Raw genomic sequence first — 56,394 nt, forward strand, 5'->3', positions numbered from 1 at the left:
CGGTATCGGCTCACCGGTGAGCATCGACTCATCCACCGCGCTTTCGCCTTGCAGCACCTGACCGTCGACCGGCACTTTTTCACCCGGGCGTATGCGCAAGGTGTTGCCGCTGTGTACGTGGGTCAACGGGATGTCTTCTTCCGTGCCGTCGGCATTGATCCGGCGGGCGGTTTTCGGTGCCAGCCCAAGCAGCGACTTGATGGCTGCCGAGGCTTGCGAACGCGCCTTGAGTTCGAGCATCTGGCCGAGCAAGGTCAGCGAAATGATCACCGCCGCCGCTTCGAAGTACACGCCGATGCGACCGTCCATCATGAACGTGTCGGGGAAGGTATTGGGGGCCAGGGTGGCGACGACGCTGTAAAGGAAGGCCGCTGCCGTACCAAGACCTATCAACGTCCACATGTTGGGACTGCGCTGAATTACCGAATGTACGCCGCGCACATAAAAAGGCCATCCAGCCCACAGCACGACGGGGGTGGCCAGTGCCAGCTCGATCCAGTTTTGTAGGGGACCGTGGAACAGCATCAGGACATGACTGCTCATGGCCAGCACCGTGACGATCACTGTCAGCGGCAATGTCCACCAGAAGCGCCGGGTGAAGCTCTTGAGCTCGGGGTTCTCGTCCTCTTCCAGTTCGGGGATCACCGGCTCCAGGGTCATCCCGCACTTGGGGCAGGTACCGGGGCCCGTCTGGCGGACTTCCGGGTGCATGGGGCAGGTGTATTCAGCAGTAGCTGACAAGCGGGCTGCGGGCATCCGATCGACCGGGGGTGCCGGGTTGTGCTCTTGATGATGCTCAACGCCGTGCATGAGTCAATTCCTGTTCTCGTCCTTGACCGGGTCTGCGGTTTCGCTTCGATGGCTGTGACCACCGTGATGGTGGTGCCCAAACAAATGCATCAGCGGACACAACAGCAAAATCGAGTAGGGCAACAGGCCGAGAATATGGCCGTAGTGCTCACGGGCCAGATAGAACAATGCAATGACCAGCAGCATGCCTAGCGCGATGCCGGATTTGCTTCTCCAAAATGCTGGAGACGTGTTGGTCGAGTGCTGTGAGTTGATCATGGTTGGGTGCTCCAGGGGAGTGAGCGCTGCCAATACGCCGAACAGGATCAACACCGCGGTTTCAGGGTGAAACCGCCGTGGCCGTTACGACAGGCTTGTCCGGATCACTGGTTCATCGGCATCTTCATCATGTTCGATTGCTGATCCATCATATTCATCATCATGTTCATCATGCCCATTCTGTCCTTGTTGCCCGGCATACCCATGTCATTACAGTTTGCATTCATCATGGCCATACCGTCCTTCATCGTCTTCATGCTCTCCTGCATGGCGGCCCGCCGCTCGGCAGGGGTTTTGGCGGCGGCGATTTTGTCGTGTGCAGCCTGCATTTTTTTCATTTGCTCGGCCATGGCCTTGTTCTGCTCAGCTGTGGCGGGTGTGGCGGGTGTGCTGGTTTGAGCGGGGTCGGTCGGGTTCAGCTCCGGGTGGTGTTCATCGACGGCCGAGGCCACGAGCGGGCTGCTCACAAGCAGGGCGGCGAGGATCAATTTCAATGAGGCATGCATGGCAATCTCCAAAGGATGAGGACAACACCGTAATACCCACAGCACGATGATGGCGAAACCAGAACATGGAACTTCCCCGGTAATGAAATAGCGGGATTCTGTTTTTTCAACCTACAGCACACCAAAACTCCATGATTGATCAAAATCAAATCAAACGTAGTCAGTCAGGTCCGCCAAGCCCAAGCCATGAATGCTGTTCACTTAAGCAATTTCAGCCGCAACGCACTCTTTGTAGCAGCCTTCGGCAGCTGCTACAGATCGCATTACGGCTTGAATGAACACGCTTGTCGCTGACCGTGACCGGGTAACGCTCAGTCCATTTCATATAAGCGCTAAGCAACGGCACCAAATGAAATACCGACAGCAGCGGTAATGGCCATCGCCAGCGCGCCCCACAGCGTCACCCGCCAGGCGCCGATCAGCAGATTGGCACCGCCTGCCTTGGCGGCAATACCGCCTAAAGCGCCCAGGAATACCAGTGACATGCCGGATATCCAGGCAATCACACTGCCAGTCGGTGCGAGGATGGTCACGCCCAGCGGCAATGCGGCGCCCACTACAAAACTGGCCGCCGAGGACATTGCCGCCTGCAGCGGTTTTGCGCTGAGCGCATCGGAAATGCCCAGTTCGTCGCGCGCATGTGAGCCCAGTGCATCGTGCGCCATGAGTTGCGTGGCGACTTTACTGGCCAGTTCGGGTTCAACACCGCGATCCACATAGATGGCCGCCAACTCCCGGTGTTCGGCAAGCGGCGCTGTCTCAAGCTCTGCTTGTTCGCGCAACAGATCGGCCCGTTCGGTATCGGCCTGGGAATGCACGGAGACGTATTCTCCCGCCGCCATCGACATCGCACCCGCCACCAGCCCGGCCACGCCCGTGACGAGCAAGGTGCTATGGGTGGCATTGGCGGCGGCGACGCCGATCAGCAGACTGGCGGTCGATACTATGCCGTCGTTGGCACCCAATACCGCGGCCCGAAGCCAGCCGATTCGCTCATGCTTATGGGATTCAGCGTGTCTGCGAAAGAACTTCATCGTTGAAATCTGCTCACTGTCGTTGAATTGATACCGATCAAAAAAATGCCTGGATAAATCAACCACTGGCCTGGTCGTTTCAGCGAGTTTCAATCTGCGCCTGGAGCTGTCCGGCAACAACCGATAGTTCCCTGAAATGCTCACCATCATGTATTACGAACAACGCATCCATACCGCGTTCCTGCGCAAGCTCAGGACCGGCTTTCTCCCCCAGGACCATCAGCGCGGTGGCCCATGCATCGGCGAGCATGCAGGTGGCGGCGACCACCGTCACGGCCGCGAGTGAGTTGGACAAGGGCGCTCCGCGAGCCGGATCCATCGTATGCGAGTAATGCCGGCCCGCGACCTCGATCCACTGACGATAGTCCCCGGACGTGGCAATCGCCGCATCGCTGATCTCCATTACCCCCATGACCTCACGAATGCCGCGGCGGGGTCTTTCAATCGCAACAATCCAGGACTCTCCACCCGGCTTGGCCCCGTGCGCGCGCATTTCACCGTCGATCCCCACCAAATAGTTCGTTATCCCCCAGCCATCGAGGCAACGTGCCATTTCATCCACCGCAAAGCCCTTGGCGATGCCTGATAGATCAAGGGTAGTCGCTGAGCGTTTACGGGCCAGGTTGCGCAACGGATCAATCTCCAGCGCTTGCGTGGCTGGCACGCGCGCCTGACGATCCGAGGCACTGATATGCGCTGCGCCGGGTCGTTGTTCGCCAGGCCCGAAGCCCCAGGCATTGACCAGATCACCCACGGCGATATCAAACGCCCCGTTGGATTGACGACCCACCCGTAGCGCCGTGGCCAGGACGGTGGCCAGCTCCTCGGGTATGGGCAGCCATTGCTGTTCGGCTGCTGCGTTGAGACGGTTGAGCGCGGAATGGGTCTTCCAGGTCGACATCTGTTGATCCACCGTGTCGACAGCCGCAAACAGACTCTCGTTGATGGCAGCCTCATCCACCGGTGGCTCGGCGTAAAACACCGCGCTGTAACGGGTGCCCATGGTCTCCCCGCTCAGGCTATAGCGCTGGGGGTCAGTAGACATCTTCACGGTAGCGTCCTTGTGATTTGAGCGTCAGCACATTCAAGTCGAGCGGAGCCAACACTTCATCCAGGGCGTTCATCACCCCTTTGGCCATCTCGCGACTCCCGCACACCAATACGTGGGCACCTTTTTCAATCAGGTGACGGAGTGCCATCGCGTCGGTGATCAGGCGGTCCTGCACATAGCTGCGTTCATGGGTTTGGGAGAAGGCGGCGCGCAACCGGGTGAGGCGCTGATCCGCCAGATAGCGGTTAAGCTCGGGTTCATAGAGAAAGTCGGACGCCGGGTGACGTCCGCCCCAGTACAAGTGCATGGGCTGCCTGGCTTTGTTGTTGCGGATAAAACCGGCTAAAGGGCCGATCCCCGTACCGGCGCCGATGAGAATCACCGGCTGTTTTCCACGGCCGGGACGAAACTCGGGATTGGGCTGTATGAAGGCTTCAATCTGTCCTCCCAGCGGCAAATCATGAAGGAACCCGGAACACACGCCGTCTGCGTGTTTACGCACACAAATTTCCAGAACGCCGTCATCTGATCCGCTGGCCAGTGAGTAGTAGCGCGGCACCCTGGAACCGGGCGGCAGCACGCCAACCAGATCTCCGGCCTGGAACCGGGGCAGGCCGCTGTTGCGTCTGTGTTTGAGCTCGCCCGGCGAGCGAGACGTTGCGGCTGCGTTGAAACGCAGGATCTGGGTGGGGGCGTTCACGTGTTCGCCGTAGTGTGTGCGATCGATCAACGCCAGGGTCGTGGTTTCCGGCAGCCGTGGGGCGTGTATCAGCGTCAGTTCATGGCCCAGCAATCGGCCAACGGCGCTGCCCCAACGGGTGAACGCCTGGGCGGATTGGCGATTGATGGTTTCAAGTTCCAGCAGCTGCGTCCCGCCTGAAGCCAGCAGAGCCGCCTGAGCGTCCTTGGCAAACTGACAAAACTTCGGGAACTGCCGATCGCCAAATCCCAGTACGGCAAAACCCAGGCCAGGCTTTAGGCGGGCATTCGCCAGTCGTTTGAAGAATTGCGAGGCCGAGGCGGGTGCGTCACCGTCGCCGGTGGTGGCGGTCAGGATGAACAGCCGTTGGGCGCTGCGATACTCCACCGCGAGCCGGTTCATGGGCGCGGTATGGACGCGGTGGCCGGTCTGGTGCAAAGCCTCATGCAAGGTGTTGGCGAAGCCCCAGGTGGTGTTGCTTTCGCTGCCGACCAGAATCACCGTGTCGGCGTTTTGCGCGCCACTGTTGTGACGGATTTTCGGCTGTGACTGGCGACGACGCCACCACAGCAGCGCACCGGTGACGCTCATCAACGGCACGCTGAGCGCGCAAACGCCGAGGAACAGGCCCAGCCACCAGAGGTTTTCGCCGGTATGCAACTGGTAGATGAACTCGTAGGCATTCCGCATGGAGTCGTGGGGCACGTAAGACAACAGCGCTCCGTTGGTGGGGTCGACATAGCCGTCGCCCTGCGCAGTACGCAACGAAAAGAAATCCTCTGGATGGCCGACGCTGGGGTAGGCCAGCTCGCGCAGGTCGTTCAGGTCAGTCGCCAGCAGTGCTGGCAAGGTTGTGACCGGTGCTGCCGGGCCGCTGCTGAGCGTGCTCGGAAATACCGGCTCGAGTTGCGTCCCGTCCGAGATCAGGCCGAAGGTGGTGGCCGACATGTACATCCCGGTCAACGCGGACAACAGTAAGCCCAGAATCGCGAAACGCCCGACTTCAGCGTGCCAGCGCTGATTGAAACTGCCGCGCAGTGGCCGCATCACGCGCCGCCAGCCGCCCAGGCGCTGTGCCAGCAGCGCAGCCCCGGAAATCGACAGTATCAGGATGAACAGCGCACCGATGCCGGCTACCGCATGCCCCGGTGTGCCTGACAGCAATGACCGGTGCAGGTCTTTTACCCAGCGGGTGAACGCAGAGGGCGTATAGCTCGCAACACCTGCTCCGGTCAGCGGGTCGACGCGCTCGGCGCCGGTCTGGCCGTCCTGGGTGAAATACACGATGACTGAACCCGAGGCGGTACGGCGGATTTTTTCGACCCCGGGGTAGTGGTTCGCCACTCGACCCGCCAACTCGGCAACGTTCACCTGACCGGATGCCGGTACTGTCGCGCTCAGTCTTTCCAGGGCCGGATTGATCGACAGGATCGCACCGCTGATCGCCAGCAGCATGACCAGCAGCGCCGCGACGAGACCGGGCAGTGAGTGAAACTGGCGTAGCATGGTCAGCCTCCAAGGGGTGCCGGTGTCACATGTCGTAGGTAAAGGACTCGATGTAACCGCTGCCGGTAGAAGGTTTTCCCGCGCCTTGGGTGGTCAATGGCACGGCAATATCGGAGCGGGCCTCACGTTGATTCTCGACAGCACTGTCGACGCGGATCTGATAGCCGGCATCAATCAGCGTGTCTGCCAGTTCAACATTCACTTTCAGGGTGCGCCCGCTGCCGACGCTGGCGCCGCTGACCCCGTCAAACTCGCGGGGGTTCAAGCCGCTGCCGCGGGCCCAGTCGGACAAATGCCTGTAGTACTTGGCCTTTTTGCCAGCTACCCACAGGGTTTTCTGGTATTTACCGTTGGCGTCGGTCACATAAAACGCCAGATACGCGTCATTGCCGTCGTAATTTTTCATTCGGGTGGTCAGGGTGACTTCCCGCGCCTGGGCCAGACCCGGCAGCGCAATGGCGGTGGCGAGACAAATCGCAGCAGTCAGCTTTTTCATGGTGGATTTCCCGTTCAAGCGTTGTGGCTGAATCCTGCGCCTGTAAGCTGACAGCAACCTGAAGGGTGATTCAGGCCTTTGTCAGGTTCGTCAGCCAAGGTGTTGTACGGCGAACCATCACAGGAGGGTGGCAATGCGGGTTTTATTGGTTGAGGACGCTGTGGGGCTCGGCGAGGCGGTACGTGAGCAACTCGCGGATGACGGCCACGCGGTGGACTGGGTGCAGCGTCTCGATCACGCTCAGAGCAGTGTGCGAACGACGCGTTATGACCTGATCTTGCTGGACCTGATGCTGCCGGACGGGCGAGGGCTGGATTTTTTGCGCCAGCAACGCGGGGCAGGGGACGTCACACCGGTGATTATTCTCACGGCTCGGGATCAGATATCCGATCGCATCGAAGGCCTGAATGCGGGGGCTGACGACTATCTGGTCAAACCCTTTGATCTCTTCGAGTTGTCCGCCCGAGTCGCGGCTGTGGCGCGGCGCTACAGTGGTAATCCCAATCCGCAGATCAAAGTGGGCGGGTTGCAGGTCGACATGACCGCCCGCACAGTGCTGCGCGCCGGCATGACGGTGGACCTCACCGCTCGCGAGTGGGCATTGTTCGAAGCCTTCATCCAGCGCCCCGGCGCGTTGTTATCGAAATCCCAGCTGGAAGATCGCCTGTATGCATTCGGTGCCGAAATTGAAAGCAACACCATCGAGGTCTATATCAGCCGTCTGCGCAAGAAACTCGGCCGCGAGATGATTGAGACGGTCCGTGGGATGGGCTACCGGTTGATGCCGGAATGAAGCCCGCCTCGAGTCTGCAAAAGCGCCTGGGGCTGGGGCTGACGCTGGGCATGACCGTGCTTTGGCTGGGGGCGACCGTCGGCGCCTGGATCGTGGTGCAACACGAATTGAACGAGGCCTTCGACAGTGCACTGGAGGAGACGGCACAGCGAATCCTGCCCTTGGCCGTACTCGAAATCGGCAGCCCTGATGAGCCTCGCCGGGCTCGGCATATTGCGCCGCTCAAAGTGCGCAAGGAATACCTGACGTACCTGGTCCGCGATGCCAGGGGCGAGATCCTGATGCAATCTCATGATGCCGACCCTGACATATTCAATCCGCTGCCGGTGGAGGGCTTCACGACCACTGCCAGGTACCGCTTGTACGGGACCAGCGCACCGCGCGAAGGTGTTTTTATCGAGATGGCCGAACCCTTGGCCCATCGACGCGAAGCCGCTCAGGAGGCCTTGTTCGCGTTGCTCCTGCCGTTGCTGGCACTGATTCCGATCAGCTTGCTGGGCACCTGGTTGTTCGTGCACGTCAGCCTGCGCAGCGTTCGGGCGTACCGCCGGGCCATCGAGACGCGCGGTGTCGGTGACTTGTCCCCGATCAAGGTGGATCGGTTGCCTGCGGAAATCGATCCATTGGCCGAGGCGGTCAACCATCTGATGGAGCGACTGCGCAAGGCACTGGAGACGGAACGCAGCTTTACCGCCAACAGTGCCCATGAGCTGCGCACCCCGTTGGCGGCGACGCTGGCACACATTCAGCGGTTACGCCGCGAGGCGCCTGAGGGCCCGCTTCAAGTACGCGCCGCGAAGATCGAGGCCTCTCTCCAGGCGCTGACGCGACTTTCGGAAAAGCTGATGCAACTGGCCAAGGCTGAAGGTGGTGGGCTTTTGTCCGAAGTGCCGCAAGACCTCATACCGTTACTGGCGCATGTGGTCGATGAGTGCAATCACGCAGCCGGCCAGCGGGTTCATCTGGTTCTGCCCGCTGTGCAAAGCGTGCTGTCGGCAATTGATCCTGACGCTTTCGCCATTCTTGTGCGCAACCTGATCGAGAACGCGATGAAGCATGGCGCGCCGGATCAACCCATTGAGGTGAGCCTTTCCAGTCAGGCCCTCCTGAGGGTGGTCAATGCCGGTCCGGTGGTGCCTGAGCCGATATTGAAACGCCTGACCGAGCGCTTTGTGCGCGGTGAAAGCGGCGCTGAGGGTTCGGGGCTTGGCCTGGCCATTGCGCTGACGATTGCCCAGGGCGTCAATGCGACGATGACGCTCGTGTCGCCCGCGACGGGTAAACAGGACGGCTTTGAAGTCATCGTGCAGTTTGTTCAGGGGCGCTAGGAGGAGTGGATACGCTTGCCGGTCGTGCGGGATCAAAGACACGCCGCACGTCGCTGCAAGCAGGGCTATAATCGCGCCCACGTTTTACTCCTTTCACAACACCCTCCACCCTACGAGACTGCCATGACTATTTCTCTGTACGCTGCTTCCGTTCCAGTCTTCAAGCAAATGCTCAACGCGTTGAGCGATGTTCTGAACAAGGCCGAAGCTCACGCCACCGCCAAAAACATCGACCCGAACGCCTTCCTGCAAGCGCGTCTGTACCCGGACATGTTCCCGCTGGTGCGTCAGGTGCAGATCGCCGTTGATTTCGCCAAAGGCGTTTCTGCCCGCCTGGCCGAAGTCGAACTGCCGAAGTACGACGATACCGAAGTGACCTTCGCCGAGCTGCAAGCCCTGATCACCAAGGTGCTGTCCTTCATCGACGGCATCAAGCCTGAACAAATCAACGGCAAGGAAGGTATCGAGATCGTTACCCGCCCAGGCACCCCGAAAGAAAAACGCTTCAGTGGCCAGGCTTACCTGCTGACCTACGGCCTGCCGCAGTTCTTCTTCCACGTCACCACCGCCTACGCGATCCTGCGTCACAACGGTGTTGAAGTCGGCAAGCGCGATTACATGGGCGCGTTCTAAACCCGCCAGCAACAAAAAACCCGCCAAGGTGTGAACCTTGGCGGGTTTTTTTGTGGGGCCGGTTTGTTACGCGGCTTGTACGGTTTTCTCTTCCTGGGCCAGACACGCCGCCGCGGTGAACAGCACGTCGGTGGAGGAGTTCAGCGCGGTTTCCGCCGAGTCCTGCAACACGCCGATGATGAAGCCGACCGCCACCACTTGCATGGCGATCTCGCTCGGAATACCAAACAGGCTGCACGCCAGCGGAATCAACAGCAGTGAACCACCGGCCACACCCGAAGCGCCGCAGGCACAGATCGCCGCGACGACGCTGAGCAGCACGGCCGTCGGGATGTCCACGGCAATCCCCAGCGTGTGCACAGCCGCCAGGGTCAGCACCGTGATGGTGATCGCCGCACCGGCCATGTTGATGGTCGCACCTAGCGGGATCGAAACCGAGTAGGTGTCTTCATGCAGGCCCAAACGCTTGCTCAGCTCCAGGTTGACCGGAATGTTCGCCGCCGAACTGCGGGTGAAGAACGCGGTGATTCCGCTTTCCCGCAGGCAGGTCAGCACCAACGGGTAAGGGTTGCGGCGCAGCTTCCAGAACACGATGACCGGGTTCATCACCAGCGCCACGAACAGCATGCAACCCAGCAGTACGGCCAGCAGATGCATGTAGCCGATCAGCGCGCCGAAGCCCGAGGTGGCCAGCGTGGAGGCGACCAGGCCGAAGATCCCCAGCGGAGCAAAACGAATCACCAGGCGCACGATCAGCGTGACGCCGTTGGACAGGTCGCCGAGCACGGTACGGGTGGTTTCGCCGGCATGGCGGATGGCGATGCCCATGCCGATTGCCCACGCCAGAATGCCGATGAAGTTGGCGTTCATCAGCGCACTGATCGGGTTGTCGACCACGCTCAGCAACAGGCTTTGCAAGACTTCGGAGATTCCTCCGGGCGCGCTGATTGCCACGTCGTGGGTGGACAGCACCAGGTCCGAAGGGAACAGGCTGCTGGCCACCACTGCGACCACGGCCGCGGCAAAGGTGCCCAGCAGATACAGGAACAGAATCGGCTTGATATGGGTTTCCTGACCATGTTTGTGATTGGCGATCGAGGCCATCACCAGCACGAACACCAGAATCGGTGCGACGGCTTTCAGTGCCGAGACAAACACTTTGCCGATGAATGCGGTGGATTTCGCCACCTCAGGCGCAAAGAGCGCCAAGGCAATACCGGCGATCAGTCCAATGACGATTTGCGTGACCAGGCTGGTGTGTTTGAGTCTTTGCAAAACAGTAGGCGGAGCAGCAGTCATAGCGGTATCTCTGATTTTTTTAAGGTGCCGTGAATCGAGAAACCCGGTCAGCAAAAAAAACGGGCAGGCTGACCGGGCAAGCGCACATTGCGTCATCTGCATTGGCGGATGAGCTAGGTTGAGTTTTTTTGCGGGCGCGGACTTTATCACAGCGTAGTCGCGATCCTTCAGACCTGTGACGATCTGCCACCCGAGTGTTTAAGCGGATATGTCAGGTTTGCGCCAGCGCTGTCGGACACTCTCTGTTAAGCTTCGCCATCCACTTTTTCATCTCCCCTCAGTGAGCCCTTGGGCTGTCGCTGGCGTTGTCGTTTTCTGGAGTTACCCCATGCTGTTGCCCATCCTGTTGTTGTCAGCCGCCGGTTTCACCGTGCTGACCACAGAATTCATCATTGTCGGTCTGTTACCGTCGATCGCTCGCGACCTCGACGTCAGTGTTCCCCAGGCGGGACTGCTGGTGACCTTGTTCGCGTTTACCGTGGCCGCCTTCGGCCCCTTCCTGACTGCGTACTTCGCGCGTTTTGAGCGTCGGCGTCTGTTTATCAGCGTGCTGATCATGTTCGGGCTGGCGAACACCCTGGCGGCCATGGCGCCGAATATCGGCGTGATGGCTGTCGCGCGGCTGATTCCGGCGCTGGGTTTGCCGGTGTTCTGGGCGCTGGCCAGTGAAACGGCGGTGGACATCGTCGGGCCGGACTACGCAGGGCGGGCGATTGCCAAGATCGGTTTCGGGATTGTCTGCGCGACCGTGTTCGGGATCCCCGTTGGCACGTTGATTTCCGATGCGTTCGGCTGGCGCACGGCGTTCGGCATTCTCGCGGTCATTGCCTTGGCCAAGGCGCTGCTGCTGTTTATCTATTTGCCGAAAACCAACCTGCACAACCAGCAGGTGAGCTTGCGTTCACAGTTCAAGATTCTGCGCAGCCCGCTGATGCAAGGGCACGTGCTGTTGTCGATTCTGGTCTTCAGCGGGATGTTTACCGCTTACACCTACCTGGCCGACATCCTTGAGCGGCTGGCCGGTTTCAACGGCACCGTGGTCGGCTGGTGCCTGATGGGCTTTGGTGCGGTCGGGCTGATCGGCAACTCGCTGGGCGGGCGCATGGTCGATCGCCATCCGTTGATCGCGTCGATGGTGTTCTGTGGCTTCATGATCGGCGGCATGGTGGCGCTGGTGCCGAGTATCCATTCGACGCTGGGACTGGCGGCGGCGATGGGCATCTGGGGCGTGACCCAGGCTGCGTTGTTCCTGGTCAGCCACGTGCGCTTGATGAAAGCCGCCCCGCAGGCGCCAGCCTTTGCTGCATCGCTGAACATCGCCGGAGCCAATCTGGGTATTGGCTTGGGGGCGATGGTCGGTGGGCACGTGATCGACACCTTGGGCCTGGGCAGCCTGGGGTTTGCGGCGGCCGGTTTTATCCTGGTGTCGATTGTATTGGCCTTGTTGCTGATGAAGGTCAAAGCCCCGGCCGTCTGCGCCTGAGGCTTCAAGGCGCGGTAAACAGCTCGCGGCGGGCACCTTCGGTAATCGCGACAATGCCGGGGTGCTTGACCTTGCGCTCGACCGAGATTGCGTAAAACGACTCGGTCACCGCATCGGTCTGCCCGATCAACTCGACGCCGCATTGGCGTCTCACCTCGTCGGCAATCACGCTCGGGCCAATGAAAATCCCGCTGCCGGATTGGCCGAACGCCTGCATCAAGGCACTGTCATCAAACTCGCCGACGATACGTGGCTGAATCTGCTGTTCGGCGAACCAGCGCTGCAAGCGGCTGCGTACCACGGTTTCCTGCCCAGGAATCAACAGGGGCGCACCGTGCAGGCCGCGCGGGAAGTCTTTGCCATAGCGTTGTGCCAATTCGGTCGTGGCGAAAAAACTGATGCCGCATTCGCCGAGTTTCTGGCTGTAACCCTTGATGTCCAGGTGCGACGGCATCGGGCTGTCGGAGATCACCAGGTCCAGCCGCTGAATGGCCAGATCAGCCAGCAAGCGCTCCAGTTTGTCTTCGCGACAGGTGATGCGTAGCGGCTCAGTCAGCTCCATGGTCGGTGCAATCAGGCGATAGACGATGGATTTGGGCACTACGTCGGCGACGCCCACCCGGAACAGAATCTGCTGTTCATTGGGCTGCGCCCGAAGCATGGCCTCCAACTCGCCACCCAGTTGAAACATCTGCTCGGCGTAAGGCAGTGTCTGCCGTCCCGCCTCGGTCAGTTCCAGTTGCCGGCCAACCCGCTGAAACAACTCTATCCCATAGGTCTGCTCGAGCAGACTGATCTGCCCGCTGATGGTCTGCGGAGTCAGGTTCAATTGCTCGCAGGCACGCACGATGCTGCCGGTTTTGGCCACGACCCAGAAGTAATGCAATTGCCGGTAATTGAGCATGCGCGTTGCCGATTCGTAAAAACCGAAGTATAGCTGCTAAAAATACGAATTTTCCTGAAGTATTTGCCTCCTTAGAATGCCTCGCTATCGACGGGCCGCTCCCTTGGCCAAGTCCGCTCTATCGAGGAAAACATGATGAAACTCAACTCCCTGGCCGCCGCTTCGTTGCTGGCCCTCTCTGCACTGGTGCTGACAGGCTGTGACCAGGCCGAGAAAAGTGCCCAGCAATTGATGGGCAAAGCTGCCGAAACCGCCAAGCAGGCGATCGACGATACCCATAAGGCGGCGGAACAAGCGCTGAGCGAGGCCACTTCGAACATCGTCGGCAACAAGGAAAAAACCGCTAACGACAGCGAGAAAACGCCCGGTACATCGCAGGAAATCTAACCCGTTCAACATCGAGTCAGGACTGACCCATGGACTATCTTTTACAACTCGCAGCAAGCCCTACAGCCTGGGTCGCCCTGGCTACGTTGATCGTGATGGAAATCGTGCTCGGCATCGACAACCTGATCTTCATCTCGATCCTGACCAACAAGCTGCCCGTGCAGCACCGTGCCAAGGCACGCCGCATCGGTATCAGCATGGCGTTGGTCCTGCGTCTGGGCCTGCTGAGCACCATCGCGTTCATCGTGCAACTGACTGAGCCGGTGATTGAACTGTTCAACCACGCGCTCTCGTGGAAAGACATGATCCTGATCGCCGGTGGCCTGTTCCTGTTGTGGAAGGCGACCACTGAAATCCATCACAGCATGGATCCGCCAGCCGAGGATCCGACGTCGAAAACGTCCAGCGTGACATTGGGTTTTGCCGCCGCCATCGGTCAGATCCTGATGCTCGACCTGGTGTTCTCCATCGACAGCATCATTACCGCTGTCGGCATGACCGAGCATTTGCCGATCATGATCATCGCGGTGCTGGTGTCGGTGATGGTGATGTTGCTGGCGGCCGAGCCTCTGGCCAAATTCATCAATGACAACCCGACAGTGGTGATGCTGGCCCTGGGCTTCCTGATCATGATCGGCATGACCCTGATCGCCGAAGGCTTCGGTGCCCACGTACCGAAAGGCTACATCTATGCGGCCATGGCATTCTCGGCAACGATTGAAGGTCTGAACATGCTGTCGCGCCGGGCCCGGGAGAAGCGGGTCGCTGCGCAAGCGTAAGCGGTAAGGTAAAAACACAACGGTCGTCTGCGCTCGAAAGCGTGCAGACGGCCGTTTTGATTTATGAGGGATTTGAACCGAATCGATCAGTGCGCTGTGACGTGGTGCCGGGCAGGTTTCTCGGCTTTGGCAGGTGCCGAAGGTGGAATATAGGCATGATGGTGTCTGCGGGTAATGCGCAATACGCCCCACAGCATCGCGGCGGCAACGGCCAGCCAGCCACCGATCAGCATCAGGATTATCATCGTCAGGCTCATCAGTGCCTCCTCTTTGCCCTGCTTCGGGCACACGCTCTGTTCAAGGGTCAGTCTAGTCGGTGATGTGTTGCAGGCAATTGACCAAGTGTGGTGAGTCTCCAACCCGTTCGCTCTATCAACTGCATGTGACTGCCGTTAAAGGCTATAGCGCTGCTATGATCATGGGCGAAGCCGGGAGACCGATTGCCCGGCGCCTGAACAAGTGAGTGATGATGTTGCCGGTACTTCCCCGATTCCGCTGCGCCTTGCTGGCCGCGGCCTGTGTCCTGAGCCTGGCCGGTTGTGCCGGGAGCGTGCAACCTGAAATCCAGCGTCTGCCTGAGCGCGTCGAGCTCAGTGGCATGCCGTTTTACCGTGGCGAAGCCTATCAAAGCGGGCCGCAATCGCTGGCCAGCATGCTTTCCCAGCAAGGCATCGTGATTACCCCGGGGCTGCTCGACAAGCCGCTGCATTTGCCGGGCGCCGAGGCGCAGTTGCAGCAGAACATGCAGAACCTGGCGCGTGAATACGGGATGGTCGTGTATCCGCTTGACAGCAATCTGCCGGCGCTGTTGACCCAGGTCGCGGCGGGTTACCCGGTACTGCTGCGCTTCAGTGAGGGCTCGGCATTCTGGAAAGAGCCGAGGTACGCGATTCTCGCCGGCTACAACCGTCATAAGCAGACGGTGCTGCTGCGTTCAGGAATGGACCGCCGGTTGCTGATGAGCTTCACGTCGTTCGAGTCCGCGTTCGAAAATGCTGGCGGTTGGGCAGTGTTGATTCAGGGGCCGACCCAGATTCCGGCCAAGGTTGACTCGCAGCGCTGGCTCAAGGCCGCTGACGATCTGGCTCGGGCTGGACAGGAGCAGGCAGCAACCAAGGCGACCAAAGCACTGGCTGCCCATTAATCGAACCGAATAAAAACGGCGCCTTGAGGCGCCGTTATCGATAAAGGCCCCGACTCGCGTCGCGGGCCTTTTTTCGTGCGCTTATTTGCCGGTCTGCGCCATGCCGCTACCTTGACGATGTTGCAGGTTTTTCTCGGCTTTGTATTGCAGGGCAACACTCGGGACAGAGGTGCTCCTGCCGGTTTCAACCCACTGACGAATCCGTCCGGCATCCGCAAAGTGGGTGTACTTGCCGAAGGCATCGAGAATCACCAGCGAAACCGGGCGATTACCCATGTTCGTCACCAATACCAGACAGTGGCCGGCCTGATTGGTAAAGCCGGTCTTGGTCAGCTTGATGTCCCAGTCGGCCTTGTTGATCAGGTGGTCGGTGTTGTGAAAACCCAAGGAGTAGCTGGGTCTGCGGAACGTCACGGTTTTTTCCTTGGTCGTGCTCAGTTCACTCAGCATCGGGTATTTGCGTGCAGCCTGGAGCAGTTTACTCAGGTCGCGGGCTGTGGAAACGTTGTGGACTGACAGGCCGGTCGGTTCGACGTAATGGGTGCTGGTCATGCCCAGCGCCCTGGCTTTGGCGTTCATTGCAGCGATAAAGGCTGAGTAACCGCCTGGGTAGTGGTGGGCCAGGCTCGCTGCAGCGCGATTTTCCGAGGACATGAGTGCAATCTGCAGCATTTCCCTGCGCGACAGCTCGCTATTGAGTTTGACCCTGGAGAACACACCTTTCATTTCCGGGGTTTCGCTGATCGTAACGGAAATGTATTCGTCCATGTTCTGCTTGGCGTCCAGCACGATCAGCCCGGTCATCAATTTGGTCACCGAGGCGATCGGTACGATCACGTCCGGGTTGCTGGCATAGATGACTTTGTCGGTTTGCAGATCGATCACCATCGCACTGCCGGAGGCGATGCGCAGTTGTGAGGTGTCTCGAGGTGCCGCGGTGGTGTCACGTGCGTAGACGTTCGATGTGACAAGAGGGCCTGTAAGTACAAAAAATAGGCTCAGGATGGATAGACGGATTTTCACGCGGGCGGACTCGCTAAGGGTGGATATGCCGTTCTGCAACGGGCTTTCTAGATAAAACGTAACATTTTATGAGTATGAGACAGGAAAGCGCTACACGCCTGCTGTAGCGGGGCTTCAAATGAAAAATATTTTAAGGTGTATCAGTTCTGCAACGCTCTGATTCAGTGGCTTCGCCGATGCTCGGAAGGTACGTAATGTGACTGCTTTGGCGTACGACGATAGGGCTTGTTGGCATCAAACAAAGAACCCCGCCAATTGGCGGGGTTCTGGTTTGTGCTGCAGAACAAGCCTGACTCAGCCGTGCAGGGTTTCCGCCGCGTACAGCGTGTTTTCCAGCAGGCAGGCGCGAGTCATCGGGCCGACACCGCCAGGTACTGGTGTGATCCAGCCGGCGCGAGGCAGGGCGGTTTCATAAACCACATCGCCTACCAGCTTGCCGTCTTCCTGGCGGTTGATGCCGACGTCGATGACGATGGCGCCTTCCTTGATCCATTCACCTTTGACCAGGCCAGGTTTGCCTGCGGCGACTACAACCAGGTCGGCGCGACCGACGTGGCCGGCCAGATCCTTGGTGAAACGGTGGGTCACGGTTACGGTGCAACCGGCCAGCAGCAATTCCATCGCCATCGGACGACCGACGATATTGGAGGCACCAACAACCACTGCATCCATCCCGTAGAGATCGGCACCGGTGCTTTCCAGCAAGGTCATGATGCCTTTAGGGGTGCACGGGCGCAGCAGAGGGATGCGTTGTGCCAGGCGGCCGACGTTATAAGGATGGAAACCATCCACGTCTTTGTCCGGACGAATGCGCTCCAGCAGTTTGGACGCGTCCAGGTGCTCGGGCAGAGGCAGTTGCAGCAGCACGCCGTCGATGTTCGGATCGTCATTAAGGCGGTCGATCAGTTCGGTCAGGGCCTGCTGGGTGGTGTCGGAGGGCAGGTCATAGGCTTGGGAGAGGAAGCCGACCTCTTCACAGTCTTTACGCTTGTGCGAGACATAAACCTGAGAGGCGGGATCGCTGCCGACCAGGATCACCGCGAGGCCTGGCGTGCGCAGACCTTGCTGGCGACGCTCGGCGACACGTTTGGCGATCTGCTGGCGCAGGCTGGCGGCGATCGATTTGCCGTCGATTAGTTGTGCAGTCATTGCGCGTGATTAACCATCGAGAGGGGGAAGAAAAGAGAACGCATTCTCGCATGTCAGAACGTGAGGGCAAAGGCGCTTGGTCTGCAAATTCCCCTAAGCCCTTTAATTAAATGAATTTTTTTCAAAAAGGATTTGACGGTCTTCGGGGCGGCCTATACTATTCGTCGCACTTGTCGGGCACAGCCTAGCACTGGTTGAGAAGGTCAAGTGGAATTACGGTTCTGCAAGACTGAAAAGCACTTAGTTTGTAGTCCTTCAAGGGTACAGCTAATAAGGCGCCCGTAGCTCAGCTGGATAGAGCATCCGCCTTCTAAGCGGATGGTCGCAGGTTCGAGTCCTGCCGGGTGCGCCATTAGGCAGCTTTGGCACAAGTAGCGCGATATGGTGGGCGTAGCTCAGTTGGTAGAGCACGGGATTGTGACTCCCGTTGTCGTGGGTTCGATCCCCATCGTCCACCCCATATTTCGAAAGGCGCCAGATTTAACCGTCTGGCGCCTTTGCTTTAACAGTATCAAGCCGCGGATGTGGTGGAATTGGTAGACACACTGGATTTAGGTTCCAGCGCCGCGAGGCGTAAGAGTTCGAGTCTCTTCATCCGCACCAATTAAAGCTTCAGCCAGGCCATTGGCCGGGTTGGAGTTCAGCAAAGAAGTTGTTTGACTTCTTTGCTACGCACTATGGTGGGCGTAGCTCAGTTGGTAGAGCACGGGATTGTGACTCCCGTTGTCGTGGGTTCGATCCCCATCGTCCACCCCATATTTCAAAAAGGCGCCAGATTTAACAGTCTGGCGCCTTTTTTGTTTCAGCGTTTGTATGTTCGGCGACTGCAGGTTCCGGGTCGCCAGGGCAGGGCGTTTCGTCGTGTTCATGTTGCTCGATGATGCCGCATTGCCTACCGGGCTTGCTTGCAAGATCGGCTGCCGGGGAGATATTGGCGCTTCTTCTATATATAGAAGGGTTGGCGCAGAGCCCTGGCGTGATTGGCTGTATTTGCCTCCGGGGCGAGGTGCATTCGTGCATTCGCACCTATAAATTGCCTGCTGCGTTTTTACCCGTTTTCAGTAGGGTGACTTCTTGAGTTTGACCCACTAGAATGCATGCCCTTGATTCTGTGGTCGGAAACGGCCGGCTAACGTCTGTGCAACGAGGAATATCCATGCAAGTTTCTGTTGAAAATACTTCTGCTCTTGAGCGCCGCATGAGCATCACCGTGCCAGCTGAGCGCATTGAGACTCAAGTCAACAAGCGTCTGCAACAGACTGCCCAAAAGGCCAAGATTGCAGGCTTCCGTCCTGGCAAAGTGCCAATGAGCGTGATCCGTCAGCGTTATGAAGCTGATGCGCGTCAAGAAGCTGTAGGCGATGTGATCCAGGCTTCTTTCTACGAAGCAATTGTCGAGCAAAAGCTGAACCCGGCTGGCGCTCCTTCGGTAGAGCCTAAAGTCCTGGAGAAGGGCAAGGATCTGGAATTCGTTGCAACGTTCGAAGTGTTCCCCGAGTTCACCGTTGCCGGTTTCGAATCCATCGCTGTCGAGCGCCTGAGCGCTGACGTGGCGGACGCCGATCTGGACAAAATGCTGGAAATCCTGCGCAAGCAGAACGTTCGTTTTGAAATTGCCGATCGTGCCGCTCAGAACGAAGACCAACTGAACATCGATTTCGTTGGCAAGGTTGACGGTGAAGTGTTCGCCGGTGGTTCCGCCAAAGGCACTCAGCTGGTTCTGGGTTCCGGCCGCATGATCCCTGGCTTCGAAGAAGGCCTGGTTGGCGCCAAGGCGGGCGAAGAGCGCGTTCTGAACCTGACCTTCCCTGAGAACTATCAGAACCTCGACCTGGCTAACAAGGCAGCCGAGTTCACCGTAACCGTGAACACTGTTTCCGAGCCGAAACTGCCTGAGTTGAACGAAGAATTCTTCGCTCAGTTCGGTATCAAGGAGTCTGGCGTCGAAGGTTTCCGCACCGAGGTTCGTAAGAACATGGAGCGCGAGCTGCGTCAGGCGATCAAATCCAAGGTCAAGAACCAGGTAATGGACGGTCTGCTGGCCGCCAACCCGATCGAAGTGCCAAAGGCCCTGCTGTCCAACGAGGTTGATCGTCTGCGCGTTCAGGCTGTTCAGCAGTTCGGCGGCAACATCAAACCTGATCAACTGCCGGCCGAGCTGTTCGAAGAGCAAGCCAAGCGTCGCGTTGTGCTGGGTCTGGTAGTGGCTGAAGTGGTCAAGCAATACGACCTCAAGCCTGACGAAACCCGCGTTCGCGAGCTGATTCAGGAAATGGCTTCGGCTTATCAGGAGCCTGAACAAGTTGTGTCCTGGTACTACAAGAACGACCAGCAACTGAACGAAGTCCGTTCGGTTGTGCTGGAAGAGCAAGTTGTGGATACTGTTCTTCAGAAAGCTAGCGTGACCGACAAATCGGTCTCTTACGAAGAAGCGGTCAAGCCGGTAGAAGCTCCACAAGCCGACTGATTGTTTTTGCGTTAGAAGCACACACCATAAGCCAGCTTTCGAGCTGGCTTATGCGTATTCAAGACATAACTATTTGGGAGTGACTGCGAGACATGTCCCGCAATTCTTATTATCAGCAGAGCTCTGACATCCAGGCCGCAGGTGGTCTGGTCCCGATGGTTATCGAGCAGTCCGCCCGTGGCGAACGTGCCTATGACATCTATTCGCGCCTCCTCAAGGAGCGAGTGATCTTCCTTGTCGGCCCGGTAGAAGACTACATGGCCAACCTGGTCGCGGCGCAACTGCTGTTCCTTGAAGCGGAAAACCCGGACAAGGACATCCATCTTTACATCAACTCACCAGGTGGTTCGGTGACTGCAGGCATGTCGATCTACGACACCATGCAATTCATCAAACCTGACGTTTCCACCACGTGTATCGGTCAGGCCTGCAGCATGGGTGCTTTCCTGCTTGCCGGTGGTGCTGCGGGCAAGCGTTACTGCCTGCCGAACTCGCGCATGATGATTCACCAGCCGTTGGGTGGTTTTCAGGGCCAGGCGTCGGACATCGACATCCATGCCAAGGAAATCCTCCATATCCGTTCGCGCCTGAACTCGTTGTTGGCTCATCACACCGGTCAAAGCCTCGAAACCATTGAGCGCGACACCGAGCGTGACAACTTCATGAGCGCAGAGCGTGCGGCTGAGTACGGCCTGATCGACTCGGTGATCGACAAGCGTAAAATGCCCGCCTAAGCAGCTCAAATGCAGGTGGTTGGTTTAACTGGCCACCAGCGGGCTTGAAAAAGCCCGCAATTGCCTTCATCTTGTGTTGCAAGCCTATCGGATTTGGATCGATCGAATGACTGACACCCGCAACGGCGAGGACAACGGCAAGCTGCTCTATTGCTCCTTCTGTGGCAAAAGCCAGCATGAAGTGCGCAAATTGATTGCCGGCCCCTCGGTCTTTATCTGCGACGAGTGCGTCGACCTGTGCAACGACATCATCCGCGAGGAGGTGCAGGAAGCACAGGCCGAGAGCAGCGCGCATAAATTGCCTTCGCCTAAAGAAATCAGCGGCATCCTTGATCAGTACGTGATTGGTCAGGAGCGTGCGAAAAAGGTTTTGGCCGTAGCGGTGTACAACCACTACAAGCGCCTCAACCAGCGTGACAAAAAGAATGACGATGTCGAACTCGGCAAAAGCAACATCTTGCTGATCGGCCCTACAGGCTCGGGTAAAACCCTGCTTGCGGAAACACTGGCCCGTTTGCTGAATGTGCCTTTCACTATCGCTGACGCAACCACCCTCACCGAGGCGGGTTACGTGGGTGAAGACGTTGAAAACATCATTCAGAAACTGTTGCAGAAGTGCGATTACGATGTAGAAAAAGCTCAAATGGGCATTGTCTACATCGATGAAATCGACAAGATTTCGCGCAAGTCTGACAACCCGTCCATCACCCGGGACGTTTCCGGTGAAGGCGTGCAGCAGGCCCTGCTCAAGTTGATCGAAGGTACGGTCGCTTCCGTTCCGCCTCAAGGTGGTCGCAAGCACCCGCAGCAGGAATTCCTTCAGGTCGATACCCGTAACATCCTGTTCATTTGCGGCGGTGCGTTCTCCGGTCTGGAAAAGGTTATTCAAAACCGCTCCACCCGTGGCGGCATTGGTTTCAACGCAGAAGTTCGCAGCAAGGAAGAAGGCAAGAAGGTGGGTGAGTCCCTGCGTGAAGTCGAACCTGACGATCTGGTCAAGTTTGGTCTGATCCCGGAATTCGTCGGTCGTCTGCCGGTTCTTGCAACGCTGGACGAGCTCGACGAGGCTGCGCTGATGCAGATTCTCACCGAGCCGAAAAATGCTCTGACCAAGCAGTATGCCAAGCTGTTCGAGATGGAAGGCGTAGACCTGGAATTCCGGGCCGACGCACTGAAATCGGTCGCCAAGCGCGCACTGGAACGCAAAACCGGTGCTCGTGGATTGCGTTCGATCCTCGAAGGTGTACTGCTCGACACTATGTATGAAATCCCCTCGCAGTCCGAGGTGAGTAAAGTAGTGATCGATGAAAGCGTTATAGAAGGCAAGTCCAAGCCACTGTATATCTACGAAAACAGTGAGCCGGCTGCCAAGGCAGCGCCAGACGCTTAAGCGTCGCACTGCCGGATTAAAGAAGGGGCCTTCGGGCCCCTTTGCTTTTGCAGGAGCTGCCAAAGGTTTGGGCCGCGTTTGGACGATCTTTACCGCGGTCTTTTAATCAGCTTGTTTTTTTCGAAAGCAGCCCCCATCTTGGTTTCAAGCTTACTTCCATCTGTTTCCGGCCTTACGGCCGCCGTAGAGGCGAAATCATGAAGACAACCATCGAATTGCCTCTCCTGCCATTGCGTGATGTTGTGGTTTATCCGCACATGGTTATCCCGCTGTTCGTGGGGCGCGAGAAATCTATCGAAGCCCTCGAGGCCGCGATGACGGGCGACAAGCAGATCCTTCTGCTGGCCCAGAGAAACCCTGCTGACGACGATCCGGGTGAAGACGCACTTTATCGTGTCGGTACGATCGCAACGGTTCTGCAGCTGCTCAAGCTGCCTGACGGCACGGTCAAAGTGCTGGTTGAAGGCGAGCAGCGTGGCGCGGTCGAGCGTTTCAGCGAAGTTGACGGTCATTGCCGTGCCGAGGTTTCGCTGATTGACGAAGTCGACGCTCCTGAACGCGAGTCGGAAGTGTTTGTCCGCAGCTTGCTGTCCCAATTTGAACAATATGTTCAGCTGGGCAAGAAGGTTCCGGCTGAAGTCCTGTCATCGCTCAACAGCATCGATGAGCCAAGCCGCCTGGTGGATACCATGGCCGCGCACATGGCGCTGAAGATCGAGCAGAAGCAGGAAATCCTCGAAATCATCGATTTGTCGGCCCGGGTCGAGCACGTTCTGGCATTGCTGGACGCCGAGATCGATCTGTTGCAAGTCGAAAAACGCATTCGTGGCCGCGTCAAAAAGCAAATGGAGCGCAGCCAGCGCGAGTACTACCTGAATGAGCAGATGAAGGCCATTCAGAAAGAACTCGGCGATAGCGAAGAAGGCCATAACGAAGTCGAAGAGCTGAAAAAGCGCATCGATGCCGCAGGCTTGCCAAAAGACGCGCTGATCAAGGCCCAGGCTGAGCTGAACAAGCTCAAGCAAATGTCACCGATGTCTGCTGAAGCGACTGTGGTGCGTTCCTACCTCGACTGGCTGGTTCAGGTGCCGTGGAAGGCGCAAAGCAAGGTTCGCCTGGATCTTGCGCGCGCAGAAGACATTCTTGATGCCGACCATTATGGTCTGGAAGAAGTCAAAGAGCGGATTCTCGAGTACCTCGCCGTACAAAAACGCGTGAAGAAAATTCGCGGTCCGGTGTTGTGCCTGGTCGGTCCTCCTGGTGTGGGTAAAACCTCTCTGGCGGAGTCGATTGCTCACGCGACAAACCGCAAATTTGTACGCATGGCCCTCGGCGGCGTGCGCGACGAGGCGGAAATTCGTGGTCATCGCCGGACTTATATCGGTTCGATGCCAGGAAGATTGATACAAAAGATGACAAAGGTGGGCGTGCGCAACCCGCTGTTCCTGCTCGATGAAATCGACAAGATGGGCAGCGACATGCGTGGCGATCCGGCATCGGCTTTGCTGGAAGTGCTCGATCCCGAGCAAAACCACAATTTCAACGATCACTATCTGGAAGTCGACTACGACCTGTCCGATGTGATGTTCCTTTGCACCTCGAACTCGATGAACATCCCACCGGCGCTGCTCGACCGGATGGAAGTGATTCGTCTGCCGGGCTACACCGAAGACGAGAAGATCAACATCGCCGTCAAATACCTTTCGCCCAAGCAGATTCAGGCCAATGGCCTGAAAAAAGGCGAGCTGGAATTCGACGCCGAGGCGATCCGCGACATCATTCGTTACTACACCCGTGAAGCCGGTGTGCGTGGGCTTGAGCGCCAGATAGCCAAGGTTTGCCGCAAGGCGGTCAAAGAGCATGCGATGGAAAAACGCTTCTCGGTGAAAGTCACGGCCGAGATGCTGGAGCACTTCCTTGGCGTGCGCAAATTCCGCTACGGCCTGGCCGAGCAGCAGGATCAGGTGGGGCAGGTGACTGGCCTGGCCTGGACTCAGGTGGGCGGCGAGTTGCTGACCATCGAAGCTGCAGTGGTGCCGGGTAAAGGGCAACTGATCAAGACCGGTTCGCTGGGCGATGTAATGGTCGAATCGATCACAGCTGCGTTGACGGTAGTTCGCAGCCGCGCGAAAAGCCTGGGGATCCCGCTGGACTTCCACGAGAAGCGCGACACCCATATCCACATGCCGGAAGGGGCGACGCCCAAAGACGGTCCTAGTGCGGGTGTAGGCATGTGTACGGCACTGGTGTCGGCATTGACCGGCATACCTGTACGCGCAGATGTTGCAATGACCGGCGAAATTACCTTGCGCGGCCAGGTTCTGGCGATCGGTGGACTTAAGGAAAAACTGTTGGCGGCACACCGCGGCGGGATCAAGACAGTGATCATTCCTGAAGAGAATGTTCGCGATTTGAAGGAAATTCCTGACAATATCAAGCAAGATCTTCAGATCAAACCGGTTAAATGGATTGACGAGGTCCTGCAAATTGCGCTGCAATACGCGCCGGAGCCCTTGCCGGATGTGGCTCCCGAGATAGTTGCAAAGGATGACAAACGCGAGTCTGACTCTAAGGAAAGAATTAGCACGCACTAGTACGTATTAGCCTGGGGGGCTTTCTTGACAGCTTTTTAGAGCCCTTGTTATAAAGCGGCTCTTAAGTGTCTGTAGGCCATTCAGCACTCGTTTTTGCTTTCACCAAAAAACTTAGAATCATCTCAAATAGATATAAGGGGACTTAGAGTGAACAAGTCGGAACTGATTGATGCTATCGCTGCATCCGCTGATATCCCGAAAGCTGCTGCTGGCCGCGCGCTGGACGCTGTAATCGAATCCGTCACTGGCGCTCTCAAGGCTGGCGACTCTGTTGTTCTGGTTGGTTTCGGTACTTTCTCCGTGACTGATCGTCCAGCTCGCATTGGTCGTAACCCACAGACCGGTAAGACGCTGGAAATCGCAGCAGCCAAAAAACCAGGTTTCAAAGCCGGTAAAGCACTGAAAGAAGCTGTTAACTAAGCCTCACTCGGTTTTTTGCCTATCCGGGTCGGGGTCATTCCTGACTTGGCAGCGGAGCGGTAGTTCAGTCGGTTAGAATACCGGCCTGTCACGCCGGGGGTCGCGGGTTCGAGTCCCGTCCGCTCCGCCAGTTACGAGAAGGCGCATCCTCGGATGCGCCTTTCTTCTATCCGGATTCTACCCACGCTCCACGGTTGCCTAATTTGAAGTTCAACCGTTTCTGGGGGACGCATGCTGCAGAATATCAGGGACAATTCACAAGGCTGGATTGCCAAGACCATTATCGGGGTCATCGTTGCACTGATGGCCTTGACCGGTTTCGACGCCATCTTCAAGGCCACTACCCACCGTAATGATGCGGCCAAGGTGAATGGTGAAGAAATCAGCCAGAACGAGCTGAGTCAGGCGGTTGATATGCAACGCCGTCAACTCATGCAACAGCTGGGCAAGGATTTCGATGCATCCTTGCTTGATGAAAAAATGCTGCGCGAAGCTGCTCTGAAAGGGCTGATCGACCGCAAACTGTTGCTGCAAGGCGCAGAAAAATCGAAATTCGCTTTCTCCGAAGCTGCACTGGACCAAGTGATCCTGCAAACGCCTGAATTCCAGGTCGACGGCAAGTTCAGTCCTGAGCGTTTCGACCAGGTGATCCGTCAGTTGGGCTACAGCCGTATGCAGTTCCGCCAGATGCTGGCTCAGGAAATGCTGATCGGCCAATTGCGTGCCGGTCTGGCAGGTAGCGGTTTTGTCACCGATGCACAGGTGCAGGCTTTCGCTCGTCTGGAAAAACAGACCCGCGATTTCGCGACCCTGAACGTCAAGGCAGATCTTGCGGCGGTGAAGCTCACCGATGAAGAGGTCAAGGCTTACTACGACGAACACGCCAAAGAGTTCATGACGCCTGATCAGGTGGTCATCGATTACCTCGAGTTGAAGAAGGCTTCCTTCTTTGATCAGGTCGCCGTCAAGGACGAAGACCTGCAGGCGCTGTATCAGAAAGAAACCGCGAACCTGGCCGAACAGCGCCGGGCTGCGCACATTCTGATCGAAGTGAATGACAAGGTGAACGAGGCGCAAGCCAAGGCGAAGATCGAGGAGATTCAGGCGCGTCTGGCCAAGGGTGAAAGCTTCGAGGCGCTGGCCAAGGAGTTCTCGCAGGATCCAGGTTCGGCTGCCAACGGCGGTGACCTCGGTTACGCTGGCCCGGGCGTTTACGACCCGGCCTTTGAGAAAGCGCTGTATGCGCTGGGCAAGGACCAGGTGTCGGCGCCGGTGCGCACTGACTTCGGTTTCCACTTGATCAAGCTGTTGGGCGTTGAAGCACCGCAAGTGCCGAGCTTCGCCAGCCTGAAAGACAAGCTGACCAAGGAACTGAAAACCCAACAGGTCGAGCAGCGTTTTGTGGATGCGACCAAGCAGTTGGAAGATGCCGCGTTCGAAGCCTCCGATCTGGCTCAACCCGCTGCGGACCTGAAACTGACCGTCCACACGTCCGCACCGTTTGGCCGTGAAGGTGGTGAAGGTATCGCGGCCAACCGTGCCGTGGTCACTGCTGCGTTCAGCCCGGAAGTGCTGAATGAAGGTGCGAACAGCACCGGCATCGAGCTGGATCCGGAAACTGTTGTGGTGCTGCGTGCCAAAGAGCATCGCAAGCCTGAACAGCTGCCACTGGAAAGCGTTGCTGCGAGCATTCGCGTGCAATTGACCAAGGAGCACGCCAGTGCCGCTGCCAAGACCAAGGCTGATGAGCTGATCGCCAGTCTGCGTGATGGCAAGACGCCGCTTGATAGCCAGAGCTGGAAAGTCACCCACGCGGCAACACGTGCTCAGGAAGGGGTTGACCCAACCGTACTGCAAGCGTTGTTCCGCATGCCCAAGCCTGCAGCCAAGGACAAGCCGACTTTCAGCAGCGTGACCCTGCCTGACGGTAGTCTGGTGATCGTGCGCCTGAACGGTGTGAGCGAAGCCGCAGCGCCTTCTGAAGAAGAGAAGGCACAGTATCGTCGCTTCCTCGCGTCGCGCGTTGGCCAGCAAGACTTTGCGGCCTATCGCAAGCAGTTGGAGAGCCAGGCGGACATCAAGCGTTACTGATGCCTGACTGACCCGTTAGTGGTAAACAAAGACCCTGGCCGAAAGGCCGGGGTCTTTTGTTTTGTGCGGCTCGACGGTCGACTGAATTCTTTGGCCATCCAGTCAGCGCGCAGCGGGCAGATTACGGGTGTTCATCGATCATTTGTGGCTGCGACTTTTTCCGGTAAACGAAGGTCAGTAAACTTGTATCGTTTACAAGACACTAATCCATGCGCCGTTACGGGGTGATCTGTTGCACAATAGGCCCCGGATCGTTTTCTTCAGGATGTTCAATGTTCAAATCATTCCATGTGCGTGCCGCCGGGCTGGCGTTGGTACTGGCTGCAGCAGCCGGTTGTACCAAGGAACAGGCCATCTATGAGCATGAAAATTTCGATGATTCCGGGACGTTTTCGCGCAAATACCCGGTTACCGATGTTGCTTCCTGCGAGGCCGCCCGTCGGGCGTTGTTGAGCCAGGGCTACATCATCACCAGCACTGACCCGAAACTGGTCAGCGGTCACAAGAGTTTTCAGCAGACCGGCGACACGCATATGGAGATCAGCTTCAACGTGGTCTGCGCCGAAGACAGCAAGCATCACGCGACGATGTTCGCCAATGCCTTGCAGGACCGCTACGCGCTGAAGAAAACCAACAACTCTGCCAGCCTTGGTGTCGGTGTGTTGGGCTCGGTGTCGATGCCGATTGGTTCTTCCGATGATTCGATGGTCAAGGTTGCCAGTGAAACCGTGTCCTCCGGGAAGTTCTACGAGCGGTTTTTCACCCTGGTCGAGCTGTTCCTGCCGCCTGAGGTGAAGAAAGAGGCGCATATCGTCGAGAAGCCAAAGGCCGATCTGGGTGTGCCTGAACCCGCAGCAGCCCCTGCAGCGCCAACATCCACGCCTGCAGCGACGCCAGCGCCAACTCCAGCGCCGGCCGTGCCAGCGCCTGCCGAGCCGGCGAAGGCTGCACCAGCGCCAGCGGAGAGTGCGCCGATAGAGCCTATATCCGCCGCATCGGCGCCTGCAGCGGCGTCTATTGCACCTGTGAGCAATGCCGAGCCGACACCGGTGTCTGAAGTCGTCACGCCACCGGCGAATTCGAGTTCATTGCCGGCGCCGACCGAGCCAATTCCGGCACTGCCATCGTCCGGCAAGTAATCAGAAGTCGAGCACTGTAGGGTCAATGGCTGATCCTGCAGTGTTTCTTCAGATGCATCTGCGCCACCAGAGGCTGATTTTCTTCAGCTTTTATTCAAAGTCCCCCGTGATAAATTCTTGAGTGCCTGCTACGTTTTACTAGCAGGAACGTTGCGCTGTGCCCGCGTCATTTTTCTTTCATACGGGCACTTTATGCTGAGGGCGAAGGTCATTGGCATAACGGTTTAACTCGACTCAAAAGGACATCTCTATGGACGATTACCAAGAAGAGCTGCTTGAATACCAGGCGTTTGAACTGGACCCTCTGGAGCCAGCCGAAGACGCCACCGAGTTGTAACAAAGCAGCTGCAGGCCGGCCGTCAGGCTGATTGCCTGTGACTGCGACGGAACTCGCCAGGTGTCTGGTTGTTCCAGCGTTTGAAGGCGCGCTGAAAGGCTTCGGCCGAGGCAAACCCCAGCAGGTAGGCGATCTCGCCAAAGGCCAGTTCCGTGTCACGGATGTAGGTCATGGCCAGATCGCGGCGAGTGTCGTTGAGAATCGCGCGAAACTGCGTACCCTCTTCGGCGAGCTTGCGACGCAAGGTCCAGGTCGGCAGCTTCAGGCGTGCCGCCACTTCTTCCAGGTCGGGTTCTCGACCCCCATTGAGCAACGGCCCCAGCAACTGAGTGATGCGTTCACGCAGGCTGCGGGTGCGGGTCAATTGTTCCAGTTCCCGTTCACACAGCTTGAGCAGTAGACGCCAGGTACTCGGACAGTGCTCGGGGTTGCGCAGTGCCAGGCTGGCCTGACTCAGCCTTAGTTGGTTGTGCTCGGCACCAAACTGGATCGGACAATCACCCAGCAGTGCATAGCGCTCGCGGTAATCCGGCTCGGCAAACTCGATGTCGATGCATTCGGCGCGCAGCGGCTGGCGGCACAGGCTGGATAACTGCTGCAACCAGCTGGCGATGATCGAATCCACCACAAAGCGGTTATAGGTGTTGTACGGACTGATGGAATAGAACCGTAGCCATGCACCCTGGGTATCTTCATGAAAACTCGACTGGCCGCGGTAATTGGAGCCATACAGGGCCTCGAAGCGAATCAGGCAACGCGCCGCTTCGCGCACGGTTGGCGCCTGAGCGGCAGTCACGCCGGCCAGCCCGACCTGGCTGAGGCGGCTGAGCTGACCCATACGCAGGCCCAGCGCCGGGTCGCCGGTCAGTTGAATGGCCGCGTGGCCCAGGCGCATGTAGCGCGGGATCGACAGCCGCGCGCCGGCTTCGGCTAACCGCGCGGAGTCGAGTCCGTATTGTTCCAGCAGCGGCTGCGGGTCCAGACCGTGGCTGGACACAGCGTCAGCCAGGCTATGGACGAAGCCGACTGACAGATCTCCGAGGCGCATCGGCTGTGGTTTCATCACTTACAACCAGATATTGAGCAAACGTGCGCCGCGGGCTTCGCGGTCGGCGAAGTGTTGGCCGTTGCTGCTGAGAAAGCTCTGGCCGGCGCTGCCCTGATCCCAGAATTGTCCACGCAGGAACACGCTGACACCAGCACCGGCCTGACTGACCGGGCGCTGACTGGTCAACGTCAGGCGATGCCAGGCCTGACCTTCGCTGAGCGAGCCGGGCTGGAGGCCGATTTCGCTCGGGGTCGATGGCCCTTTGTCTCCGCGCCAAGGCTTGTCCCAGGCGTTTCGGCCGATGATAAAGGCCGGCACGGCGATCAACTGAGCGCCCTGATCATTGAGTTTGCGATAGTTGTCCGGGTACCAGCTGTCGTTGCCGATCAATACGCCCAGGCGTCCGGCCGGGGTGTCGATGACATTGATCGCTTGATTGGCGCTCGGCTGGATATAGCCTCGATGAACGAAGGCCGGGCTCAGTTGGCGCTGCGGTTGGCCAATCGGTAAACCATCGCGACCGAACACCAGGCTGCTGTTGTACAACGCACCACGACCGATTTTCAGCGTGCCGTCGCTGACACTGGGGTCGGGCAACACGATGCTGCCCGCCACCAGGGTGATGCCGAACTCATTGGCCAGCCCACCGAACAGCGCCTGGTACTGCCGGGCCATGCTTTTGGCTTTCATCCGCAGGTGCGCGTCATCCAGGCGGTTGTCGCCCTTGGCGCTGATCAATGCGCGCAAAAAGCTCAGGGGATTGCTCACCGCCAGCCAATTCATGGCTTCGTCCAGCGTGCCGGCTTGATACAGCTCGTCTTTCTCGCCGCTGAGCATCAGCCAGGTACCGATGTGTTCCGGCAGTACGACGATGGTCTTTTCGTTCAGCAGGCCTTGTTCGCGAGCCTGCTGCAGATAGGCTGCGAGCTTGCGGTGCAGGTGCTCGGGGCTTTGATAATCGGTGGGGAACAACTCGGGCTGGATGCCCAGCAGGTTGCCGCGATCGGCAGGAACGCCCTGGTTAACGGCGAGGTTGATGCGCAGGTCCGAGAGGTAATGGCCAACCGGGCGATCAGCGGCCCACATTGCGTAAGCGGCGATGAGGGCGACAAATGCCATGGTGACGGTCAGATAAAGAAGTTTGCGCATGGGGAAACAATAAGCGGCCTTGTGCAGGATTCGCCGACTAGGGTAGGCCCCATGCCGAGGAATGCCAAGTGGTGCTGCGCGTTTGGATCAATAAGTTGTCAGTTACGGTCATTGAGCGATGACAGGCCTGCTCTTAGTCTGTGGCACATAACCGATGGGTGCCAAAGAGCGCCCGCACTTTTTCCGTGATCGTTCGTTGTGGAGCTATCGATGACCGCCGCTCATTACCCGCACCTGCTGGCCCCGCTGGACCTGGGTTTTACCACGCTGCGTAACCGCACCCTGATGGGCTCGATGCACACTGGCCTGGAGGAGAAACCTGGCGGTTTTGAGCGTATGGCGGCGTACTTCGCCGAACGTGCTCGCGGTGGCGTTGGCCTGATGGTTACGGGCGGTATTGGTCCGAACGATGAGGGCGGGGTGTACTCCGGCGCTGCCAAGCTGACCACTCTCGATGAAGCGCTCAAGCACCAGATCGTCACGCGTGCCGTGCATGAGGCAGGTGGCAAGATTTGCATGCAGATTCTTCACGCCGGGCGTTATGCCTACAGCCCGAAACAGGTCGCACCGAGTGCGATCCAGGCACCGATCAATCCGTTCAAACCCAAAGCGCTGGACGAGGAAGGCATCGAGAAGCAGATCAACGACTTCGTCACGTGTTCGAGCCTGGCGCAAAAAGCCGAGTACGACGGTGTCGAGATCATGGGCTCGGAAGGTTATTTCATTAACCAGTTCCTCGCAGCCCACACCAACCACCGCACTGATCGCTGGGGCGGCAGCTATGAAAACCGTATGCGCCTGCCGGTGGAAATCGTTCGTCGCGTACGCGAAGCGGTAGGCCCGAATTTCATCATCATTTTCCGTCTGTCGATGCTCGATCTGGTGGAAGGCGGCAGCACCTGGGAAGAAATCGTTCAGTTGGCCAAGGCCATTGAACAGGCGGGCGCAACCATCATCAACACAGGGATCGGCTGGCACGAAGCGCGGATTCCAACCATCGCCACCAAGGTTCCACGTGCCGCGTTCAGTAAGGTCACGGCCAAGTTGCGCGGGGAGGTAGGTATTCCGCTGATCACCACCAACCGCATCAACACCCCGGAAGTCGCCGAGCAGATCCTCGCTGAAGGTGATGCCGACATGGTGTCGATGGCGCGGCCGTTCCTCGCGGACCCGGAGTTCGTCAACAAGGCCGCCGCCGGACGCGCTGATGAAATCAACACGTGTATCGGCTGCAACCAGGCCTGCCTGGACCACACCTTCGGCGGCAAATTGACCTCGTGCCTGGTGAACCCGCGGGCGTGCCATGAAACCGAGCTCAATTACTTGCCGGTGCAGCAGATCAAGAAAATTGCCGTGGTTGGCGCTGGCCCTGCGGGTTTGTCCGCGGCCACCGTGGCTGCCGAGCGCGGTCATCAAGTGACGCTGTTCGATTCTGCCAGCGAAATCGGCGGTCAGTTCAACGTCGCCAAGCGTGTGCCGGGCAAGGAAGAGTTCTTCGAAACCCTGCGCTACTTCAAGCGCAAGTTGCAGACCACGAATGTCGAGGTATGCCTGAACACGCGGGTCGATGTCGCGCAGTTGGTGGATGGCGGTTATGACGAGGTGATTCTGGCCACCGGTATCGCGCCGCGTGTGCCGGCGATTCCGGGCGTCGAGAATGCCAAGGTACTGAGCTACCTGGACGTGATCCTTGAGCGCAAGCCGGTCGGCAAGAACGTTGCGGTGATTGGCGCCGGCGGTATCGGTTTTGACGTCTCGGAGTTCCTCGTGCATCAAGGCGTCGCCACCAGCCAGGACCGCGAAGCGTTCTGGAGAGAGTGGGGCATCGATACTCACCTTGAGGCTCGTGGCGGTGTCGCCGGGATCAAGGCCGAGCCTCACGCGCCGGCACGTCAGGTGTTCCTGTTGCAGCGCAAGACATCCAAGGTCGGCGACGGTTTGGGCAAGACTACCGGCTGGATTCACCGCACGGGGCTGAAGAACAAGCACGTACAGATGCTCAACAGCGTCGAGTACCTGAAGATCGATGACGAAGGCCTGCACATCCGCATCGGTGAAACCGGTGAGCCGCAACTGCTGCCGGTGGACAACATCGTGATCTGCGCCGGGCAGGATCCGTTGCGCGAGTTGCATGACGGTCTGGTGGCCGCCGGGCAGAACGTGCATTTGATTGGCGGTGCGGATGTAGCGGCGGAGCTGGATGCCAAGCGTGCGATCAATCAGGGTTCGCGTCTGGCTGCCGAGTTGTAATACGTCGCTCGAACGTGCCAATGGCTTTCGCGAGCAAGCCCGCTCCCACATTGGATTGATGTTGCTCAGCCAATGGTGGTTCAACTCTGAACCCTTGTGGGCGCTGGCTTGCCTGCGATGGCGTTCTGTCTGCTGCTAAGATGCCGGCTCTTTCCCAAAGAGCCGGCATCAATGCTTTCTCCTCCCAGCGACTGGCTCCCCCATGCCCCGCTTGAGCGTCTTCAACTCGACTGGCTCGCCACCGCTGGCATCGAGGTGGCAATCCTGCGTCTGGACCGGATCGACCCGCTGATTTCCGGCAACAAGTGGTTCAAGCTCATTGATCATCTAAGGGTGGCCCGCGAGGCTGGTGCCGAAGGTGTGATCAGCCTGGGCGGTGCCTGGTCCAATCATCTGCATGCGCTGGCGGCAGCCGGTAAACGTTTTGGTTTTCCTACCGTCGGCCTGCTGCGCGGGCATCCGCAAGACACCCCGACCGTGGTGGATTTACAGGCCTTTGGCATGCAACTGCACTGGTTGGGTTACGGTGGTTATCGCGCACGCCACGAACCGGGTTTCTGGCAGCCATGGCAAGCGCAATACCCACACCTGCATCCGGTCCCCGAAGGCGGTGGCGGTCTGCTCGGTGCGCGTGGTTGCGGGCAGTTACTGACTCAGGTCGGCGAACAGTTGAAGGCGTTAGGCTGGAATGACCATGACGGCTGGTGGCTGGCCTGCGGAACGGGCACCACGCTGGCCGGGCTGGTACTGGCCGAGGAGGGGAGGCATCCGGTGTATGGCGTGCTGGCGGTTCCCGATGATCATGGGGTAGCACAGCAGGTCGAGGCAATTCTCGGTGAATGCGGCTTGCCGGACGGGGGATATGAGCTGTTCGACGGCAGTCGCGGCGGTTTCGCCAAAGTCGACCCGCCGTTGCTGGAATTTATCGAACGCTGCGAGCAGGCCAGCGGTACCCCGCTGGAGCCGCTGTACACCGGTAAAGCGCTATGGGCACTCAAGCAACAGGTCGATGGCGGTTTTTTTACCTCTGGCACACGCTTGATTTTCGTGCACACCGGCGGCTTGCAGGGCCGCCGGGGTTTGACGTCTATCAGTCAGGGCTGACGCGCTTGGGCATCATTCGCAGCAGGGTGTTATCACGTACCACGTAATGGTGATACAGCCCAGCCACGGCATGCAGGCCGATCAGCCAATAGCCGAGGGTGCCGGCCAGCTCATGCCAGCCCTTGATCTGCTTGGCCAGTGCTTTGTCTTCCCCGATCAGCAACGGCAGGTCGATGCCGTAGAACATCACCTGATGACCGTTGGCGCTGGTGACCAGCCAACCGAGAATCGGCGTGGCAATCATGAACATATACAGCGCCCAGTGCATCAGCCGGGCAAGCACGGTTTGCCATGGGGGCGATGCCGGGAAGATTTGCGGAGCGCGTCCCAGGCTGCGGGCGAACAGCCGTAACCAGACCAGTGCGAACACGGTCAGACCGATCATGTAGTGCGTTTCCGTGATCAGGGCTCGGCCGCCACTGCCCCTGGGAAACATCCCTCGCAGTTCGATACTCGCGTAAACCAGCGCCAACAGTACCAGCATCAACCAGTGCAGCATGATTGATACGGTGCTGTAGCGTGATTCGGAATTCTTCCAGGGCATACGGTTTTTCCTCGTTTATCAGGTCTGAAGCCTCCGTTCTTGTGTGACGGAGTGGGTTAACTGTAATCCTGTTTGCGCGGATTTGCCTGAGTCAGATCAGGCTTCGTACCTTATCGAGCGCTCTGCGCCAGACAAATGGACAAAAAAAAGCCAGCCCCGGTTCAGGGACTGGCGCTTCTTTCTGCAATTGACGCGGTAATCAGCTGCTTTGCGGCATCTCACCGTTGGCCAGGCGCTTGTTGATGTCGGCGATCGCTTCCGGCAGGTCGGTGATGGTGTCGATCATGTAATGCGGGCGCGAACCTTCGAACAGGGCGTGAATACGCTTGCGTTCGCTGGCCAGTTCGTCGCTGCCCAGCGCGCGATAGCTGTCGTAGGTCAGGCCCAGAGCATTGCCCGAGCAGATCAGCGCGACAGTCCACATGCCGGCACGGCGACCTTCGAGAATACCCGGCACGGTATCGTCGATCTTGACGCAGGCGGCGACATCGTCAATGCCCAGCGCGATCACGTTGGCCAGGGCTTGAGCCGGCCATGGGCGGCCATTCGGCACTTCGTCGGTGGCGACTACATGGTCAGCCACATAGCCGTTGGTGGCGGCCAGTTCAACGACTTTGTCCATGACTTGCTTCGGGTAACCGGAGCACGAGCCGATTTTTATCCCTTGCTGGCGCAGGTTGGCGATGGTTTCCAGGGCACCCGGGATCAGTGCCGAGTGCTCGGCGACTTTTTCGATTTGCAGCGGCATGAAGCGCTTGTAGATGGCGGTCACGTCATCGTCGCTCGGTGTACGACCGAAAACCTGGCGATAGCGCTCGGCTACTTCCGGCTGATCGCAGAGGGCCCGAATGTGGTCCCACTTGCCCATGCCCATCGGTCCGCGGGCTTCTTTGATGGACACCTGGACATCGAATTCGGCAAAGGCTTCGACGAAGATCCGGGTCGGCGCAAAAGAGCCGAAGTCGACCACGGTGCCTGCCCAGTCGAGGATGGCGGCTTGCAGCTGAGTCGGGTTGTTGTAGTTCATGTCTCAAATCCTGTAATTGGGAGAATGATAAGCAAAGCCATGACTCGCCCCGTAGCAGCTGCCGAGCCTGCGAGGCTGCGTTCGGCTGCGAAGCAGTCGTAAAACCATCCACCTCGGTGTTTCAGATGAACCGAGTCGCAAGAGTTAACGACTGCTTCGCAGCCGAACGCAGCCTCGCAGGCTCGGCAGCTGCTACGGGAGGGGGGGAAGTCAGGTATCGAGTACTTCCATTTCGCGCAGCACCTCGCCGATCGTCGCCACTGCCGCACGCATCTCGGCCTGATTGACGTGGCCGATGCAGCCGACGCGGAAGGTTTCGACCTGGGTCAGCTTGCCCGGGTAGAGGATGAACCCCTTGGCCTTCACACGTTCGTAGAACGCTTTGAACTGGTAGCGCGGATCTTTCGGCGCATGGAAGGTGACGATGATCGGCGCCTGGACCGCGGCTGGCAGAAAGCTGCGCAAACCGAGTTTGGCCATTTCATCAAGCAGCACCCGGCAGTTGTTCGCATAACGCTGATGCCGCGCCGGTAGGCCGCCTTCTTCGTTGTATTGCAGCAACGCTTCGTGCAGCGCCGCGACCACGTGGGTCGGCGGGGTGAAGCGCCATTGGCCGGTCTTGGCCATGTAGGCGTGTTGGTCGAACAGGTCCATCGCCAGTGAGTGGGAATTGCCGGCGGCATTCTCCAGGGCGGACTTGTTGCCGAAGACGAAACCCATCCCCGGTACGCCTTCCAGGCATTTGCCCGAGGCGGCGATCAGTGCGTCGAACGGTACTTTTTGAGCGTCGATCGGCAGTGCACCGAAAGAACTCATGGCGTCGATGATCAGACGTTTGCCGTGTTGGGCGATGACATGGGCGATTTCCGGTAGCGGGTTAAGAATCCCGGTGCTGGTTTCGCAGTGGATCAGCGCCACGTGGGTAATACTGCTGTCGGCGTGTAGCAGGCGGTCGACGTCGGCGGCGGTGGTCGGTTGGTCTTCGGCGGTTTCGAACGTACTGAAGGAACGACCGAGCACTTCGCAGATTTGCGCCAGGCGTTTGCCGTAAGCGCCGTTGATCAACACCAGCACTTTGCCGTCGCGGGGCACCAGAGTGCCGATGGCCGCTTCGACGGCGAAGGTGCCGCTGCCCTGCAACGGCACGCAGTGGTGGTTGTCGGCACCGTTGATGATCGCCAGCAGTTGTTCGCAGAGGCTGGCGGTCAATTGGTTGAAGCGTTCATCCCAGGAACCCCGGTCCACCATCATCGCCTGACGGGTGCGCTGCGAGGTGGTCAATGGGCCGGGGGTGAGCAGGATGGGTTCGGCAGTACTCATTCGGGTGTTCTCGCAATCAGTGGGATCAAGCTGCGGGAGATAAATTGCAATTTGCCGTTACATCAATCAAATTGTTTGTTGTTATGCCAGTCATCAGTAAGGCCGATAGCTATGAACCTGTTCCAACTCCGTGCATTTGATGCAGTGGCCCGCGAAGGCAGCTTTACCCGGGCTGCTGCCCGTCTGTTCATCAGCCAACCGGCGGTCACCGGGCATATCAAGGCGCTGGAGGAGCACTATCAGATCACCTTGCTGCGGCGCACCGCGCGGCGGGTTGAGTTGACGGAGGAGGGCACCAAACTGGCGGCGATTACCCGGGCGATGTTCGGCCTGGCCGAAGAGGCGCAAGTGATGCTTGAGGCCAATCGGCAACTGTTGACCGGTCGTTTGGAAGTGGCGGCGGACGGTCCGCACCTGGTCATGCCGATGCTCGCCAGCCTGCGTGCGCGGTATCCGGGGATCACCGTGAATTTGCGGCTGGGTAATGCTCAGGAAACCCTCGCGGCGTTGTTGTCCGAGCACGCCGACGTGGCGGTGCTGACCGAGGTCGAGCCGCGCAAAGGTTTGTACTTGCAAGCCTTGAATGAGTCGCGGATCTGCGCGCTGGTGCCGGCGGCGCACCCGTGGTCGGCGCTGCACGAAGGTATCGCGCTCAAGCAACTGGACCAGGTGATCATGGTGTTGCGTGAGCCAAGTTCGATCACCCGTCGCACGTTCGATGAGGCTTGTGCTCAGGTCAGGGTCAATCCTCGGGTGCTGCTGGAGCTGGACAGCCGTGAAGCTGTCACCGAGGCGGTGGCGGCCGAGTTGGGGGTGGGCGTGGTGTCTTCGGTGGAAGTCAGCCCCGACCCGCGCGTACGGGCAGTGCCGATAATTGGCGAGGGACTGGTCAACCGGCACATGATCGGTTGCATGGAGCGGCGGCGGGACCTTCGGCTGATTCAGGCGTTTTTCGACCTCGCACCGGGTACCTCGTAGCAGCTGCCGAAGGCTGCGTTCGGCTGCGCAGCAGTCGTAAATCCTGTTATCGCGGTTGGTCTGAAGGACCGCACTGTCTGATTCTACGGCCGCTGCGCAGCCGAACGCAGGCTTCGCCAGCTGCTACATGGGGGGGACATCTCAGGGGCGGCGATCATGCACCCCACCCTAGGAAGTAGCGCCCGGGCCGTTCACCAGCCAGTCGAACAGCAGACGCGCTTCTCGCGGTTGGCGCTGGGCGCTGGCGGGGTTGGCGCTGTCGATGAAGCTCAGGCGTTGTTCGCTGTTCCAGTATTGCTGGAAATAATCGGCCAGCGCCACGCATTGCCCCGGATACAGCAGGCAGAGTTGTTCGGGAGTACGAGCGAACTCGCTGGCCAGGCGCTGCTTCTGTTCTATCGTCAGCGACAGGTTGCCCAGTGCCTGGCTTTTTCCGCTCATCAGCACATCGTCACGGTTGAGGCTCCCCAGATCCTTGAGCCCGGGACGCGGCATGCGCACGATGTACCACGTGGTGTCGGCCAGGCGTTCGGTGGTAGCGGGAGGCCGTTCGAACAAATAGATCTCGCCGCTCCAGCCTGTCGGCGACACCTTCTGTTCAGCCGCTACCACCGGCTGCGGTTCGCGCGCTTGTGCGTCAGCGAAACCCGTGCAAAGCACTGGTCGATCAGGATCACCGTCGAGGAAACTCACGAGCACCTCGCTGCCGGCCGGTGGCAAGGTTGGGCGTCCCGTCCCCGTATGGGCAATTGGCAACCAGATGCCTGAGGAGCCTTGCCTGTCGGATTGCGCATCAGGCCACAGGCAGATGTTGATTCGCCCGTGTTCGTCGAGGTGCGGCGGCATTCCTGCCGGGCCGAGGACCTTAGCCATCTGGTAACCGCTGATACGCGGTCTGGACTGTTTGAGGGCCGGGCGGAACGCGGTCGACCAGGGAATTGCCTTGAATTGATTGCGATAACCCGTTGCCTCGGACAACACCTTGTCCACGCCAGGCGTTTCGCCCTGGTGCAGTACTTCGCTTAATAACCATTGATCGTTGAACGCCGGGACCGGATGCCCGCTGACTTGCAGCAGCCGTCCGCTGAGCAGTTCGGGCAGTGTACTGTGGCCCTGAACCAGACGATGCAGGCTGCGCAGACGCTCGAGTTCGCGGCGGCCGAGCTGGTTGCGACGGGCTTGCACCGGGTCGATTCGACCTGTTGGGGGCAGGTTGGCGAGGTAGGTCTGGTTGGCGCAGGCGTCAGGTGCGGTGGATGCGGGGTCAGCGTTGGCGTGCTGTGCAAAGGTGGTTTGCGGCCCTGTGGTCGGCCGGCTATGGCATTGAAAGAGCCGGCTGATCCGCGGCTGTTCGGCCTCCCGTGCGGAGGGGTGAAAAACGCTTTCGACCGGTCGCTGCGCAAAGCTGTCGCTGTCATCGGCGAACACCAGCACGTGCCGGTCGTGTTGATGCTCGAAGTGATAGTGGATGCCTTCCTCTTCGCACAGCCGTTGCAGCAGGTTCAGGTCGGTTTCGTCGTACTGGAGGCAAAACGGGCGCGGCGGGTATTCACCGTTTGGCAGCTCGAAACGATAGCTGTCGGGCGGCAGTCGATGCTCGGCCAGCAACTGGCGCAAGATTTCCGGCACGCTCAGCTGTTGGAATACCCTTCGACGGTGCTGTTGCTCAAGTGTAAGCAGGCGGGGGGCGAGGTTCAGGCTGTAGCCGATCTGCTGCGCGCCGCAGAACTGCAAACCGGCGCTGTGGATGATGCCGTGGATGCCGGAGGCGGGGCTCAGGCTGAGGAATGCGGGTTGATGCAGCAGTAGGTCCAGATTCATTGCGGGCTGTGGGCTGCGCATTTCGATGTCGAATCGATAGACCTGGTTGAGGGCTTCGCGGCCGCTGAACTGTCGGACCTGAAAACTCAAGGCGAGCTCGGTGAGCGTCAGGATGAAGGGACTTTCCATGTCGATGTGCATCAAACTCTCTTCTGCCATGAAGTACGGGGCACAGAGGTTACGAAACACTGGCGCTCAATAGTCACCGTAAACCTGCTTTTCAGAAAAGCCCTACAACAGGTTGTGAAGATGTCGATCGCTCACAACACTTTTTGGTCGATTGCCAACTTTTTGCCGTATAAACTTGCACAAAGCGTCGGCCAATAGATGTCTCGGCGCCACAGATCAAGAGAGTGAGTAATGGGCGCACAGTGGAAGGTTAAACACAAAGAAGCGGCAGCCAACGCCAAGGGCAAGATCTTCGGCAAACTGGTGAAGGAAATCACCATTGCTGCACGTAACGGCGCTGATGTCAGCACCAACGCGCACCTGCGCCTGGTGGTCGAACAGGCGAAAAAAGCCTCGATGCCGCGTGAAACCCTGGAGCGTGCAATCAAGAAAGGCTCGGGCCAGCTCGGCGAAACCGTGCAGTATCACCGCGTGACCTACGAAGGCTTCGCCCCGCATCAGGTGCCGCTGATCGTTGAATGCGTGACTGACAACATCAACCGTACCGTGGCAGAAATCCGCGTAGCGTTCCGTAAAGGCCAGCTGGGGGCTTCCGGTTCCGTGGCCTGGGATTTCGACCACGTGGGTATGATCGAGGCGTCCCCGGACACCCCGGATGCCGATCCGGAAATGGCTGCTATTGAAGCCGGCGCACAGGATTTCGAGCCGGGCGAAGACGGCGCGACGCTGTTTATCACCGAAGCCACCGATCTGGACTCCGTTCAGAAAGCCTTGCCTGAGCAGGGTTTCACGGTATTGTCGGCGAAGCTCGGCTACAAACCGAAGAACCCGGTCAGCGGCCTGACCGATGCACAAATGGAAGAAGTCGAAGCTTTCCTCGAAGGCCTCGATAACCATGACGACGTGCAGGACATGTTTGTCGGGTTGGCGGGTTAAACCCACTGTCGATTTGTGACCTGACCTGTGGCGAGGGAGCTTGCTCCCGCTCGGCGGCGTAGAAATCCATCAAGCGCTCGCGGCGTTCAACGCTCAAGCCCGAGTCGATCCGCTCCAGCAACTCACCCAACAGAATCCCGAAGGCCCGCACTTCGATGCGTTGCAGCGCGCGCGTTTCAAGCGTGTCAGACGTGGCATGGAAGGACGCCGCGCCGAAGTCGCCCAATAGGCAATCGCCGTGCTCATTCCACAACGTGTTGTGGCCGTACAGGTCGCCGTGGGTGATGCCCTGTTGATGCAGATGCGCGGCCGCCGAGGCAATGCCGCTGGCGATCCGCAGCGCCACCGCTGCACTGAAGCGCGTGTCCTCTGCGTACACATCACGGCTGCAAGACGCCAGGCTCGGCAACGCCGCCAGATTGCGATAGCTCGGCTCGATCAGGTGCATGACCAGGCCGGCCTGCGCCTGCGGATGCCCGACAATCCGCCCCTCGACCTTGATCAGGTTGGGATGAATACCGGCGGTGATGCAGGCATTCATTTCATGCAGCGGTGAGCCGTCGCTGGTCATGTGCCCCTTGTAGAGTTTCACCGCAACCTTGCGCTCAGGCTGCGACGGTTGCTCCCACACGGCCTGATGAATCACCCCGGAAGCGCCTTCGCCCAGTTGCTGCTGCAGGTGCAATTGCGACCAGGGAATGTTCGCCGTGGCTTCGAGCGCGGCGGCATCGGCCTCGGTTTCCAGCGGGTTGCCGGCGTACGCCAGCCAGGCCAGCCCGGGCAATGTCAGCAGCCACTGCGGCAGTTCGGTCATGCGGTTGGCGGCGATGCGGATCAGTTCCAGCTGATGACACTGGCTCAAGCTTGCGGGCAGGCTTTGCAGGTGGTTGCCGGCCAGCATCAGCTTTTGCAGGTGTGGTCGATTGCCCAATTCACTCGGCAATTCGCTGATGCAGTTGTCGGTCAGGATCAGCCAGCGCAGCAGCGGCGGCAGCGCGGCGGCCGGGACTCGCTCAAGGCGATTGGCCTTGAAGCCGATCATCGTCAGTTGTGCGCATTGGCCGAGGCAGGTCGGCAGCTCGCGGAACTGATTGTCCGAGCAAAACAGTACGCGCAGATGTGTCAGGCGATGCAGGTCATCCGGCAAGCTGCTCAAGGCATTGCCACTGAGGTTGAGCACCTCCAGGGTGTCTGCCAGGTCGAAGATTTCCCGGGGAAACTCGGTCAGGCCGCACGACAGATCCAGACGTTTGAGCCCGGCAAGCGCGCCGGCCCGCAGTTGTGCAAGGGTATGCATGAACACATCCAACCAATGAGAAGAGAACGGCAAGTCGCCCACAAAAAACGCCGCCATGATAACGGCAAAATCCGCTGCACTGGACGCTTTATAGCGCTGGCCCGACGTCCACCAACTGCCCCAGGCGACTGCGGGTACGCGCCAGGTCGATGGCGTCACCGCCCAGGTGTTCACGCAGCGGCCGTTCGCCGAGCAGGATCAGGCGCTTGTCCTGGTCGTAGAGCACGTCGATCAGGTTGATGAAGCGCTGTTGGGTCGCAATCGAGCAGTCCGCCAGATCGGGCAGTGCCTCGATGATCCAGGTGTCGAAGCGTCGGCACAGTTCCAGGTAATCCATCACGGCCGTGGGTTGTTCGCACAGCTCGTTGAAGGTGAAGGCAATGGTCCGGTCCTCGCAATGCAGAGCCTGTAGCTGGCGCGTACCAACCGGCAGGACGATGGCCGAAGTGTCCGGTTGCGGCAGTTTCAAGGCCTGACGTTGCGAGGTCGTGGTTGGCCATCGGTATTCACCCTGGGTGAATACCTGCTGCGTATGGTTTTGCACCTGACTGCGATAATCATGAGGGCCGCCGACTTCCATGACCTGCATATGTGCATGGATCAAGTCGATGACCGGTTTGAAGCGTGCATGGTAGAGCGGATTCGGCAACAAGCCCTGAGGCGGGTAGTTGGACGTGACCAACAGCAGGATGCCGCGCTGGAATAGCGCTTTGAACAAGTGTGCGATGAGCATCGCGTCGCCGATGTCATGCACGTGAAACTCGTCGAAACACAGCACCCGACAGTCTTTGAGCAGTTCATCCAGGGTGCTTGCCAGCGCATCGGTGTGTGCTCGATGGCGAAACATGCCCTGATGCAGTTGCACAAAAAAATCATGGAAGTGCAGGCGGTGTTTTTCGGCCACCGGCAAGGCCCGGAAAAAACCATCGAGCAGCCAGCTCTTGCCACGGCCGACGGCACCGTGCAGGTAGAGGCTTTGAGGTGTCTGCGCAGGGGTGCGTCTGGCCAGCAGTGCGTTCGCCAACTGGGCCATGCACTCAATCACCCGTTGCTGGCCGTGGCTGAGGGTGTAGCCCTGAGCATGGGCCTTGTGGCGAAAGTAGTTGTGGATGATTTGAGCGCTTTCACCATTGTTTTCAGGAGCGACCAGGGACTTGCCAAGGAGCCTGCGCAGGGTTGGCCAACGTGGTTTGAGTCGTGAGCGGTTTGGCGGGATAGCCAAGTGTTGTCCCCCCGTGGTCGTTATGCCTGCTCCCCCTGAGCGATGGCGGTGCAAGTTTAACCAGCCGGTGAGTTTCCCTTCCAGCTGTGTCGATGAAAGTCAGAGTGGTTCGACCAAAACAGGCGGTTGGTACAGCTTTTTGCCTTTGGAAATCACCGTTCAGTCAGCCTGATTCGATGTGAGCATTAGAACCTTAGCTCTTGCTTGAGCATCTGCGTCGCCGGATCCCGGGCCTCGCTGACCATCGCATAGTTGTACCCGGGCCCCGACCAGTACTCGGCCTGCAACTCGCCGTCGCTGCGACTGCCGCGTGGCAGCAGGTAGTTTTTCGGGCCTGGCGGACGGACGTAGAAACTGATCTTGCGGCCGCTCTGGTCTTCGTACATCACCATCGCTGCGGGACCTTGCTCGGTGCTCAACAACCGCCCGCTGACCGGTTTGAACCCCGAGTTGGCGAGGTCCGGCAGGCGATTGGCCTGGGAGAAGTAATGGTCGAGCCAGCGCTGCATATCGCCGTCATCGGTGACGGTGTAATCGGCCGGCAGGATGCCTTGCTGGGCGAACATCCGGTACGCCTGCAGTGCGTCAGTCATCGGTAGGGTTGCACCCACCATGGTCATTTCCCGCGCTTGCCAGCCGCCCAGGCCACCGACGCTGACCGCGATCAGCAACACGGCGGCGCTGGCCAAGTGGCGGCGGGACTGTCGTTTCAGACGTTGGCGAATCACACTGGGGTCGAGGTTCGGGTTGGGCGGTTGCTGCAAGGCGCCGCTCAAGGCTGCACGCAGTTGCTGGGCGTCCTGTTGCCAGGCCTGAACCTGCTCGGCAACGTGCGGGTTGGCCGCCAGGTACGTTTCCACCCGTCGCCGGTCCGCGTCGTCGAGTTGATGGTCGACGTAGGCGTGCAGGTCACTGACGCTTGGGGGCATGCTGATCATTTGAGTATCCGCAAAGAAGGGCTGGTGATTTCGCCGTCGCTGAGCTGGCGCAAGGCCTGGCGAGCGCGGGACAGGCGAGACATCACGGTGCCGGTAGGAACGTCGAGAATCTCGGCGACCTCCTTGTAACTCAAGCCTTCCACCGAGACCCAGAGCAACAGCGCGCGTTGCTCGGTGGTCAGTTTGTCGAAGGCTTGCAGCGTCGATTGTGCCAACACCGTGCGCTCGACCGAGGGCTGGGCTTCGTCGCGACCGGTGAAGAACTCAAGCATTCGCGCGTAGCGCCTTGAGCGTCGATGGGCGTCGAGAAACTGTCGATACAGAATCGAAAACAGCCAGGCGCGCAAATCGCCGTCCGGGCGTTTGTCGCCCCATCCCGACAGCGCCCGCTCCAGGCACGACTGCACCAGATCGTCAGCGTTGCTGGGGTTGCGCGTCAGCGACACGGCAAAACGCCGCAGCCTGGGGATGAGTTCACGTAACGGTTCGTCGAGATCGTTCATGGAATGCTGGCTAGTCATTACGCTTCGGATCAGGAAGACGTCCGGCAGTGGAGGTTATTCCAGCAGTGGAAAAATAAATACCGGACCGTGGAATAAACCTCTGCGGGCTTCGTCTGATTGATCCTTTCCACCGGTGGCCCACGGCCCTGGAGATGTTCACATGGTTGATCGTTCACCGCCGCCACGGCCTGACAAAATTCCCTTGAGCCGCGTGAGCCTGGCTTTGCGCCTGGCCGGTATCGGCGCGGTAGTCGCCACACTGGCCGGGGCCTTTGCCTACGTCAATGGCACGTTTGACCCACAGCGTCTGACACCAAAAGCGCTGGTCGACGTGCTGGAGAAAAACAATGGCGTACACCCGGGCTTTCGGCGCAATCACGCCAAGGGCGTGTGCGTGGCCGGGTATTTTGAAAGCAGCAGCGAGGCGCGCCCGTATTCAACCGCCCAGGTCTTCAGCGCAGCGCGAACGCCGGTTGTCGGGCGTTTTGCGTTGCCCAGCGGCAATCCCTACGCACCGGACAGCAGCGTGCCGATCCGCAGCCTGGCGTTGCGCTTCAAGCAGGCCAACGGTCAGCAATGGCGCACGGGAATGAACAGCATGCCGGTGTTCCCGGTGGGCACGCCTGAAGCCTTTTATCAGCTACAACAGGCCCAGACACCCGATCCGGCCACCGGCAAACCCAATCCTGCGAGCGTCCCGGCGTTTTTTGCCACACACCCGGAAACCGTGCCGTTCCTGCAATGGATCAAGAGCGCCAAGCCATCGGCCAGTTACGTGACCGAGACCTACAATGGCATCAACGCTTTTTATCTGGTCAACGCCGCGGGTCAGCGTCAGGCCGTGCGCTGGAGCGTGGTCCCCGTGGCGCGAGATGCGGTCGGCGCCAGTGCCCCCGAAGGTGCGGACTTTCTTGAAAAGGATCTGCTCCAGCGCTTGAAGAGCGGGCCGTTGCGTTGGCAGCTGAATATCACGCTGGCAACGGCTGCCGACCCGATCAACGACGCCAGCAAGGCCTGGCTGGGTGAGCGCAAGGTCCTGAACGCCGGGACGCTGGTGCTGGAAAGTGCCCAGGCGCAAAACGATGGCGAATGCCGCGACATCAATTACGACCCGCTGGTCTTGCCGAGCGGTATCGAGGGTTCCGAGGACCCGTTGCTGGCCGCACGTTCGGCAGCTTATGCCCGTTCTTACCTGCGTCGAACCGCTCAAGTCGAGCAGTTACCCACCGCCAAACAGGAGTCGCCACAATGAGCGCGCACCCTCATCATTTCACTCCGCTGGCGCGGCTGCTGCATTGGCTGATGGCGGTGATGATCATCGCCATGCTGTTTATCGGTACCGGCATGGTCGCGTCAGTCTCCGAGCGCCATGAATGGCTGATCCACCTGCACAAACCGTTGGGCGTGGCGATTTTGCTGTTGGTGATTGTGCGTCTGTTTGTACGCTTTTCGACTCGCCAGCCGCCATTGCCGGCAGACTTGCCGGGCTGGCAGGCATTGGCGGCCAAGGTATCGCATGGGCTGCTTTACGCGTTGATGCTGATCCTGCCGTTGCTGGGCTGGGCGATGATTTCGGCAGCAGGGGATCCGGTGATGCTCGGCAGTTCGTGGCAGTTACCCTCGATTGTGCCGGCGAATGCGCTGCTGTTCGCCTTCCTGCGTACGGCCCACGGGTATCTGGCGTACGTGCTGTTTCTGACCGTTCTGTCGCACCTGGCAGCGGCGCTGTTCCATGGCTGGGTGCGTCGTGATGGGGTGTTGCAAAGCATGTTGCACGGCAAGGATCACTGATCGGCTGGCACGGCGTATCGCTCAGGTGCGCTGCTTTTTAGCGTCAGCAGCCAATAGACCAGCGCCGTCGAGTGAAAAATGGCTGCACGTCGTACCGGCATGCAGCCATTGAGAGGCATCAACGCAGGGTGCCAACCATCTCCGCAATCGTCGACAACACATCCTTGCCCAGATGCATCGAACGCTTGCCCGACCAGCCGGTGCGGGCATTCGGTGCGTCGTTGTTGTCCTTGAATGGCATCTCCAGCGTAAACGACAGGCAATCGAACTTCTCGCCGACGCTGTTGCAGGCCAGGGTCATGTTGGCCTGGCCCGGGAGGTCGCGGGCGTAGCCGTGGGTGGTCTGGAAGTCTCGGGTCAGGTGTTTCAGATGACTGCGAAAGTGCTCTTCGAGCTTGGCGATTCGCGGGGTATAGCCCGGGTTTCCTTCGCAGCCAGCAGTGAACACGTAGGGGATTTCTTCATCGCCGTGGATATCGAGGAACAGGTCGACACCGTACTTCTCCATTTGCTGTTGAACGAAGAGTACTTCCGGGCTGGTGTCCTGGCTCGCGCTCTGCCAGGCGCGGTTGAGATCCTTGCCCATGGCGTTGGTCCGCAAGTGACCATGGAAGGCGCCGTCCGGGTTCATGTTCGGCACCAGGTACAAATCGGCACTGGCCAGCAGTTTGTTCAACTCGGGATCATTGTGCTGTTGCAGACGTTCGATGACACCTTCCATGAACCACTCGGCCATGTGTTCGCCAGGATGCTGCTGGGCGATGATCCAGACCTTGCGCTGGCCCTCGGCGCCGCTGCCTTTGCGCAACAATTGAATATCCCGGCCTTCGACGCTTTTGCCGGTGGCCAGCAGTTCGGTGCCAGCCTTGCTCAACGCCTGGTCGATCAGCCAATCGTGGCGTCCGCGGCTGTAGGGTTCAAAGTAGGCAAACCAGGCGTGAGTCTCGGTGGCTTCGAGGCTGAAGCGCAGGCAGTCGCCTTCAAAGATCGTCGGCACACGGAACCAGTTGACATGGTCATACGAGGCTACCGCCTGGTAACCGTCCCATGCCTTGTTATAAGAGGATTTACTGGCGTTGTTCAGTCGAAACCAATGTTCCTGGCCGACGTGCAGACCACTGGCCTTGAAGTGAAACCACTGGAAATGCTGACTGCGGGTATCGGGTTTGATGGCCAGCAAGGCTTGTAACGGATTGCTGATATCCAGCACCTCGATGTTGCCGCTGTCGAAGTTGGCGGTGATCTCAAAGGAGCGGTGGGCCACGGTCATAATCTATTCCTGAGTATGATTTTTATGGCTGTTACTTTACACGCAAGGGTGGGAAAACCGAGGGCAATTTGCGCGGGGATAATATGGGGGGCGTCGTCCTTGACGCAGCCGCAGCTTAGTGTTTCTGCGATTGATTCTCAAGTGCTGTTTTGGGTGGACTAAAGCCCGTGCTTGAGCGGTCTGTTGCAAAAAGATGCTCTTTTGATATCATCCGCGCCATCGAATTCAGCAGCACCCGTCTTCATTAGCCTGAAGCCATAGCCAGAAAAACTGGCAAAAAAAAGACCCGGCAAAAAGCCGGGTCAAAAACCGTGATTAGCCTGATGAGGAGATATTCCAGGAGTCCGACCTAAGGTCTCTTGGTCTATCGACTGATCTCGCGATCAGCTGCATGCAATAATAATCATTATCATTTGCAAGTCAAATGTTTTCACCTGCCTTATAGGAAAATTTTCCTGTGGCTGCCCCAAACGTCTGCAGCTGAGTCAGATCGCAGCGTCTCTAATTGTGTTTTCCTGCTCATCCTTTCTGGTCACCGTCCAGGGACCTGTCCACCATGGCCTTGGCCATGTCGATCATGTGTACCACTGAAAATGCCAGGTCGCGGCTTGCACCATGCAGGTTGTCTGCCGACTCGTAAGCGGTCGCGGCGGCACAGCGCAGCAAGTCCGATGCATGGACCAGAGCTTCCTCACTGCTGACGTTACGGTTTACATCGAAAAATCGTTCTGCGACTTCGAATTCTGAAACAGTTGGTTTCAAGTAATAATCCAGGGCGCGTTGGGCTGCCGCACAGCCCTTGAGCGAGGTGAAGTTCGCGTCGATTTCTTGTTCGGCCGTGTCTTTGCGGGTGATATCCATGGTGGGTAATGCTCCGTGAGTGGGGCGATTGAGTAATTTGAATCCTAGTACAAATTGTATTTATGACGAGAAATTAAATACTACAATGTGTGTGTTGAGGGTCCGACTACGCGAAGTATTGTTCCGCCCATGGATAAATGGATTGAGTTGGTCAAGGCCAAGATGAGTGAACTCAAAATCACTCAGGAAAAGCTCGCAGAGCGTCTCGCAATGTCTCAGGGTGGCGTCGGCCATTGGCTGAACAAGCGTCGCCAGCCCAGCCTCGAGGATATGAACCGGGTGCTTCGGGAGCTGGGGCTGGGGTTTCTCGAAGTCGCCCTGGTGATCAGGGAACCCGAGCTTGCGAGTGACGAGGCACAAGAGGGCGATTACGAGGTGTCGCTGGCGCAAAAATACAACCCGTACTTCCGCTACCCGGTCAGTGACTGGCGTGGTATCAGTGAGGTGCGCGAGACTGCGCCGGCCGCTTATGCCAAGGGACGTCACGAGTTATCGGATTATCACGCCCAAGGCCCGGCGTTCTGGCTGGTCGTGGTCGGCGATGCGATGACCGCACCGAGCGGCATCAGTATTGCGCAAGACATGCTGATTCTGGTCGACCCGGCAGTTGAGGCCGTACCCGGCAAACTGGTGATCGCGCAGTGGCCAGACAGCGCCGAAGCGACGTTCCGCAAGTTGATCGAAGAGAGTGGCCAACGGTATCTCGTGCCGCTGAACCCGACCTACCCGAAAGTCCTGTTTACTGATGAGTGCCGAATTATCGGAGTAGTGGTGCAGGCAACTGCCAAGTTCTAGTCAGACAGGTCCTACGGCGTAGGACCTGTCATCAGACCGCGATTATTCCAGCTCCACCAACGCGCTGCCTTCGTTGACCATCTCGCCTTCCTGGCAATACAAGGCCTTCACCACACCTGCATGGGGCGCACGAATGCTGTGCTCCATCTTCATGGCTTCCAGTACCACCAGTTGCGCACCGGCTTCGACCGTTTGCCCTGGCGCTACCAATATACGGACGATGCTGCCATTCATTGGCGCGGTCAGACCGCCCTGATGACTATGGCTGGCTTCGACCGCGGCGATCGGGTCGTAAGGTTTGATGCAGCGCAGCTCACCTTCCCATTGCAGGTACAGGGTTTCACCCTGGCGGATGGCGCGATGCTGACGACGCAAGCCGTGATACTCGATCAGCAATTGCTCACCGTTGAGCTCGGCGTTGCGGGTGTCGGCGGGGGCCAGGGTGATTGCTCGGTCCTGGTCTTCGCAGCTTAAGTGCAGCGTGGTTTCTGCTGGCAAGCCGGCACGGAAACCGTTACCAACGGCCCATGGTGAACCCGGGTCATCGGCGCGTACATGGTGTGCCTGGCTTTGCGCAAAGGCTTGGGCAGCGGCTTGCCAGAACTCATTGCTGAGTTCGTTTGGCGCTGGCAGTAATTGTTCCTGATAGCGTGGGATGAATCCGGTATCCAGCTCAGATGCAGCGAAAGCCGGGTGACCGATGATTCGGCGCAGAAAGTTGATGTTGGTCTTCAGCCCGCCAATAGCGAACTCATCCAGCATGCTCAGCAGCCGCAAACGAGCCTGTTCGCGGTCCTCGCCCCAGGCGATCAGCTTGCCAAGCATCGGATCATAGAACGGCGAAATGCTGTCGCCTTCCTCGACACCGCTGTCGACGCGCCTGCCCGGGCCCGCAGCTGACTCGCGGTATAGCGCCAGGTGTCCGGTGGCCGGCAAGAAGTCATTACTTGGGTCTTCAGCATACAAACGCACTTCAATCGCATGGCCGAGCAATGGCACCTGCGCCTGAGTCATGGGCAGCGGCTCGCCTTGGGCGACGCGAATCTGCCACGCCACCAGATCGAGGCCGGTAATGGCTTCTGTAACCGGGTGCTCGACCTGCAGGCGCGTGTTCATCTCCATGAAGAAGAACTCACCGCGCGAATCCAGCAGAAACTCCACGGTACCTGCGCCGACATAACCGATCGCTTGCGCCGCACGGACGGCCGCTTCTCCCATGGCTTTGCGTAGTTCCGCGCTCAGGCCGGGGGCGGGCGCCTCTTCGACGACTTTCTGGTGACGACGTTGAATCGAGCAATCACGTTCGTTGAGGTACAGGCAGTTACCGTGCTGATCAGCGAAGACCTGGATTTCCACATGCCGTGGTTTGAGCAGGTACTTTTCCACCAGCATCCGCGAATCGCCAAACGAAGATTGCGCTTCACGCTGTGCCGAGGCCAGGGCTTCGGCCAACTGGCTGACGTCCTCGACCACTTTCATGCCTTTACCACCGCCACCGGCAGTCGCCTTGAGCAGCACCGGATAGCCGATGCGCTCGGCGGCATCGCGGAAGGTTTCCAGGTCCTGAGCTTCGCCGTGATAACCCGGTACCAGCGGTACGCCAGCGGTTTCCATCAAGGCTTTGGCGGCGGATTTGCTGCCCATGGCGTCAATGGCCGAAGCGGGTGGGCCGAGGAAAATCAAACCGGCGGCTTCAATGGCGCGCGCGAATCCGGCGTTCTCCGAGAGAAAGCCATAACCCGGGTGAATCGCCTGAGCGCCGCTGGCCTTGGCGGCAGCGAGCAGTTTGTCGATTTGCAGGTAGCTGTCAGCCGCTTTGCTGCCACCCAGGTCGACGCGGATGTCTGCCTCGCGGCTGTGCCGCGCATCGCGATCGGTGGCGCTGTGCACGGCCACGGTGGTCAGGCCCAGCGCCTTGGCGGTACGCATCACTCGGCAGGCAATTTCGCCACGGTTTGCCACCAGCAAGGTGGTGAGAACAGGGGCGCTCATCAACGCAGCTCCTTGGTGGTGGATTCAGGCTGCCAACTTGGCGGACGCTTCTGCAGGAACGCCCGCAAGCCTTCCTGACCTTCAGGACTGACGCGAATTCGGGCGATCGCGTTTTCACAATAGCGGCGCAACGCCGGGTTCAGGGCTCCGTTGCCGACTTCACGCAGCAGCTCCTTGCTTGAGCGCATGGCGTGCGGGCTGTTGAGCAACAGATTGTTGATCCATTGTTCGACCTGAGACTCCAGTTCGCTGGCCGGATAGCTTTCGCTGAGCAGGCCGATTTCCTGAGCACGTTGGCCAGTGAAACGTTCAGCGGTCAGCGCATAACGGCGTGCGGCCCGTTCGCCGATGGCTTGCACAACGAAAGGGCTGATCACCGCCGGTGCCAGGCCGATGCGCACTTCCGACAGGCAGAATTGCGCGTCATCGGCACCAATCGCCATGTCGCAGCAACTGATCAAGCCCAATGCGCCGCCATAGGCCGCACCCTGGACTACCGCCAGCGTCGGGATTTTCAGCTTGGCGAGGTTGTACATCAACTCGGCCAGCTCGCGAGCGTCGTCAAGGTTGGTGTGATAATCGAGTTCGGCCGATTGCTGCATCCAGGCCAGGTCAGCGCCAGCGCTGAAATGCTTGCCCCGCCCACGCACCAGCAGAAAACGCAGGCTCGGGTTGCTCTGGACCTTGTCCAGCGCGAGGATCAGTTCGCGGATCATTTCGGCGTTGAAGGCGTTGTTTTTCGCCTCGCGACTCAACCACAGCGTGGCGAAACCACGCGGGTCGGTCAGCAGTTCGAGGGTATTGAAGTCGCTCATGGTTTTCTCCAGATCACATCCGGAACACGCCGAAGCGGCTCGGTTCGATAGGTGCATTCAGCGATGCAGACAAGGCCAGGGCCAGCACGTCGCGGGTTTGCGCCGGGTCAATGACGCCGTCGTCCCACAACCGGGCGCTGGAATAGTAGGGGTGGCCCTGTTCTTCGTACTGATCGAGGATCGGTTGCTTGATCTCGGCTTCCTGGGCGTCGGAGAACGGATGACCGCTGCGTTCCGCCTGTTCGCGCTTGACCTGTACCAGCACGCCCGCGGCTTGCTCGGCGCCCATCACGCCGATTCGCGCGTTCGGCCACATCCACAGGAACCGCGGATCGTAGGCCCGTCCGCACATGCCGTAGTTACCGGCGCCGAAGCTGCCGCCGATGATCACGGTGAATTTCGGCACCTTGGCGCAGGCCACGGCGGTGACCAGTTTTGCGCCGTGCTTGGCAATGCCGCCGGCTTCATACTTCTGGCCGACCATGAAGCCGGTAATGTTTTGCAAGAACAGCAAGGGAATCCCGCGCTGGCAGGCCAGTTCGATGAAGTGCGCACCTTTCTGCGCAGCTTCGGCGAAGAGGATGCCGTTGTTCGCAAGAATCGCGATCGGGTAGCCGTGCAGGTGTGCAAAACCACAGACCAGTGTCGTACCGAACAGCGCCTTGAACTCGTCGAACACTGAGCCGTCCACGAGTCGCGCAATCACTTCACGCACATCGAACGGTTGCTTGGCATCGGCCGACACCACGCCGTACAACTCGTCGCTGCTGTAGAGCGGTGCGATTGGCGTAAGTTGTTGCAGTTCACCCAGTTTGCGCCAGTTGAGGTTGGCAACGCTGCGTCGGGCCAGGGCCAGTGCGTGTTCGTCGCTGTCGGCATAGTGGTCGGCCACACCGGAAATCTTGCAGTGCACATCGGCACCGCCCAGGTCTTCGGCGCTGACCACTTCACCGGTCGCGGCTTTCACCAGCGGCGGGCCGGCAAGGAAAATCGTCGCCTGCTGACGGACCATGATCGCTTCATCGGCCATGGCCGGCACATAGGCGCCGCCGGCGGTGCAGGAGCCCATGACCACAGCGATCTGCGGGATGCCCATGGCGCTCATGTTGGCCTGGTTGAAGAAGATCCGCCCGAAGTGCTCGCGGTCCGGGAACACTTCATCCTGACGCGGCAGGTTGGCGCCGCCGGAGTCGACCAGGTAGATGCACGGCAGGCGATTCTGTTGGGCGATGGTCTGGGCGCGCAGGTGCTTTTTCACCGTCAGCGGGTAGTACGAACCGCCTTTCACGGTCGCGTCGTTGGCGACGATCATGCATTCGACGCCTTCGACCCGGCCAATGCCGGCGATCACTCCAGCGGCGGGAACCTCTTCACCATAGACTTCGTAAGCGGCCAGTTGGCTGATTTCCAGAAAGGGCGAACCAGGGTCGAGCAGGCGATTGATCCGCTCACGGGGCAGCAGTTTGCCGCGTGAGGTATGCCGTTCCTGGGCCTTGGCGCCGCCGCCTTGCTGGACCTGGGCGAGTAGGGTGTGCAGCGCGTCGACCTGGGCAAGCATCGCCGCGCTGTTGGCCGCGAACTCCGCCGAACGAGGGTTGAGCTGGGTGTGCAGGATTGCCATGGACAGCTCCGTTAGCGGGTTTCGTTGAAGAGTTCGCGACCGATCAGCATGCGACGGATCTCACTGGTTCCCGCACCAATTTCATACAGCTTGGCGTCACGCAGCAGACGGCCTGCCGGGAATTCGTTGATGTAGCCGTTACCGCCCAGAATCTGGATCGCATCGAGGGCCATTTGCGTGGCGCGTTCAGCGCTGTAAAGGATTACGCCGGCAGCGTCCTTGCGGGTGGTTTCGCCACGCTCGCAGGCTTGAGCCACTGCGTACAGGTAGGCGCGGCTGGCATTGAGCTGGGTGTACATGTCGGCGACCTTGCCCTGGATCAGCTGGAATTCGCCGATGCTTTGGCCGAACTGTTTGCGGTCGTGGATGTACGGAACGATGAGGTCCATGCAGGCCTGCATGATCCCGGTTGGCCCGCCGGAGAGCACCACGCGCTCATAGTCGAGGCCGCTCATCAGCACTTTCACGCCACCGTTGAGCACGCCCAGGATGTTTTCTTCCGGGACTTCAACGTCATCGAAGAACAGCTCGCAGGTGTTCGAACCGCGCATGCCGAGCTTGTCGAATTTGTTGCTGCGGCTGAAACCTTTCCAGTCGCGTTCGACGATAAATGCGGTGATCCCGTGCGGACCCTTTTCCAGATCGGTCTTGGCGTAGATCACGTAAGTGTTGGCGTCCGGGCCGTTGGTGATCCAGGTCTTGCTGCCATTGAGCACATAGTGGTCGCCACGTTTGTCGGCGCGCAGTTTCATCGAAACCACGTCGGAGCCGGCGTTCGGCTCGCTCATGGCGAGGGCGCCGATGTGCTCGCCACTGATCAGCTTCGGCAGGTAGTTGGCTTTCTGTTCGTGGGTGCCGTTGCGGTTGATCTGGTTGACGCAGAGGTTGGAATGCGCGCCGTAGGACAGGGCGACCGAGGCCGAGCCTCGGCTGATTTCTTCCATGGCCACCACGTGCGCCAGATAGCCCAGGCCGGCACCGCCGTATTCTTCTGGAACGGTAATCCCCAGCAACCCCATGTCGCCGAATTTACGCCACAAGTCAGCCGGGAACAGGTTATCGATATCGATCTGTGCTGCGCGCGGGGCGATCTCTTTACTGACGAAGGCGCGGACCTGGTCACGCAGCATGTCGATGGTTTCGCCGAGGGCAAAGTTCAGGGTCGGATAGCTCATGGGGGCACCTTCAAACTTGTTTTTATAAATGGAGAATCGGCCTGCACAGCGCGCCGAATCGACTGTCACCTTTACGTTAACGTAAGCCTGTGACGAATGGCTGTCAATCATCCTTTACGTTAACGTCAACTTGAGCGAGAGTAGAGGCAGTTTCGAGGTTGAAAAACGAACCGTTTGCGTAGGAACAGCCAAGTCTGTCGCCGGCAAAGGTTCAACCGTCTCACCCACTAAAAAAGACAATAGGGGTCGTCATGGATCAACACAGTGCTCCCCCACAGCACAGCTACAGCCGTGGTTCACAGGACAAAGCCTTGCTGGCGATGACCATTGGTCAGGCGTTCGATAACACAGTCGCAAAGTGCCCTCAGGGCGAAGCATTGGTGGTGCGTCATCAGCAACTTCGCTACAGCTGGGCGCAATTGGCCGAAGCGGTCGATTTGCACGCCAGAGCGTTATTGGCGCTGGGTTTACAAACGGGGGACCGTCTCGGCATCTGGGCGCCAAACTGCGCGCAGTGGTGCATCAGCCAGTTTGCCAGCGCGAAGATTGGCGTGATTCTGGTCAACATCAATCCGGCCTATCGCAGTTCCGAACTCGAGTACGTGTTGAAGCAGTCCGGCTGCCAATGGCTGGTGTGTGCCGGTTCATTCAAGACATCCGATTACCACGCCATGCTTCAAGGCCTGGCACCAGAACTGGCCGAGCAATCCATTGGCCGTCTGCACTCTGAGCGCTTGCCGGATTTACGCGGCGTGATCAGTCTCGACGCGCAGCCGCCATCAGGCTTTTTGCCGTGGTCGCAACTGGCGGATCTTGGCGCAGGGGTGCCAGTTGAACAGCTCAAGGCACGGCAAAACAGCCTGCATTTCGACCAGGCGGTGAACATTCAATACACCTCTGGCACCACCGGTTTCCCCAAGGGCGCGACCCTCAGTCACTACAATATCCTCAACAACGGCTACATGGTTGGCGAAAGCCTTGGTCTGACGGCCAATGATCGCCTGGTGATCCCGGTGCCGCTGTATCACTGCTTCGGCATGGTCATGGGTAACTTGGGTTGCATCACCCATGGCAGCACCATGATTTACCCCAACGACGCCTTCGACCCATTGTTGACGTTGACCACTGTTGCGCAAGAGAAAGCCACCGCGTTGTACGGTGTGCCGACCATGTTCATCGCCATGCTCGATCAACCGCGCCGTGCAGAGTTCGACCTGTCGACGTTGCGTACCGGGATCATGGCCGGGGCAACGTGCCCGATTGAAGTCATGCGTCGGGTCATCAGCGAAATGCATATGAGCGAAGTGCAGATTGCCTATGGCATGACGGAAACCAGTCCGGTGTCGTTACAGA

At 59.0% G+C, this 56,394-nt stretch carries 50 protein-coding genes and 5 tRNA genes (2 of these 55 cut by a window edge); 27 read left to right on the plus strand and 28 right to left on the minus strand.

Annotated elements, in window-relative coordinates:
• The 7 genes from AC1DHT_RS19590 to AC1DHT_RS19620 all read right to left on the minus strand — a co-directional run.
• Positions 1-756: the 5' portion of a copper-transporting P-type ATPase gene (locus AC1DHT_RS19590; RefSeq protein WP_427539930.1), read on the minus strand. It extends 1,371 nt beyond the left edge of the window; only the first 756 of its 2,127 coding nucleotides appear in the window; its start codon is at positions 754-756; its stop codon lies beyond the left edge, outside the window.
• A gap of 57 nt (positions 757-813) precedes the next feature.
• Complete coding sequence (locus AC1DHT_RS19595; protein WP_054596521.1) at positions 814-1,068, minus strand: DUF2933 domain-containing protein; 255 nt, start codon at positions 1,066-1,068, stop codon at positions 814-816.
• A 104-nt stretch (positions 1,069-1,172) separates the two neighbouring features.
• Complete coding sequence (locus AC1DHT_RS19600) at positions 1,173-1,574, minus strand: hypothetical protein (protein WP_427539861.1); 402 nt, start codon at positions 1,572-1,574, stop codon at positions 1,173-1,175.
• Between the two features lie 332 nt (positions 1,575-1,906).
• Positions 1,907-2,608: a VIT1/CCC1 transporter family protein gene (locus tag AC1DHT_RS19605; protein ID WP_427539864.1), complete on the minus strand. Its 702-nt coding sequence runs from the start codon at positions 2,606-2,608 to the stop codon at positions 1,907-1,909.
• A 79-nt stretch (positions 2,609-2,687) separates the two neighbouring features.
• A complete protein-coding gene (locus AC1DHT_RS19610; protein ID WP_427539933.1) occupies positions 2,688-3,653 on the minus strand; it encodes an FAD:protein FMN transferase in 966 nt (321 codons plus the stop codon).
• Entirely contained in the window at positions 3,643-5,865 is a 2,223-nt protein-coding gene (locus AC1DHT_RS19615; protein WP_427539867.1) for a PepSY domain-containing protein, read from the minus strand. Before AC1DHT_RS19615 ends, AC1DHT_RS19610 begins: the two co-directional genes overlap by 11 nt.
• Before the next feature lie 25 nt (positions 5,866-5,890).
• Entirely contained in the window at positions 5,891-6,361 is a 471-nt protein-coding gene (locus tag AC1DHT_RS19620; RefSeq protein WP_427539870.1) for a DUF2271 domain-containing protein, read from the minus strand.
• A 133-nt stretch (positions 6,362-6,494) separates the two neighbouring features.
• Here AC1DHT_RS19620 and AC1DHT_RS19625 point away from each other — a divergent pair, with 133 nt between their 5' ends.
• The 3 genes from AC1DHT_RS19625 (at position 6,495) to AC1DHT_RS19635 (ending at position 9,115) form a co-directional block, all read left to right on the plus strand.
• Positions 6,495-7,154, plus strand: coding sequence for a response regulator transcription factor (locus tag AC1DHT_RS19625; RefSeq protein WP_103316147.1), 660 nt, complete (start codon positions 6,495-6,497; stop codon positions 7,152-7,154).
• The gene (locus tag AC1DHT_RS19630; protein ID WP_427539874.1) at positions 7,151-8,482 is read left to right on the plus strand and encodes an ATP-binding protein; all 1,332 of its coding nucleotides are present in this window, start codon (positions 7,151-7,153) and stop codon (positions 8,480-8,482) included. The genes AC1DHT_RS19625 and AC1DHT_RS19630 overlap by 4 nt, the downstream gene beginning before the upstream one ends.
• 123 nt (positions 8,483-8,605) lie before the next feature.
• Positions 8,606-9,115, plus strand: coding sequence for a DUF1993 domain-containing protein (locus tag AC1DHT_RS19635; protein ID WP_427539877.1), 510 nt, complete (start codon positions 8,606-8,608; stop codon positions 9,113-9,115).
• Positions 9,116-9,181: 66 nt separating this feature from the next.
• On the opposite strand, the gene sstT is transcribed toward AC1DHT_RS19635, so the two are convergent.
• Positions 9,182-10,414, minus strand: coding sequence for a serine/threonine transporter SstT (sstT, locus tag AC1DHT_RS19640; protein WP_427539880.1), 1,233 nt, complete (start codon positions 10,412-10,414; stop codon positions 9,182-9,184).
• 328 nt (positions 10,415-10,742) lie between these two features.
• On the opposite strand from sstT, the gene AC1DHT_RS19645 reads away from it, so the two are divergent.
• Positions 10,743-11,897 (plus strand): MFS transporter, encoded by a 1,155-nt coding sequence (locus AC1DHT_RS19645; protein WP_427539883.1) that lies wholly within the window; start codon positions 10,743-10,745, stop codon positions 11,895-11,897.
• Positions 11,898-11,901: 4 nt separating this feature from the next.
• Here AC1DHT_RS19645 and nhaR read toward each other — a convergent pair whose 3' ends face one another.
• Complete coding sequence (gene nhaR, locus AC1DHT_RS19650) at positions 11,902-12,801, minus strand: transcriptional activator NhaR (RefSeq protein WP_427539886.1); 900 nt, start codon at positions 12,799-12,801, stop codon at positions 11,902-11,904.
• A gap of 135 nt (positions 12,802-12,936) precedes the next feature.
• On the opposite strand from nhaR, the gene AC1DHT_RS19655 reads away from it, so the two are divergent.
• Complete coding sequence (locus AC1DHT_RS19655) at positions 12,937-13,188, plus strand: hypothetical protein (RefSeq protein WP_427539889.1); 252 nt, start codon at positions 12,937-12,939, stop codon at positions 13,186-13,188.
• A gap of 29 nt (positions 13,189-13,217) precedes the next feature.
• Positions 13,218-13,967, plus strand: coding sequence for a TerC family protein (locus tag AC1DHT_RS19660; protein WP_427539892.1), 750 nt, complete (start codon positions 13,218-13,220; stop codon positions 13,965-13,967).
• Between the two features lie 86 nt (positions 13,968-14,053).
• Here AC1DHT_RS19660 and AC1DHT_RS19665 read toward each other — a convergent pair whose 3' ends face one another.
• Positions 14,054-14,224 carry a hypothetical protein gene (locus tag AC1DHT_RS19665; RefSeq protein ID WP_427539895.1) on the minus strand — a complete coding sequence of 57 codons (171 nt, stop codon included), beginning with the start codon at positions 14,222-14,224 and terminating at the stop codon, positions 14,054-14,056.
• A gap of 212 nt (positions 14,225-14,436) precedes the next feature.
• On the opposite strand from AC1DHT_RS19665, the gene AC1DHT_RS19670 reads away from it, so the two are divergent.
• Positions 14,437-15,111, plus strand: coding sequence for a peptidase C39 family protein (locus AC1DHT_RS19670; RefSeq protein WP_427539898.1), 675 nt, complete (start codon positions 14,437-14,439; stop codon positions 15,109-15,111).
• A gap of 81 nt (positions 15,112-15,192) precedes the next feature.
• On the opposite strand, the gene pbpG is transcribed toward AC1DHT_RS19670, so the two are convergent.
• Positions 15,193-16,134 carry a D-alanyl-D-alanine endopeptidase gene (pbpG, locus tag AC1DHT_RS19675; protein WP_427539901.1) on the minus strand — a complete coding sequence of 314 codons (942 nt, stop codon included), beginning with the start codon at positions 16,132-16,134 and terminating at the stop codon, positions 15,193-15,195.
• Positions 16,135-16,428: 294 nt separating this feature from the next.
• A complete protein-coding gene (gene folD, locus AC1DHT_RS19680) occupies positions 16,429-17,283 on the minus strand; it encodes a bifunctional methylenetetrahydrofolate dehydrogenase/methenyltetrahydrofolate cyclohydrolase FolD (RefSeq protein ID WP_054596538.1) in 855 nt (284 codons plus the stop codon).
• 275 nt (positions 17,284-17,558) lie between these two features.
• Between folD and AC1DHT_RS19685 the strand changes: the two genes are divergently transcribed.
• The 12 genes from AC1DHT_RS19685 (at position 17,559) to AC1DHT_RS19740 (ending at position 28,118) form a co-directional block, all read left to right on the plus strand.
• Positions 17,559-17,635: transfer RNA gene (locus AC1DHT_RS19685), tRNA-Arg, on the plus strand.
• A 32-nt stretch (positions 17,636-17,667) separates the two neighbouring features.
• Positions 17,668-17,743, plus strand: a tRNA-His gene (locus AC1DHT_RS19690).
• Positions 17,744-17,801: 58 nt separating this feature from the next.
• Positions 17,802-17,886: transfer RNA gene (locus AC1DHT_RS19695), tRNA-Leu, on the plus strand.
• Positions 17,887-17,963: 77 nt separating this feature from the next.
• Positions 17,964-18,039: transfer RNA gene (locus AC1DHT_RS19700), tRNA-His, on the plus strand.
• 400 nt (positions 18,040-18,439) lie between these two features.
• Positions 18,440-19,750: a trigger factor gene (gene tig, locus AC1DHT_RS19705; RefSeq protein ID WP_427539904.1), complete on the plus strand. Its 1,311-nt coding sequence runs from the start codon at positions 18,440-18,442 to the stop codon at positions 19,748-19,750.
• Positions 19,751-19,842: 92 nt separating this feature from the next.
• Positions 19,843-20,484: an ATP-dependent Clp endopeptidase proteolytic subunit ClpP gene (gene clpP, locus AC1DHT_RS19710; protein WP_019692758.1), complete on the plus strand. Its 642-nt coding sequence runs from the start codon at positions 19,843-19,845 to the stop codon at positions 20,482-20,484.
• A 106-nt stretch (positions 20,485-20,590) separates the two neighbouring features.
• The gene (clpX, locus tag AC1DHT_RS19715) at positions 20,591-21,874 is read left to right on the plus strand and encodes an ATP-dependent Clp protease ATP-binding subunit ClpX (protein WP_054596541.1); all 1,284 of its coding nucleotides are present in this window, start codon (positions 20,591-20,593) and stop codon (positions 21,872-21,874) included.
• Positions 21,875-22,071: 197 nt separating this feature from the next.
• Positions 22,072-24,468 carry an endopeptidase La gene (gene lon, locus AC1DHT_RS19720; protein WP_427532886.1) on the plus strand — a complete coding sequence of 799 codons (2,397 nt, stop codon included), beginning with the start codon at positions 22,072-22,074 and terminating at the stop codon, positions 24,466-24,468.
• 147 nt (positions 24,469-24,615) lie between these two features.
• Positions 24,616-24,888, plus strand: a complete 273-nt coding sequence (locus tag AC1DHT_RS19725; protein ID WP_002552737.1) for an HU family DNA-binding protein — start codon at positions 24,616-24,618, stop codon at positions 24,886-24,888.
• A gap of 53 nt (positions 24,889-24,941) precedes the next feature.
• Positions 24,942-25,018, plus strand: a tRNA-Asp gene (locus AC1DHT_RS19730).
• 101 nt (positions 25,019-25,119) lie between these two features.
• A complete protein-coding gene (locus AC1DHT_RS19735) occupies positions 25,120-26,979 on the plus strand; it encodes a SurA N-terminal domain-containing protein (protein WP_427545300.1) in 1,860 nt (619 codons plus the stop codon).
• Positions 26,980-27,251: 272 nt separating this feature from the next.
• Positions 27,252-28,118 (plus strand): DUF2242 domain-containing protein, encoded by an 867-nt coding sequence (locus AC1DHT_RS19740; protein WP_427545302.1) that lies wholly within the window; start codon positions 27,252-27,254, stop codon positions 28,116-28,118.
• 359 nt (positions 28,119-28,477) lie between these two features.
• Here the strand turns inward: AC1DHT_RS19740 and AC1DHT_RS19745 are convergent, their stop codons facing one another.
• On the minus strand, positions 28,478-29,518 hold the full coding sequence (locus AC1DHT_RS19745; protein ID WP_427545304.1) for an AraC family transcriptional regulator: 1,041 nt from the start codon (positions 29,516-29,518) through the stop codon (positions 28,478-28,480).
• A 3-nt stretch (positions 29,519-29,521) separates the two neighbouring features.
• Entirely contained in the window at positions 29,522-30,652 is a 1,131-nt protein-coding gene (locus AC1DHT_RS19750) for a nitrilase-related carbon-nitrogen hydrolase (protein WP_427545306.1), read from the minus strand.
• Between the two features lie 210 nt (positions 30,653-30,862).
• On the opposite strand from AC1DHT_RS19750, the gene AC1DHT_RS19755 reads away from it, so the two are divergent.
• Entirely contained in the window at positions 30,863-32,902 is a 2,040-nt protein-coding gene (locus tag AC1DHT_RS19755) for an oxidoreductase (protein ID WP_427545308.1), read from the plus strand.
• 171 nt (positions 32,903-33,073) lie between these two features.
• Positions 33,074-34,006, plus strand: a complete 933-nt coding sequence (locus AC1DHT_RS19760; protein WP_427545310.1) for a 1-aminocyclopropane-1-carboxylate deaminase/D-cysteine desulfhydrase — start codon at positions 33,074-33,076, stop codon at positions 34,004-34,006.
• On the opposite strand, the gene AC1DHT_RS19765 is transcribed toward AC1DHT_RS19760, so the two are convergent.
• The 3 genes from AC1DHT_RS19765 to AC1DHT_RS19775 all read right to left on the minus strand — a co-directional run bounded on the left by AC1DHT_RS19765 (position 33,993) and on the right by AC1DHT_RS19775 (position 36,897).
• Positions 33,993-34,550 carry a cytochrome b gene (locus AC1DHT_RS19765; RefSeq protein WP_427545312.1) on the minus strand — a complete coding sequence of 186 codons (558 nt, stop codon included), beginning with the start codon at positions 34,548-34,550 and terminating at the stop codon, positions 33,993-33,995. The genes AC1DHT_RS19760 and AC1DHT_RS19765 overlap by 14 nt on opposite strands.
• A 199-nt stretch (positions 34,551-34,749) precedes the next feature.
• Positions 34,750-35,577 (minus strand): phosphonoacetaldehyde hydrolase, encoded by an 828-nt coding sequence (phnX, locus tag AC1DHT_RS19770; protein WP_427545314.1) that lies wholly within the window; start codon positions 35,575-35,577, stop codon positions 34,750-34,752.
• Positions 35,578-35,787: 210 nt separating this feature from the next.
• On the minus strand, positions 35,788-36,897 hold the full coding sequence (locus AC1DHT_RS19775; protein WP_427545316.1) for a 2-aminoethylphosphonate--pyruvate transaminase: 1,110 nt from the start codon (positions 36,895-36,897) through the stop codon (positions 35,788-35,790).
• A gap of 111 nt (positions 36,898-37,008) precedes the next feature.
• Here AC1DHT_RS19775 and AC1DHT_RS19780 point away from each other — a divergent pair, with 111 nt between their 5' ends.
• The gene (locus AC1DHT_RS19780) at positions 37,009-37,875 is read left to right on the plus strand and encodes a LysR substrate-binding domain-containing protein (RefSeq protein ID WP_427545318.1); all 867 of its coding nucleotides are present in this window, start codon (positions 37,009-37,011) and stop codon (positions 37,873-37,875) included.
• 168 nt (positions 37,876-38,043) lie between these two features.
• Here the strand turns inward: AC1DHT_RS19780 and AC1DHT_RS19785 are convergent, their stop codons facing one another.
• Entirely contained in the window at positions 38,044-39,885 is a 1,842-nt protein-coding gene (locus tag AC1DHT_RS19785) for a type VI secretion system Vgr family protein (protein ID WP_427545320.1), read from the minus strand.
• 171 nt (positions 39,886-40,056) lie between these two features.
• Here AC1DHT_RS19785 and AC1DHT_RS19790 point away from each other — a divergent pair, with 171 nt between their 5' ends.
• Positions 40,057-40,761 (plus strand): YebC/PmpR family DNA-binding transcriptional regulator, encoded by a 705-nt coding sequence (locus AC1DHT_RS19790; protein ID WP_347927353.1) that lies wholly within the window; start codon positions 40,057-40,059, stop codon positions 40,759-40,761.
• Here AC1DHT_RS19790 and AC1DHT_RS19795 read toward each other — a convergent pair.
• From AC1DHT_RS19795 to AC1DHT_RS19810, 4 genes are all read right to left on the minus strand, one after another.
• Positions 40,658-42,058, minus strand: a complete 1,401-nt coding sequence (locus tag AC1DHT_RS19795) for a leucine-rich repeat-containing protein kinase family protein (protein WP_477761436.1) — start codon at positions 42,056-42,058, stop codon at positions 40,658-40,660. The genes AC1DHT_RS19790 and AC1DHT_RS19795 overlap by 104 nt on opposite strands.
• 88 nt (positions 42,059-42,146) lie before the next feature.
• The gene (gene zapE, locus AC1DHT_RS19800; RefSeq protein ID WP_427545322.1) at positions 42,147-43,280 is read right to left on the minus strand and encodes a cell division protein ZapE; all 1,134 of its coding nucleotides are present in this window, start codon (positions 43,278-43,280) and stop codon (positions 42,147-42,149) included.
• A 185-nt stretch (positions 43,281-43,465) separates the two neighbouring features.
• On the minus strand, positions 43,466-44,218 hold the full coding sequence (locus AC1DHT_RS19805) for an anti-sigma factor family protein (protein WP_427545323.1): 753 nt from the start codon (positions 44,216-44,218) through the stop codon (positions 43,466-43,468).
• The gene (locus tag AC1DHT_RS19810) at positions 44,215-44,721 is read right to left on the minus strand and encodes an RNA polymerase sigma factor (protein ID WP_103316169.1); all 507 of its coding nucleotides are present in this window, start codon (positions 44,719-44,721) and stop codon (positions 44,215-44,217) included. Before AC1DHT_RS19810 ends, AC1DHT_RS19805 begins: the two co-directional genes overlap by 4 nt.
• 160 nt (positions 44,722-44,881) lie before the next feature.
• Between AC1DHT_RS19810 and AC1DHT_RS19815 the strand changes: the two genes are divergently transcribed.
• Positions 44,882-45,973 (plus strand): catalase family peroxidase, encoded by a 1,092-nt coding sequence (locus AC1DHT_RS19815; RefSeq protein ID WP_427545325.1) that lies wholly within the window; start codon positions 44,882-44,884, stop codon positions 45,971-45,973.
• A complete protein-coding gene (locus AC1DHT_RS19820; RefSeq protein WP_427545327.1) occupies positions 45,970-46,512 on the plus strand; it encodes a cytochrome b in 543 nt (180 codons plus the stop codon). Before AC1DHT_RS19815 ends, AC1DHT_RS19820 begins: the two co-directional genes overlap by 4 nt.
• Before the next feature lie 118 nt (positions 46,513-46,630).
• Here AC1DHT_RS19820 and AC1DHT_RS19825 read toward each other — a convergent pair whose 3' ends face one another.
• Positions 46,631-47,782 (minus strand): M14 family metallopeptidase, encoded by a 1,152-nt coding sequence (locus tag AC1DHT_RS19825; RefSeq protein WP_427545329.1) that lies wholly within the window; start codon positions 47,780-47,782, stop codon positions 46,631-46,633.
• A 519-nt stretch (positions 47,783-48,301) separates the two neighbouring features.
• Positions 48,302-48,643, minus strand: a complete 342-nt coding sequence (locus tag AC1DHT_RS19830; RefSeq protein WP_427545331.1) for a DUF6124 family protein — start codon at positions 48,641-48,643, stop codon at positions 48,302-48,304.
• A 129-nt stretch (positions 48,644-48,772) separates the two neighbouring features.
• On the opposite strand from AC1DHT_RS19830, the gene AC1DHT_RS19835 reads away from it, so the two are divergent.
• Positions 48,773-49,438: a LexA family protein gene (locus tag AC1DHT_RS19835; protein WP_427545333.1), complete on the plus strand. Its 666-nt coding sequence runs from the start codon at positions 48,773-48,775 to the stop codon at positions 49,436-49,438.
• Between the two features lie 42 nt (positions 49,439-49,480).
• Here AC1DHT_RS19835 and AC1DHT_RS19840 read toward each other — a convergent pair whose 3' ends face one another.
• The 4 genes from AC1DHT_RS19840 to AC1DHT_RS19855 are packed head-to-tail and all read right to left on the minus strand — an operon-like array spanning position 49,481 to position 55,041.
• A complete protein-coding gene (locus AC1DHT_RS19840; protein WP_427545335.1) occupies positions 49,481-51,430 on the minus strand; it encodes an acetyl/propionyl/methylcrotonyl-CoA carboxylase subunit alpha in 1,950 nt (649 codons plus the stop codon).
• Positions 51,430-52,245 (minus strand): gamma-carboxygeranoyl-CoA hydratase, encoded by an 816-nt coding sequence (locus AC1DHT_RS19845; RefSeq protein WP_427545337.1) that lies wholly within the window; start codon positions 52,243-52,245, stop codon positions 51,430-51,432. The genes AC1DHT_RS19840 and AC1DHT_RS19845 overlap by 1 nt, the downstream gene beginning before the upstream one ends.
• A gap of 13 nt (positions 52,246-52,258) precedes the next feature.
• Positions 52,259-53,866, minus strand: coding sequence for a carboxyl transferase domain-containing protein (locus tag AC1DHT_RS19850; protein WP_427545339.1), 1,608 nt, complete (start codon positions 53,864-53,866; stop codon positions 52,259-52,261).
• An 11-nt stretch (positions 53,867-53,877) separates the two neighbouring features.
• Positions 53,878-55,041: an isovaleryl-CoA dehydrogenase gene (locus tag AC1DHT_RS19855; RefSeq protein ID WP_145015246.1), complete on the minus strand. Its 1,164-nt coding sequence runs from the start codon at positions 55,039-55,041 to the stop codon at positions 53,878-53,880.
• Between the two features lie 251 nt (positions 55,042-55,292).
• Here AC1DHT_RS19855 and AC1DHT_RS19860 point away from each other — a divergent pair, with 251 nt between their 5' ends.
• On the plus strand, positions 55,293-56,394 hold the 5' portion of the coding sequence (locus AC1DHT_RS19860; RefSeq protein ID WP_477761433.1) for an AMP-binding protein. 596 nt of this gene lie beyond the right edge of the window; the window shows 1,102 of its 1,698 coding nt (coding positions 1-1,102); its start codon is at positions 55,293-55,295; its stop codon lies beyond the right edge, outside the window.

The sequence above is a fragment of the Pseudomonas sp. 05N432 genome, assembly GCF_056396945.1.

Bases quoted from the DNA above. Each gene is read 5' to 3' on its own strand.
- AC1DHT_RS19620 (WP_427539870.1), bottom strand. From the start codon at position 6,361: ATGAAAAAGCTGACTGCTGCGATTTGTCTCGCCACCGCCATTGCGCTG.
- AC1DHT_RS19665 (WP_427539895.1), bottom strand. From the start codon at position 14,224: ATGAGCCTGACGATGATAATCCTGATGCTGATCGGTGGCTGGCTGGCC.
- AC1DHT_RS19775 (WP_427545316.1), bottom strand. From the start codon at position 36,897: ATGAGTACTGCCGAACCCATCCTGCTCACCCCCGGCCCATTGACCACC.
- AC1DHT_RS19790 (WP_347927353.1), top strand. From the start codon at position 40,057: ATGGGCGCACAGTGGAAGGTTAAACACAAAGAAGCGGCAGCCAACGCC.
- AC1DHT_RS19635 (WP_427539877.1), top strand. From the start codon at position 8,606: ATGACTATTTCTCTGTACGCTGCTTCCGTTCCAGTCTTCAAGCAAATG.
- phnX (WP_427545314.1), bottom strand. From the start codon at position 35,577: ATGAACTACAACAACCCGACTCAGCTGCAAGCCGCCATCCTCGACTGG.
- AC1DHT_RS19820 (WP_427545327.1), top strand. From the start codon at position 45,970: ATGAGCGCGCACCCTCATCATTTCACTCCGCTGGCGCGGCTGCTGCAT.
- AC1DHT_RS19855 (WP_145015246.1), bottom strand. From the start codon at position 55,041: ATGAGCTATCCGACCCTGAACTTTGCCCTCGGCGAAACCATCGACATG.
- AC1DHT_RS19660 (WP_427539892.1), top strand. From the start codon at position 13,218: ATGGACTATCTTTTACAACTCGCAGCAAGCCCTACAGCCTGGGTCGCC.
- AC1DHT_RS19745 (WP_427545304.1), bottom strand. From the start codon at position 29,518: ATGAAACCACAGCCGATGCGCCTCGGAGATCTGTCAGTCGGCTTCGTC.
- AC1DHT_RS19805 (WP_427545323.1), bottom strand. From the start codon at position 44,218: ATGATCAGCATGCCCCCAAGCGTCAGTGACCTGCACGCCTACGTCGAC.
- AC1DHT_RS19755 (WP_427545308.1), top strand. From the start codon at position 30,863: ATGACCGCCGCTCATTACCCGCACCTGCTGGCCCCGCTGGACCTGGGT.
- sstT (WP_427539880.1), bottom strand. From the start codon at position 10,414: ATGACTGCTGCTCCGCCTACTGTTTTGCAAAGACTCAAACACACCAGC.
- lon (WP_427532886.1), top strand. From the start codon at position 22,072: ATGAAGACAACCATCGAATTGCCTCTCCTGCCATTGCGTGATGTTGTG.
- AC1DHT_RS19750 (WP_427545306.1), bottom strand. From the start codon at position 30,652: ATGCGCAAACTTCTTTATCTGACCGTCACCATGGCATTTGTCGCCCTC.
- AC1DHT_RS19670 (WP_427539898.1), top strand. From the start codon at position 14,437: ATGTTGCCGGTACTTCCCCGATTCCGCTGCGCCTTGCTGGCCGCGGCC.
- AC1DHT_RS19840 (WP_427545335.1), bottom strand. From the start codon at position 51,430: ATGAGCGCCCCTGTTCTCACCACCTTGCTGGTGGCAAACCGTGGCGAA.
- AC1DHT_RS19740 (WP_427545302.1), top strand. From the start codon at position 27,252: ATGTTCAAATCATTCCATGTGCGTGCCGCCGGGCTGGCGTTGGTACTG.
- AC1DHT_RS19610 (WP_427539933.1), bottom strand. From the start codon at position 3,653: ATGTCTACTGACCCCCAGCGCTATAGCCTGAGCGGGGAGACCATGGGC.
- AC1DHT_RS19825 (WP_427545329.1), bottom strand. From the start codon at position 47,782: ATGACCGTGGCCCACCGCTCCTTTGAGATCACCGCCAACTTCGACAGC.
- AC1DHT_RS19600 (WP_427539861.1), bottom strand. From the start codon at position 1,574: ATGCATGCCTCATTGAAATTGATCCTCGCCGCCCTGCTTGTGAGCAGC.
- AC1DHT_RS19835 (WP_427545333.1), top strand. From the start codon at position 48,773: ATGGATAAATGGATTGAGTTGGTCAAGGCCAAGATGAGTGAACTCAAA.
- clpX (WP_054596541.1), top strand. From the start codon at position 20,591: ATGACTGACACCCGCAACGGCGAGGACAACGGCAAGCTGCTCTATTGC.
- AC1DHT_RS19625 (WP_103316147.1), top strand. From the start codon at position 6,495: ATGCGGGTTTTATTGGTTGAGGACGCTGTGGGGCTCGGCGAGGCGGTA.
- AC1DHT_RS19655 (WP_427539889.1), top strand. From the start codon at position 12,937: ATGAAACTCAACTCCCTGGCCGCCGCTTCGTTGCTGGCCCTCTCTGCA.
- AC1DHT_RS19765 (WP_427545312.1), bottom strand. From the start codon at position 34,550: ATGCCCTGGAAGAATTCCGAATCACGCTACAGCACCGTATCAATCATG.
- nhaR (WP_427539886.1), bottom strand. From the start codon at position 12,801: ATGCTCAATTACCGGCAATTGCATTACTTCTGGGTCGTGGCCAAAACC.
- AC1DHT_RS19615 (WP_427539867.1), bottom strand. From the start codon at position 5,865: ATGCTACGCCAGTTTCACTCACTGCCCGGTCTCGTCGCGGCGCTGCTG.
- tig (WP_427539904.1), top strand. From the start codon at position 18,440: ATGCAAGTTTCTGTTGAAAATACTTCTGCTCTTGAGCGCCGCATGAGC.
- AC1DHT_RS19735 (WP_427545300.1), top strand. From the start codon at position 25,120: ATGCTGCAGAATATCAGGGACAATTCACAAGGCTGGATTGCCAAGACC.
- AC1DHT_RS19815 (WP_427545325.1), top strand. From the start codon at position 44,882: ATGGTTGATCGTTCACCGCCGCCACGGCCTGACAAAATTCCCTTGAGC.
- clpP (WP_019692758.1), top strand. From the start codon at position 19,843: ATGTCCCGCAATTCTTATTATCAGCAGAGCTCTGACATCCAGGCCGCA.
- AC1DHT_RS19630 (WP_427539874.1), top strand. From the start codon at position 7,151: ATGAAGCCCGCCTCGAGTCTGCAAAAGCGCCTGGGGCTGGGGCTGACG.
- AC1DHT_RS19595 (WP_054596521.1), bottom strand. From the start codon at position 1,068: ATGATCAACTCACAGCACTCGACCAACACGTCTCCAGCATTTTGGAGA.
- AC1DHT_RS19760 (WP_427545310.1), top strand. From the start codon at position 33,074: ATGCTTTCTCCTCCCAGCGACTGGCTCCCCCATGCCCCGCTTGAGCGT.
- AC1DHT_RS19845 (WP_427545337.1), bottom strand. From the start codon at position 52,245: ATGAGCGACTTCAATACCCTCGAACTGCTGACCGACCCGCGTGGTTTC.
- AC1DHT_RS19645 (WP_427539883.1), top strand. From the start codon at position 10,743: ATGCTGTTGCCCATCCTGTTGTTGTCAGCCGCCGGTTTCACCGTGCTG.
- folD (WP_054596538.1), bottom strand. From the start codon at position 17,283: ATGACTGCACAACTAATCGACGGCAAATCGATCGCCGCCAGCCTGCGC.
- AC1DHT_RS19810 (WP_103316169.1), bottom strand. From the start codon at position 44,721: ATGAACGATCTCGACGAACCGTTACGTGAACTCATCCCCAGGCTGCGG.
- AC1DHT_RS19780 (WP_427545318.1), top strand. From the start codon at position 37,009: ATGAACCTGTTCCAACTCCGTGCATTTGATGCAGTGGCCCGCGAAGGC.
- AC1DHT_RS19605 (WP_427539864.1), bottom strand. From the start codon at position 2,608: ATGAAGTTCTTTCGCAGACACGCTGAATCCCATAAGCATGAGCGAATC.
- AC1DHT_RS19850 (WP_427545339.1), bottom strand. From the start codon at position 53,866: ATGGCAATCCTGCACACCCAGCTCAACCCTCGTTCGGCGGAGTTCGCG.
- AC1DHT_RS19830 (WP_427545331.1), bottom strand. From the start codon at position 48,643: ATGGATATCACCCGCAAAGACACGGCCGAACAAGAAATCGACGCGAAC.
- AC1DHT_RS19795 (WP_477761436.1), bottom strand. From the start codon at position 42,058: ATGCATACCCTTGCACAACTGCGGGCCGGCGCGCTTGCCGGGCTCAAA.